This window comes from Rickettsia endosymbiont of Nabis limbatus, from assembly GCF_965196655.1.
GTDB lineage: Bacteria > Pseudomonadota > Alphaproteobacteria > Rickettsiales > Rickettsiaceae > Rickettsia.
The window spans coordinates 1,152,501-1,210,171 of record NZ_OZ239771.1; the positions used below are offsets into that span (position 1 = coordinate 1,152,501).

The window sequence follows — 57,671 nt, forward strand, 5'->3', positions numbered from 1 at the left end:
ATAATATCAATTAAAGGCTTAGCAGGATCTTGCTGTATTTTTTTGCCGAATGTGTAAGTTCATACTCATTTAAAGAAAGCATTTTGCCATTTGTTAAAGTAATTTTAACGTTATTATTAGCGATAAGGTGAATATTATTTTTCTAGCTACTTGTTCCCAATCTCTGTAACCGGCGGGAGGCAAATACATCATGTCATCTTTATTATATTTACCTTCAATACCGGTAATTTTTTGTAATACATTGGTAGCAGCAGCAATCACACCATCATCAGTATTTCTAGTGTTACTTTCGTAAAAATCGTTTCCAGGAAGTGAAACATGATCCCAGCTACTATTTTATATAAAGTACAGTTTTTAAATTCTCCTTTTTTTTCTTCATATTGCTCAGGAGGCAATAATTGAGGTTTTTTATCTTGCCCGTCCGGAGTTTGCTCACTAGGTCTAACTCGGTATTTTATTCCTCCTATATTTTTTTCAGTATTTTCAACCTCATTATATGGATCATAATATATACATGCTATGTTAGGGAATTTTTTCTCATGTTTTTTCAACATGTTTTGCATTGCCAAATCTAAATGAGTACCCATTTTTCCATAAAATTCTCCGGCAAAATTACCGCAACCTATACCTGGCATAGTAATTACTGCCGGCTTACCTTCATTACTTGCAGTTTCATTAGCATGAGCTAGAAGAGGTAAAAGCCTTTTTTCAATTAAGCTGTCATATTTTTTTGATCTATTTTACCGTTAGTAGTTACTTCATCATAATCTATCGGCTTACCTTCGAGACCTGCTATACCGTTTAATAAAACTCCAGGTGTAAATAAAAGATTTCCTTTAAATGGCTTATCATGTGTTTTTAAATTTGGATCAGTCGTAGACCATACACCGTTATCATGCACCTCAACATTTATATCTCCTAATAATTTTAATTCTTTATGATTCCAATCTAAACCCTTTCCTTGAACTGATAGTTCAACAAAAATTCTAGGCTGCTTAGTTAATAATAGAGCTTCTAAAAATTTTTTGTTGCTCATAGCACTTAAATCTTGATTACCTAATTTTTCTTTTAAGTAAGCACCTGGTTGCTCGTGACCTTCTATTAAAGCGTTTTTATAATCGATTAATTCTTTTAGACTGGTTTCATTTAAGATTAAATTATACTCTGGTTTTGTTTTAGACATGATATTAACTTTTTACATTAGTACTTAATAAGTATAAATATAAAATCTTAACCTAAGCTAATAAATATTAACTTTTTGATAATTATTTTAAATATTTGATGTAAATAAAATCATTTATTTAGCAAATCCTCTAATTGGAGAAAATATTTATAGTAACCCTTTCACTAGTGTTGAGCCTTAAATTATGGACTTTCTGAAATTTTTAGAAAGCCTAACTAATTACTCCTATTTCTTGACGTCTAACCTTGAGTTTAAGTTCTTCAAGGTTAAATCTAATATCAATCACAGCTCCGCTTGCCTCTCTATTTGCGATATCTAAAACTCCACAATGTTCTTCGACTATTCTTTTAACAATAGCAAGCCCTACTCCCATACCTTTACTTCTAGTGGTTACATAGCTTTCAGTAGCCTTACCTATTAGCTCAGGCGGGAATCCTCTGCCGTTATCTATGACTGTAATATTAATAAATTGCTCACTCACATTTATCTTAACTTTTATCTCTGCTTGATTGCTTTCCTCTAATGATTCTTCAGCATTTTTAAGTAAATTTATCATTACTTGATTTATCTGAGTAGTATCACACGTAAAATCAAATTGATCGATATTAGTTTCGAAAATATAAGAAATATTATCATTAAGTAATTTACGTGCTTCTACAATATTATTAATTACATAAATCAAGTCACAATTAGTAAATTTAGGTGCAGGAAGACGAGCAAAAAGAACAAACTCAGATACAATATTTTTAATATCATTAGTATGGCGAATAATCATTTTTAAATAATTCTCAAACTCTGCCCTTTCTTTAATTTCAGGACTAAATTTTTTAAGTAATCGCTCGGAAGCAAGCAAAATAGGTGTTAATGGATTTTTAATCTCATGTGCTACTTTTTTTGCTACATCTGACCAAGCTAACGCCCGTTGTGCTATCACTAAATCTCTTTGCTGGCGTGAAAGTTGCTTAATCATTCTATTAAATGCGGCATAAAGTGTTCCTATTTCATCTTTATCCACTTCATTCTCTGGAACTTGCACTGTTAGATCACCGCCCTTTACTTTATCTGTTGCAATAACTAACTTTTTGATAGGGTTTACTATTTTAGCAGTAACTATAACACCAAAACTTATCGCTACTAAAAGAAGTAATAAAGCAATAAAGATAAAAATAATTGAGAATTTTATTTGTATGTTTCCTATTTGGTTTTTAAGACGATGATACTCTGCTGCCGCTCCATTAGTTGCATCTATATGATCAATAATTTTATTATCAATTAACCTACCAACTAACAAATATACGTCATTATATTCTTTTAATTTAATCAACATTCTTATCTTAGTCGGATCAGATTTTACTTCCACAGGCTCACACGAATCTGCCTTTTTAATTAGATGTGCAGGAATAGTTGCAAATGATAAGGAAAAACTTAAATAGCTATTAGCAATTATTGTGTTGGTCGACTTATTTAATACTATTGCCTCATCAAGCGATCTCATTTCAGCTTCAGTATTTAGTGTCTTAGTAAATAAAGCAGGATTATGAATTAAATCGTAATACATATCGCTTAAATCTTCAGCAACAGCAAGTGCTGTTTCTCTCAACTGTAATTTATGTTCAGTAATATAAGAATCAGCAACCATTATAGATTGATCAAGCACAATAGAAATTTTTTGATCAAACCAAGCCTGAATACTAAGGTTTAAAAAATAAGCAGAAGATATTGAAACAATTATAGTAGGAATAGCAGCAGCTAGACTAAACGCCACTACTATACGGTTTTGTAACTTAGAAGTATTTTGATCGCTATTTTTAAAGAAAAAACTTTGGAAAAATTTACGAGTTAATAGTACGCCAAGAATTAAGAAAATTATTAAATCAATTAGTAAAAACCAAATTACTTTACTAGAATTAACTACACCACTTTTTGTACCTGTAGATATTGTGTAATAAGTAAGATAAGAAAAAATAATAGCTATTGCGACTAAAATACCGATAAATCTTTTACTATAGAGATATTTAAATAAAAATATTTTTAATTTTGGCATCTTGCTATCTTAAAATCTTAATTCGTTTGTTATTTTAGCGTTGTTGCATGGCTCATAAATTGTCATGAGCTACATGACTGCAATGAGTGTGGCAATCTCATGAAGTAGAACTCCTAAGATTGAGGCTTCACCTCTCCTCACAATGACGACTCTACATCGATGCAAGCAAGCCTCACACGAGAATAACAATGATACTCCTCGCAGCAGAGCTACGAGGTATCTATCCAAAAAGTTTTAACTGTTTTTGTTGAAATGCTTTATAAGAAGGTTTGCCTGAACCTTGATTTTTTACATAATTACGTAATTTCCGCTCATCACCATGTTTACCTACTGTGCTCATAAAATATCCTTTACTCCAAAACTCACTTCCCCATAATTTTTCTTTAAGATTTGGATATTTCTTAAACATTTCCTTAGATGTAATACTTTTTATGATTTGAGTTATTTTTGTTGGGCTATACATTAGTATTGACTGTAGTAAAAAATGTACATGTTCTTTATCTACTCCTATTTCCAAAAATCTAATTTCATAACGAGCTTCTATGTCCTCACAAATTTTACATAAATAATCGTCTAGTTCCTCTTTGAATATTACTCTTCTATACTTTGCCGGTGTTACTAAATGATATATTAGTACTGTGACATTATCACTTTTATGTATATAACTGCTTTCTTCCATGCATCTAGTATATCACGAAGCAGACCTTCGGGGAATTAAACCCTAAGAGATTAACTATAATAACAAAAAAAGCTAGAAATACCACTATTTCTAGCTTTTATGCTTCTAATAAATGAAGATGATAATTTAATTAAATTCAAGCAGCATCTGACCTTTGACCACATTATCCTTTTCACTTACAAAAATTTTAGCTATTTTCCCGTCACGTTCAGCTAAGATAATATTTTCCATTTTCATAGCGGTTAAGATCATTATTTCCTGCCCTATTGTTACATCTTGCCCCTCTTTCACTTTAATTGAAGCAATCTGACCATTAAGAGGTGCTTGCATTTCAGAATTTTCTTCTGTTACTACTTTCGAAACCATTAACCCCTCAAGCTCTGAAATACGAGGGGAGCGAACAAAGGCTTTTACACTAATACCAGCATGTGATAGTAAATAACCGGTTCTGATATTTTCGATTTTAATATTTGTCTTTTTGCCGTTAATTATTGCTACAAAAAGCTCGTTACCTAAATTCCAGTTACTACGAATATATATTCGGTCACTTTCATGACGTATATTATAACCATTTTCAACAGGCGTAATTAGAACGGGGAACAATTTATCGTCAATCGTTACCACCCATCTAGTACCGATTTTATTAGCTTGGTTATTGATATTTCCAGAAATTAAAGAGGCACGTCTTTGCTCAGATATATAAATAAAAATAGCAGTTGCTAAAAATACTGCTGTTACTTCTGAGGTTAGACTTGCACCAGAAAATCCATCTGGATATTCTTCTTGAATAAAAGCAGTAGAAATATCACCGCTAACAAAACGAGGATGAAGCATCACTGCTTCTAAGAAACTAATATTATGAGAAATACCATTAATAATGTAAGAACTTAAGGCAGAACGCATTACCTCAATTGCCTGCTCTCTTGTTTCGCCGTAAGTACATAATTTTGCGATCATCGAATCATAAAACATACTAACTTCGCCGCCAAGTCCAATGCCGGTATCTATACGAATATTTGGGCTTTTTACAGGTTCAGAATATGCATTAATCCTACCACTTGAGGGTAAGAAACCACGGCTTGGATTTTCTGCACAAATTCTTGACTCAAACGCCCACCCTTTTAACTTTACGTCATCTTGCGTAAATGATAATTTTTTACCGGCAGCAATTTTTATCATTTCTTCAACGATATCTATATCGGTTATTAATTCAGTAACAGGATGCTCTACCTGCAATCTTGTATTCATTTCTAAGAAATAGAAATTCTTTTCACTATCTACTATAAACTCAACAGTACCTGCAGAGTAATATCCAACTTTTTTGGATAGCGATATTACTTGCCTATACATTTCTTGCCTTATTTCTTCAGTAATAAACGAGCTCGGTGCTTCTTCAATTACTTTTTGATGGTGACGCTGTATTGAGCATTCACGTTCCCCAAGACATACGCTATTGCCATACTGATCAGCAAGCAGTTGAATTTCGATATGACGAGGTCTTTGAATTAATTTTTCAATAAATAATCTATCATCGCTAAAACTATTACCGGCTTCAAGCTTTGCAGATTCAAAAGCATTTGCCATTTCAGAAGGGTTATTTACTACCCTCATACCACGCCCGCCACCACCGGCAGCCGCTTTCACAATCACCGGAAAGCCTATTTCTTTTGCGATATCTATTGCTTGTTTAACATCATTTATAGTTCCCATATAACCTGGAACAGTACTAACTCCTGCTTCTATTGCTATCTTCTTTGCTTCAATTTTGTCACCCATTTTCTTTATAGTAGCAGCATTAGGACCTATTAAAACTACTCCCTCTCTTTTAAGAACATTGGCAAAATTAGGGTTTTCAGATAAAAAGCCATAGCCAGGATGTACGGCATTTGCACCACTTTCACGAATTGCCGAAACAAGATTTTTAATAGATAAATAGCTCTCTGTTGCAGGTGAATCGCCTATATAATAAGCTTCATCAGCATGTTGAACATAAATTGAGTTTGTATCGGCTTCAGAATATACGGCAACCGATCCAATTCCCATTTTCTTTAAAGTACGAATTATTCTAACAGCAATTTCGCTACGATTAGCGATTAAAATTTTATCAAATAAAGGTTTAGTCATAGAATTTTGATTAAAATAGTTATTTAGTTATCCACCGATATGTGGCTCAGCATAAATTGTTTCACCTGTAAGAGATAAAGCACATGTACTTGTTATATCATCATAGAACTCAACAGGTATGGGAGGTGGTGCTTCTTCTGGGGCTGAATCTTTTATCAGTCTTACAAGTGCATGTGCTGGATTATAGAAATATTTACTTTCCTTATGATTAAAAAACGAATTAGATTTAACGAAAGGCGTATATGGAGTCATAGGTGTTACTGGAGTCATAGGTACATCCGAAGAAGTATTTTTTTTATCTCTTGCAATCCTAGTTACTGCATAAGGAGTAATTATTTTATTACCATTATAATCTATTGGAGTTGGAGGTGCTATATATATTAATTCCTCTTGTGGTACGATAATTAAAGGTGATGGTGAAGTTTTCATAATTAATTTTTGATTATATTATTGTTCTCAAATCTTATATTTTATTTTTAAATGTTATTTTTATGTCATTCCCGCTTAAGGCTTGTTTGCGTGGATCATTTTCCCCTGTCATCCCGTGATTTATTCACGGCATCCAGCTATAACGGCAAATTATCATGTTTCTTCCAAGGTAGTTCTACTTTTTTAGTACGTAAGAAATTCAGGGCTTTACATATTCGCCATCTTGTATTTTGTGGTCTTATGATATCGTCTAAATAGCCTCTAGATGCTGCAACAAAAGGCGATGTTACTACTTTTTTATATTCATCGATTTTTTGTTTTTTAGCCTCTGGATCTTTACATTCTTCCCTAAATATTATTTCAGCTGCCCCCTCTGCTCCCATAACTGCGATTTCGGAATTAAACCAAGCATAATTTATATCACCTCTAAGATGCTTAGAGTTCATCACTATATAAGCTCCACCGTAAGCCTTGCGAGTAATCACGGTAATTTTTGGCACTGTTGCTTCAGCATAAGCATATAAAAGTTTAGCACCGTGCTTGATAATACCATCATGCTCTTGAGAAGTACCTGGCAAAAACCCTGGCACGTCAACAAGGCTTATTATAGGAATATTGAAAGCATCACAAAACCTAATAAATCTTGCTGCTTTTCTTGAAGCATTAATATCTAAACATCCCGCTAAATGCAATGGTTGATTTGCAACGAATCCTACCGGATATCCCTCCATATAACCAAGACCAATGATGATATTCTTAGCAAAATCTGGCTGCAATTCAAAAAACTCTCCCTCATCTACAATACGCTCGACAAGCTCTTTCATATCATAAGGTTTATTGGGAGTATTAGGGATCAGAGTACTTAGAGACATATCAACCCTATCAGCAGGGTCAACAGTAGGACGAATAGGTAGAGGACTACGATTAGATGATGGTAGAAAATTAAAGAATCTACGAATTTCTAGCAATGCTTCTATATCATTATTAAATGCAAGATCAGCCACACCGCTTTTAGTAGTGTGCATACGTGCACCGCCAAGCTTCTCTTGGCTTACTTCTTCACCTGTAACAGTCTTTACTACATCAGGACCAGTTACAAACATATAGGAAGTATTTTTAACCATGAATATAAAATCGGTTAAAGCAGGTGAATAAACAGCACCGCCCGCACAAGGTCCCATAATTAAGGTAATCTGAGGAATAACCCCTGATGCTAACACATTACGCTGGAATAGCTCACCATATCCGGCAAGAGCATCCACACCCTCCTGAATTCTTGCACCACCTGAATCATTAATACCGATTACGGGAGCACCAGTTGCTATAGCTTGATCTAGAATATCGCAAATCTTTTTAGCATGATACTCACCAAGTGAACCACCAAGCACTGTAAAATCTTGGCTATAAATAAAAACTAATCTACCATTTATTGTGCCATGACCCGTTACAACACCATCGCCTAAAAACTTCTTATCATCCATCCCAAAATTTTCGCATCTATGAGCTACAAACATTCCTGTTTCGGTGAAACTATTAGGATCTAATAATACTTCTATTCGCTCACGTGCTGTTAACTTACCTTTCTTATGCTGGGTATTAATTCTATCTTCACCACCCCCTTGCCTCGCAATATTTTTTTTCTCGTCAAGTAACTCCGCAGAGACTATATTACTTTGATTCATAGATATTTATAATTTTATTTTTCAAAATATCCGTAGTATAATATAATAATGTTAGCGTGAAAAGATAATTATTTATGTCATCTACCAAAGATAGCAAAGAACAAACTACAAAAACCAAGATAAAGCCTAATTTTAGCAATTTATCATCTGCTCTAAAAAAGAATTTACAGAGACGAAAGAAAGTTCAGAAAGAAAAAGATGTAACCTCTTAATAAAAATATTTCAAAAGTTAATGTTTCTTTACCTTTGATAAATAATTTAGCTTGTAATATATTAAAATAAAGTATAAGAATGCACAGCAAATTACTAATGAGGAGGAAACAAATATGATTATGATATCAATACTTTAGTATCTCAAAGCATAAATTTTCTTTTATACCCTACTCTTTTAAGAGATACAAAAACTTATCAAGATTGGAGCGATGAGACTAAAATGAGTACTGAAATAGCATTGCAAAATATGAAAGGTCAGTATATTAAGCAGTTAAGTGACTCTAATATTGCACAACATGCAATTAATCATAAACAAGTAAAATTTAACTCAGACCCACAAAAAAATATATCTTCAGATGATAAAACTAATAATATTATTACTATTTATGGTAATAATTTAGGTATAACTACAGAAAAAATAGTATCAAGTGCCATAGAACAATATGAAAATAATAACAAATTAAATTTAAATAATTCAACTAAAACAAACAAAATAAAAATATTAACCGATCAACTAAACGATAATTTACTCAACAAGCTAGAGAAGAATTTTTATCCGACATTAGTTATAAATAGCAAAAAAATAATAGATGTAATTACTAAAGGATTAGAAAAAATTAAGTTAAATAAGTTATTTAATAAATTTGCAAATTTTAATGAAGAAAATTTATTAGCAATAACAAATAAAGTATCAGAAAAAATAGGAATCGTTGAAAATAAATCTAATACACATAGAAAGCCACAAATATTACCAGTAATTAAGGGTGATGTAGATGAAATTTTGAATAAATTGTCTAAAATGCCAAATTTATCAGAAAAAGAAAAAATGTTATTACAAAAACCCAATCCAACAAATAAACCAAAATCACAAAAAAGCCGTACAATTTGACATGTTAATATAAATTGCATAATATATTTGACAATAATTCAAACCTAGAGTAATGATTAAAATCATGTATCCTATGTCATCCCGTGATTTATTCACGGGATCCAGTTAAAAATATCAATAACATTGATATTTTTAGTTATTTTTCTGTATGCCCTGGACAAGCAACTAGATGACACCGAAGATGCTTTCCGATCCATACAACAAAGCCTCCTCGTAATGACAAAAACTTAATAAATTACTATATACTATGGATTCACATAAATTATATCTTTTCAAGGATAAACGATTCTTACCGAATTTTATAGTACAATTATGCGGTTGTCTTAACGATAACATCTTGAAAAATGCTCTTGTAATTTTAATTACTTATGGAGTTGTTGGTTCTCTAAGCAAATATAATAACTTACTTGTTTTAGTTACCAATGCTATTTTTGTTCTACCTTTTATAATATTTGCAAGTATAGCCGGACAAATCGCTGATAAATATGAACGCTCTACCCTAATTAAAATTATAAAAGCTTGCGAGATTGCTATAATCGCTTTTGCTATTTACGGCTTTCATCATAATAATATTATAGTACTACTCTGCTCTATTTGCCTAATGGGTATTCATTCCACTTTCTTTGGTCCAATTAAATATAGTGTACTGCCTGATCATTTAGGTAAAGATGAGTTACTAGGTGCTAACGGCTTCGTTGAGGCTGGAACTTTCATTGCTATTTTTATTAGTACTATAATCGGCAGCTATTACACAATCAGTAATAATTTCATAATTTATTCCTTAGTTACAATTGCAGCTATTGGTTTTATTTCAAGCCTTACTACACCAAAATCAAATAACGCAAATCGTGATATTAAGGTAAATTTTAATATCATAAATGAAAGCCTAAATATGATAAGATATGCTCAAACCAAAAAGCAAATATATTTAGCAATACTAGGTATTTCATGGTTTTGGTTTATTGGAGCTGCTATAATTTCTCAGATACCTTTACTTGCTAAAATAACGTTTAAAGCTGATGAGAATGTTGCTAATTTGTTTTTAGCAGTTTTCTTGCTTGGCGTTGGTGTCGGCTCATTTTTATGTAGCAAAATATTTGAAGATGAAATCACTGTTAAATACCTCTTTATTTCAGCACTTGGCATTAGTATTTTTGGCATCGATTTATTTTTTGCTAGTAGAATTAGTGCCGTTGCTTATGAACCAGCTCAACTAAAAAGTATTTTTGTATTTTTATCAAAAAGGCATAATTGGCGAATAGTTATTGATCTATTCTTTTTAGCAGCAATTGGTGGATTATATATTGTACCTCTTTTTGCTATATTACAGCATTACGCAAATCCCGCTCACCGCAGCCGTATTATTGCCATAAACAACCTAATTAATTCTATCTTTATGGTAGGATCAACTATTATCCTATCATTATTATTTTATTTAAATTTTACGATACCTTGGATAATATTATTTATCAGCCTATCTAATATGATCGTTACCATCTATATTTATCGCTTAATCCCTGAAGTTAAAATTATTCCTTATCCTGTCCTACGTAGAATATTCCAATTTTGGTTTGATTTAATGTATAAGGTTGAAGTTAAAGGACTTGAGAACTTACAGAAAGCAGGCAACAAAGTAGTAGTAATTGCTAATCATATTTCATATCTGGATCCTCCATTAATTGCGACCTACCTAAAAGAGGAAATGACCTTTGCAATAAGCCCTGATATACGCAAAATATGGTGGATTAAACCATTTTTACGTATGGCTAATACTTTGCCTGTTGATCCAAACAACCCAATGGCAATTAAGACCTTAGTAAAAGAAGTACAAAATGATCGTAAAATAGCTATTTTTCCGGAGGGTAGAATAAGTGTTACTGGCTCTTTAATGAAGATTTATGAGGGTCCTGGGATGATTGCTGATAAAGCAAACGCAACTATTCTACCGGTTAGAATAGATGGCACACAATTTACTCATTTCTCAAAACTACAAAATATATTAAAGAGAAAGATATTTCCTAAAATTACTGTTACTGTTCTACCACCGGTAAAATTTGCTGATATTGGTTCTGCATCCGGTCAAGAAAGACGCCAATATATAGCAAGAACTCTATATGATATTATGGCTGATATGATGTTTGAGAGTTCAGACTATAAGAATACTTTATTTGCATCATTGATAGAAGCTGCCAAAATTCATGGATTTAAGAAAAAAATAGTTAATGATTTTGAAAATAACAAAGCTACTTATCAAGATTTAATACTTAAATCTTTTATTCTTGGCGATTTAATCAAAAGAAATAACATTTTTGGCAAGCATTTAGGTTTAATGCTACCTAACACGACAAATACCCTAATTACTTTTTATGCTATGCAATTTAGCGGATTTGTTCCAGCTATAATTAATTGGAGTAGCGGGATAAGTACTATTATTAACTCCTGTAAAACCGCACAGTTAAAAGTAATTTACACTTCAAAACAATTTATAGAAAAAGCAGAGCTACACGAATTAATAATTAATTTATTAGATTTTGGTATTAAAGTAATATATCTAGAAGATTTTAAAAACCAAATCAATCTAGCTCTAAAATTAAAAGCTTCAATAGGCATCCGTTTTTCTAAAACTTATTATAAGTATTTTTGTCGTAATCGTGATGATGAAAAACCAGCAGTAATAATTTTTACTTCAGGTACTGAAGGAGAACCTAAAGCTGTAATGTTATCTCACAGAAACCTACAAGCTAATAGATATCAAGTAACTGCTAAAATACCTTTTAGCCCTGATGATATAGTATTTAACTCATTACCACTATTTCACTGCTTTGGGCTTGGCGGAGCAATTATTACAACTTTAAATGGCATTAAGCTATTTTTATACCCCTCACCTTTAAATTACCGCAGCATACCAGAAATGATATATGATGTCGGAGCAACCATATTAATTTCAACTGATACATTTTTAAATGGGTATGCCAATTATGCTCATCCATACGACTTTTACTCATTACGTTATATATTTGCAGGTAGTGAAAAATTAAAAGAAACTACAAGGCAATTCTGGCTTAATAAATATGGCATACGTATTTTTGAAGGATATGGTATAACAGAAAGCTCACCTATAATTGCTTGCAATACCCCTATGCATAGTAAAGCTGGTACTGTTGGGAGGTTATTGTCACAGATTGAATATAAACTTGAAAAGGTTGAGGGGATAGATGAGGGGGGACGCTTACTAATTCGTGGTCCTAACATCATGCTTGGTTATTTAGACGAAAGCGGTAATTATATTTACAAAGAATGGCACGATACGGGTGATATAGTTAAAATTGATGGAGAAGGATACATAACTATTTTAGGACGTTTGAAAAGATTTGCTAAAATAGCTGGCGAGATGATTTCGCTTACAAAAGTCGAGGAGCTTGCAAGTGAGATTGATCTTAGCTCCTTACATGCTGCAATTTCCACGCAAGATGAAACCCAAGGGGAAAAAATTATTTTATTTACTACCAGTACTGTTATAAATAGAGAGAATTTTACAAATAACATACGCAAAGCACAAGTTTCTTTACTCTATGTACCAAAAATAGTTATTACCTTACCTGAAATACCGCTACTTGCAAATGGTAAAGTTAATTACTTAGAAATGACGAAAAATTTGGATAAGTATATTTCTTCTCTTTGAAAAAGAGTATTTTGTAATCCTTTCAAAAGAAGTTTAAATATTTTATTGCACAGTTGAAATTTATTAGATATTTTCAATTAAGTTTAATTAATTAGAAAATTATTATGAAAAAAACAAACTTTAACACAAGGTGTGAATTACCTGACGGAAAAATTGTTTTTTGTCACATGGTAGAACCTACCTTAAGAATTACTAAAACATTAAGTCAAAATTGTTTACAAGAATTATACTTAAATGTTACAGATAACTCAAACAAGTCATTTAAGTCATCTGATAAAGAATGTCAAAGAAAAGTAGAGGATTTTATGGCAAAAAAAGATGGTATAATATACCCAGTTTTTAGAAAAAAAATTAGAGAATTCTCTACAAATAGATACTAGATCAAGTGATGATACTGTAACAATAATTGATCCTAAATTACATACCATCGAAGATTATTATTACGACTAGTACTATAACAAATTTACCATGCGGTCAAACTGTGTTTGCATAGCTTGCGTGGATCGTTTTTTTGTTGTCACCCTGTGATGGCATTGTTGCGTGGTTTCGATGTCATTCCTGCGAAAGCAGGAATCCAGGAAAAAAGCATAAATACAGCAAATTTATGAAGAACTCGGCCGCAAGCGACCGAGTTTCAAAACAGGTTAAACTGCTTTGTTTCTTTTTCAATTTTATCCATTGCGTTTATTTGATTTCGTACATATTCACGAATTACCTCATCATTAACGTTACCTACAGTTTCTACAAAAAAACTTTGCGTCCAAAGTTTACCACCCCAAAAATATTTACGCTTTATTTTTGGATAAAGCTTGAAAAAATTTCTTGCAGATATGCTTTTTATTATTTGCATAATATACGACGGAGAAACTTTTGGCTCAGATTTTACTACCATATGAATATGATCAGTAGGTATCTCTAACTCCACTATTTCTATATTATAATCGTAACCAATCTTCTTTATTATTAACCTTAAGCTTTCTCTATAAGGTTCAATAAACACTTTATGACGATATTTTGGTATCCACACAAAGTGATACATTATTCTAAAAACATGATGACTATTACGCCTCAATTCCATTCTACTAAATTATAATATGCCAACGCTTATATTATAACGCTATCCATCTAGGGAGCAAGCTCCCTAGATTTTTGCTATGCGGTTAAAATTAAAAGCTCGATTTATCTCGCTTTATACTAGATTCCTGCTTTCGCAGGAATGGACATCCAGGATGTTTTTCAATCCACGCAACAAAGCCCTCTGTGATTTATTCCGAGAATCCCGTTACAAGTGAGCTAGATGACAGAGGTAAAATTGAGCTATGCAACAACATACTTTAGTAGGGATAACATAGGCAAAATGTAGTATTACTATATAGAAACGGTATACCATTCTGAAGCAATGTTTAGTCCAATTGACTTTAAAAATAGGCGTTTAGGTTCATCATATCCGCCACAAATAACTAAAATTTGACTAGCATTCTTTAGTTTAGCTCTAGCCTTAATTTCTTCTACTAGCTTATTGCCTACTGAAAACCAATTATTCTCTGTTTCAACACAAAAATCATCAACCATTAAAGTAAGACCTAATGGGTCATAAACTTCGGGAGCTTCTATTATCTTACCTATAATAAAACCAATTATTTTATTTTCACTTTCTGCAATCAACATAATATAATCATCAAGTAGTAATAGCTCTTTAAACCATTTAGCTTGTAACTCTTCGGCTCCTTTTTTATAACGCCAAAATTGTGGTTGAGCTTTTTCATAAGCCAGGCGTTTGGTGTGCGATAAAGAGACCATGGCATGAATATCATCACTATTAGCAAAACGAATAGAGATATTGTTATTTGTTTGAATATATTCTTGTGTATTAAAGCTAAAGCAATCGACATTTCAACGCATTATTCAACAATGTTTAAAGGCACTGGTCTAAAAGCCATGTTAATAGCCCCTCTAGATCGATTGCTATTAGTTTTAAAAAATTTTTGGATGAGATAGATCAAGTAAGTTCTGAAGTTATTATATCTTCTTTTGATGATCGAGAAAGTCATAATGATATTGAAAGCAAAAATGAAATACAAGAATTTTTATCTACCCAAAAAGGGTTAAAATCAAACCAAATCATTGAACAATTTAAAAATACCGATAACCCTGAAATTTTAATTGTAGTATCAAAATTACTAACCGGTTTTGATGCACCTCGTATTGCAGTTGTTTATATATGTAAAAAATTAAAGGAGCATAATCTTTTACAAGCAATTGCCAGGGCAAATCGTCTATTTGAGGAGATTGAGAAAACTAAGGAATATGGTTATATAATTGACTATGAAGGGTTAGCAGTAAAATTAGATGATGCATGCAAGCTTTATGAAAGTGATAAGTTAAGAAGTTTCGATAAAGAAGATTTAGAAGAGGCTATATTTGTCATAAATGACAAGGTGGAAGAGTTTTTCTCGTTACTGCAAGAAATTAGAAATATTTTTACTAGTGTATCTAATAGCTCAGATCTTGAACAGTGTGAGCAATATTTAGCCGATGAAAACATACGGAGTAATTTTTATTTCCTGCTAGACAGATTAAAAAATTTGATGTCTATATTCTCTAATTCTAATAAATTAGCTGAATATTTTAAACCAAAAGAATTAGACGAATTATATAGCCAATTAAAAAACTTTAATAAGCTTAAGAAAATAGTAGAAAAGCGTTATAATGAAAAAACAGATAAAAAAATATATACCGAGCAAATCGCAAAGTTACTTGATGAGCATATTACTGCCGGTGATATTACTAACACTGAAACAATTAACATTTTTGACAATGAATTATTTGGCAGTTTTATTAAAAGAACAGACATTACAGCTTTAGAGAAAGCTAATCAAATTAATGCTGAGATAAATTATATTATTAGTAATTGTATACGTGTTGATCCTGCACTTTTTCAGAAATTTTCTGAACTTATAAATAAAACAATTTTACAACATCGCAACAAACATTTATCGGATAGCGATTTTTTAAACAAATCTATAAACATACTAAATAAACTTAAAAAAGATATACCAAGTGAATTAGGACTTAGCAAAACAAAGCTAGCTTTTTATAGGAAATTACTTAACTTTTTGCATGATAAAACAAATCAAAATCAGCGTGAAAATGCTATTAAAATTGCTCTTGATACCTATAAAATCATTAAAGGGAAAATAATTGTTCATTGGCAAAAAAATAGTGAAGTTTTAAGAGAGATGAAAAATGCACTTGATGATTACTTTTATGATGTTGTTGGAAAGAAAATGGATATTAATTTTAATACTAAAAATTTAAGTATTCTTACAGATAGTTTAATTGATCTTGCTATAGAGCATGAAAGCTAAATAATTATGCTCCTGATTCTTGCAGGAAGTTTTTGCGATTTATTTTTCATAAAGTTTAGAAATTGGCTAACTGAATCTACTATATCATCATTTTTGATATGCGGGAAGTTTAGTAATTCTTTTAAAACTATGGTTGATGGTTTAGGTATTAACACTATACTGGCTTGAAATAAAGGCACTACCGCAGCAAATCTCGTAACTTTATCTAATTTTGGTTAATACCAATCACTCTAATATTATCCCCTAAGAAACCCAAATCTTGAATTAGCTGCTGTCCGCTTGCTTTATCTTCTATTAATATAAATCTCGGTTTATACTGATTTGCTAATTTTTCCGTCAAATTTTTAAGTTCTGGATAATTAATTCTTTTACGTATTAATGATACTAAATAATATTTCTGCCCTAAAATACCCCATATAGTACAGACACTATAGTCAGAATCTTCAGAAATTTTAATTGCCGTATCCCAGCTTTGGACAAAATAATCAAATTTCTCAGGCAAATTTTCATAAAAGCTAATATCTTCCATATTAAGCAGTGATGAGCCTTGCGGTATAGGTTCTTGCAAATATTGAGCATAATAATTATGGCTACCTATTTCTTGCTCTAATTTCTCTAAACAATCAGCAGGCTTTTTGTAGCTATCCAGTACCTCGCCACTAAAATAATTATATTCTTTTTTCTGATTATTAATCGTTAACTTAAAAGCAAGATCATTACTAGCTACTGCTGGAATTTTTAAATGATGCCACGCATTGCTATTATTAAGCAAATATCCAACTAAATCATCACTATGCAGACGCTGCATAACCAAAACTATTGCCCCACGATTACGATTATTAAGCCTACTGACAAAGGTTTGTTCAAACCAATCTATAACTTTTTGGCGTATTTTATAGGAATGTATTTGCGTAGGATTATGTGGATCATCAATAATTAAGATATCACCTCCCTCCCCTGTAGCTGAACCCCCACCGATGTTGCAAACCGAAAGCCATTAGCAGTTGTAAGAAATTTACTTTTTTGATTATGAGTTTTACTAAGTATAGTATTTGGGAAAAGTTCCTTATACCAATTGGAATTCAAAATAAAACGACAATCGAGTGAATGTTTTACGGTAAGCATTTGAGAATAGCTTGCAACCATAATACGCTTGGTTGGATCAATTCCAAGCAAAAAAGCAGACCAAGCAACACTAACGCAGATGGATTTCAGGCTTCGCGGCGGTATGTTAATTATTAAGCGATTAATATCACCATTTTGCACTGCCGTTAAATAATCGCTAATTATATTTATATGTTTACTAGGATAATATTCAGCACCCGGGTTAATAGTATTAAATACTTTAAAGATAAAACTAGGAAAATCCTGACGCAAAATTGAGTCTAGTAATTCTTTTGAATAGATCATATTGGTTTAATTGTCATTCCTAGCTAAAAGCAGGAATCTAGTATTTATTGTCCCAAATTTGGGAGAAAAACCCCGCACTTGCAGTGCGTCGTTTTAACATATAGAATGTAGAGATGCAGTATTACAAGAAGATAAGCCACACAGTTTACGATTGCACTTATCATATAGTATGGGTGACTAAATATCGATATAATATATTGGTTGGTGATATTGGTAGGAGAGTCAAGGACCTAACCCAAGAGATATGTAAGGATAATGGAGTAGAGATATTAAGAGGGGAGATAGCTTCAAATCACGTACATATCTATGTATCTGTGCCACCTTATCAAAGTATTAGTAAGGTGGTACAGTATCTAAAAGGAAAGAGTTCAAGGAAGATTCAGCAGGAATTTCCAGAATTACGGAAACAGTATTGGGGTAAACACTTATGGGCTGTTGGATATTTTGTCAGAACCACAGGCAATGTGACTGACCAAATGATCAAGGATTATATTGATAAACATGAATCGAGAGATGATAAGTTTGGAAACTTTCAAGTTGAAAACTAGCTATAGCTAAGGCATTGATGCCGTAATCTTAAGCCCTGCATTTGCAATGCAGGGTGGTTAACTTAATTTTTTGGGATTCCCGCCTATGCGGGAAATGACATTGAAAACGTTTTTTTATCCATGTAAACAACGCCTCTCCTCACAATGACGTTTAAAACCTATCATAAATTATCATTGCCATTAATAGGCTATAGTATATAATTCTTAAAACTACATAATTTACTTATGAAATCTTTAAAAACCATTTTAGCGTTTATTATATTTACCTGCTCGCCTACTATATTTGCAGAGGAATTAGATTCTGTTACAACTACTGAAGATATTGAGAATGACATATTTAACCTTATTAATAATGATCCACCGGTTTTAAATTCTGATCAAGCCATTAGTGATAGTACAGAATTCAAAAATTGTGATAATTGTGAGATTATTGCCTTAAATAAAACTACTGCTAAATCTGAAAAACTCACGTTTAAAGTTGGCGAAGAACAATATTTTGGTAATATAAAAATTAAAATATATAAATGTGTTAAAAACCTTGATCCGTATAACGAAGATAATTATATATTGATGACTATAACGGAATATATAATTGACGAAGACCCTAAATTACTTTTTCAAGGTTGGATGACCTCTGGCAGCATTTCACTTTCTACATTCGAACACCCTATTTATGAAATATTTGCTAAAGAGTGTTTTTAAGTTAAAATGATAAACTATTTTTTTATATTCTTAATTCCTAGCCTTGGCATGGTTGCCGGCTTATCAGTCGCAGCTACTGTAACGGTGTTTTTGCTGGGTGTTATTATACATGCATTGGCATCCAGCGGCTTGACCACAAGATCTAGAAAGAATGTTTTGCATATTTTACTAGATTCCCGCTTTCGAGGGAATAACATATGGGGTAGTGAGAATAAAACAGAACTACTCTTCGCTGGTTGGTGCTTGATATCCTGTTTATTTGCGATCAGACCTATTAATAGCTTAATTAACTTTACTCAAGTCTTTACAATCTTATTTCTTGGTTTTGTGGTTAGTAATTTCAAACCATTTCAAAATCGTCCACAGCTTAAAAAAGCTTTAATATTTGGCACTCTTACCGCAATTTCACTATTTTTTATTGAGTATTTCTCTCATGGCTTCTTAACTAAAATATTTAAAGCAAATTTTAACCTTTATATGCTAGATCGTGGTTGTGCTTTATTATCAATTACTACATGGGTAGTTATCACTATTTTAACTCATAATAAAAAATATTACTTAGCTCTAATATTATATATCTTAGTGCTTTATTTATTAAATATTTCTGATAGTTTAGCAAGTTTCTTAGGGTTTAGCTTAGGGGGAATAGTATTTATTTTAGCAAGGATCATAAAACCAATATTTTCTAAATTGATAATATTTGGTCTAATAATCAGCTCAATATTATTTCCAATTATAGCCGGACAAATTAATCCTAAGGAGTTATCAGACAAATATTTGACTACTCACCTATCAGCAGCTCACCGTCTATTTATTTGGCATTTTGTTGCAAATAGAATTACTGAAAAACCACTTATGATTAATGGCTTTAATTCTTCTAAATATACCCAAGTTAAAGATAGTGAAATGATCGATTATAAGGGTGAAAAATGGCATCCTTTGCCGCTTCACCCGCATAATAACATATTACAAATTACCTTAGAGCTGGGATTAATAGGGTTAGCTTTATTCTTAAGCTTGGTTTACAAATATCTCAAACAAATCGGTAACATAGCAAATGATAATTTTAGAGCAAGCTCTTATGCATGTTTCATAAATTATTACATTATCGGCATGATTTCATATAATGTTTGGCAAATATGGTGGGTGGCAAGCAGCATTTGGGTACTAATTTTAATGAAGTTATTAGTCAAACCCGATATTGTCATTGATAAATAATGTTATTTGGGGTAGATTGTTAGAATCTGGGTCATTGCGAGGAACAAAGCGACGAAGCAATCTTGTCAAACATCCTGAGATTGCTTCGCCGAAACTTTCAGTTTCTTCTCGCAATGACGATAAAACAATAAAAAAATATATGCTACAGAATTCAGAACTCTTACAAGAATATTTACCGATTGCTATATTTTTTGGTATTGCAACATTGGTATCTAGCCTAATAATGATTTTACCGAATCTGTTATCTACCAAGAAATATAATAAGGACAAATTAGAGCCTTATGAGTGCGGGTTTGAACCTTTCGACGATGCCAGATCAAAATTTGATATACGATTTTATTTAGTTGCTATTTTATTTATTATCTTTGATCTTGAAATCACATTTTTAGTTCCTTGGGCTATTAGTCTTGGAACAATAGGTAAAATAGGCTTTTTCTCAATGATGTTCTTCTTATTCGTGCTTACTGTAGGATTTATATATGAATGGAAGAAAGGAGCTTTAGACTGGGAATAAGAAATACTTGTTTAATTTAAAAATTAGCGACACCTCCTTTTGTTTTTAAATAAAACTTCGTATTTCCGTCCATATTTATTAGATTTAACTTATGTAAAAATAAAATGCATAATAATTTTTATCAAGAAGATGAGCTGCTTAATAATGAACTTTCAAATCGAGGGTTCTTATTAACTAAAGTCGATGATGTTATCGGTTGGGCGAGAAGCAATTCATTATGGCCTATGACTTTTGGGCTTGCTTGTTGTGCTGTTGAGATGATGCAAGCAGCAGCAAGTAGGTATGATATGGATCGCTTTGGCATGCTGTTTAGACCAAGCCCAAGACAATCCGATCTTATGATAGTTGCAGGAACGCTTACCAACAAAATGGCACCAGCATTACGTAAAGTATACGACCAAATGGCTGAACCTAAATGGGTACTTTCAATGGGTAGTTGTGCTAATGGTGGTGGGTATTATCACTTCTCTTATTCGGTAGTAAGAGGCTGTGACCGAATTGTACCGGTTGACGTATATGTCCCTGGCTGCCCTCCTACAGCTGAAGCTTTAATTTACGGACTTATGCAGTTACAAAAGAAAATCCAACGCACTACAGGTTTTAAATATGACGCTCGAAAAAATCATTGAAAAGCTTACTGCTAAGTCCAACATTCTAATAACTCCTATTATAGTTAAGGATTACATAGCGTATAAAGTTGATCTGAATTTTTTACTACCTTTCTTAAAAACCTTAAAAGAATCAGAAGAACTACGTTTTACCATACTAACCGATTTATTTGGTAGCGATTTTCCTGAAAGAACTAAACGATTTGAAGTAGTATACAATTTATTGAGCTTAAAACTAAATAAACGTCTTATCATTAAAACTTATGTATCTGAAAAAGAAAGCGTACCATCTATAATCAATATATTTAATGCCGCTTGTTGGTATGAACGTGAAGTTTATGATATGTATGGTGTAAATTTTGATGGCAATGATGATAAAAGGCGGATACTCACCGATTATGAGTTTGAGGGACATCCTTTGCGTAAAGACTTCCCATTAACCGGTTATACTCAAGTTAGATATGATGAACAAGCAAAGAAAGTAGCTTACGAACCGGTCAATTTAGACATAGAATATCGTGAGTTTGATTTTAGCTCACCTTGGCATAGCCCTACTTATGTATTACCTGGAGATGAGAAAGCTAAATGATTAGAGCTTTTACTATTAAAGAAATGATTCCATATATTGTAAAAGGTCAACGAAATAACTTAACCTTACATAAAAATTTTTCATTAAAAATAGATGAAGAATTTTTTAAAATATTTAGCGAAAAAAAGTACCATATATACATTTACGTACTATTAGTGACTTTTCAAAACATATGGTAATTGATCCTGTAAATAAATCGATTTATACGTTACAGTGAAGATGTTAAGTCTAATTATGGGTGGCAAGTAAATTATAATAAATTTTCTCTTTCATACCAACTTGTTTTAGCAAATAAACAAAATCAAGAATTATATAACACTTTTGCTTATTTTAACCCTTTTCTATTTGATTGTATAATAAACGATGACTTTGAAATATTACCTTTAGGTTCTGTTAATATAGAAGAATCTTTAATATAAAAATAACTATCATGCAAAACAACACTAAAAGTATAACGTTAAACCTTGGTCCGCAACATCCGGCAACGCACGGAGTTTTAAGGCTAATTCTTGAGATGGACGGGGAAGTGGTAAATAACGCTGATCCTCACATTGGGTTACTTCATCGTGGTACCGAAAAGCTGATTGAACATAAAACTTATCTGCAAGCTATACCTTACTTTGATCGCCTTGATTATGTTTCGCCAATGAGTCAAGAACACGCTTTTGCTTTAGCTGCCGAATCACTATTAGAGTGCGAAATACCACGAAGAGCTCAGTTTATTAGGGTGCTATTTTCAGAACTAACGAGAATCCTGAACCATACATTAAACATCGGTAGCCAAGCTTTAGATGTCGGGGCAACCACTCCTTTATTATGGCTGTTTGAAGAGCGTGAAAAGATCATGGAGTTTTACGAACGTGTTTCTGGCTCTCGTATGCACTCGAACTATTTCAGACCAGGCGGCGTTGCTGAGGATTTGCCTAGCGGCTTACTTGAAGATATTGATAAGTTCATTCAGCAATTCCCGCCTAAACTTCAAGATATTGAAAATCTGCTAAATGAAAATAGGTTATGGAAACAGCGTTTAGTGGATATTGGTGTTGTTTCACAAAAAGAAGCCATGGACTGGGGATTTTCAGGACCAATGCTTAGAGGTTCGGGCATAGCCTGGGATTTGCGTAAATCAAACCCTTATGACGTTTATGACGAAATGGATTTTGAAGTACCGATCGGCAAAAATGGCGATTGTTATGACAGATATTTAGTGCGTATGCTTGAAATGTATGAGTCTGTTAAGATAATCAAGCAATGTATAGAAAAAATGCCGCAAGGTCCGGTTAAAACTGATGATCCAAAACTAGCACCACCAACAAGGGCTAAAATGAAAGAGTCTATGGAAGCAATGATTCATCACTTTAAGCTTTATACCGAGGGGTACGATGTTCCAGCCGGCGAGATTTATAAGGCAGTAGAAGCTCCTAAAGGCGAGTTTGGCGTATATTTATACTCTAATGGCGGTAACAGACCTTACAGATGCCGAATTAAAGCCCCAGGATTTGCTCACTTGCAAGGACTTGACTTTATGTCTAAAGGTCATTTAATGGCAGATGTTATTACTATTATAGCAACACTTGATATAGTATTCGGTGAGATCGATAGGTAGACGAAGTTTTATTTGAAAAATTGGCTACGTCGCTTCTCATTTTTGATCCTCACGTACCAAAGTGTACGCTGCGGTCAAAAATCTAGATGCTTCTTGCTCTTTTCCAAATAAAACTTCGTCTACTAAATTATTCATGATATTAGGAGTATATGAATACAAAAATGACAAATTTTAGTTTTGATAAGAAAAATTTAAGTCTAGCAGAAGATATCATAAAAAAATATCCTCCGGAGGGCAAAAGAAGTGCCATATTACCACTTCTTGATCTTGCTCAACGTCAAAATGGCGGTTGGCTGCCCGTTCCTGCTATTGAGTATGTGGCGAATATGCTAGAAATGCCGTATATGCGAGCTTATGAAGTGGCAACTTTTTACACTATGTTTAATCTAAGGTCCGTCGGTAAGCATCATATACAAATATGCACCACTACCCCTTGCTGGTTGCGTGGTAGCGATGATATCATGAAAACTTGTGAGAAAAAACTTGGCATAAAAGATAAAGAAGTAACCAAAGATCAAAAATTTAGCCTAATTGAAATCGAATGTTTAGGTGCATGCGTTAATGCTCCGGTAGTGCAAATTAATGACGATTATTATGAAGATTTGACGCCGGAAAAGATGGAAGCAATTATAGATAAGCTGCGAAATGACTAGAATATTATTATTACTTCTTACTTTCTATCGATATTTTATTTCCCCATTACTTGGTGGTAACAATTGCCGATTTTATCCTACCTGCTCCAAATATGCTAAAGAGGCACTAAACACACATGGAGGTATCAAAGGATCATGGCTTACTTTTAAAAGAATAATTAAATGCCAACCTTTTTGCGATGGCGGATATGATCCTGTTCCAACAGTAAATAGTATTACTACCCCTATGTCATTCCCGCGAAAGCGGGAATCCAGAAGAAAAATTAAATAAATACAATAGATTTTTAAAATTAAAAGCTAGATTTATCTCGCTTTATACTGGATTCCTGCTTTTAGCTAAGAATGACATATAGGATATTTTCCGATCCAAGCAACAATACCTACGCGGGCATGACACCGAAGATGCTTTTCGAACAGTGCAATGAATTAATAATAAATTAAAATGAGTAATACACTAACCCCATTAGGACGTGAATTCTTTGCTAGAGATACTAATATAGTAAGTCAAGAGCTGCTGGGTAAAGTTTTATATTTCCAAGGTAAAACAGCTATTATTACTGAAACTGAAAGCTATATTGGACAAGAAGATCCGGCTTGTCATGCTGCAAGAGGTCGTACAAAAAGAACTGATGTAATGTTTGGTCTGGCTGGTTTTAGCTATGTTTATCTGATTTACGGCATGTATTATTGTCTAAACTTCGTAACCGAAACTGACGGCTTTCCTGCTGCCACCCTAATTCGTGGAGCATATATTATTTCACCTACAAATTTGCATCTAAATGGACCAGGAAAGTTGTGTAAATATTTAGGAATTAATATTTCTCATAATAGAATTGACCTAATTAATAACAACGAATTTTTTGTTAGTGACATTAACTTAAAACTCCCTTATTCTACCACCACACGTATCGGCATAACTAAAGGCACAGATAAGCTATGGCGTTATGTCGTTGCTAATCCTATCAATTTAACAAAAATATCATTTTAACTAAAAGCAGAAGTTTGGAAGAAGATTATTGGAGCGGGTGAAGGGATTCGAACCCTCGACTTCGACCTTGGCAAGGTAGCGCTCTACCCCTGAGCTACACCCGCTTAAATATAGAATAATTAGCTGTGGGCATTTTAATATTTGAATTTAAGGGGATAAAATTCATTATTAATATTAAAACACCCTTGTGCTTTTTATTTAAGCGACTTTGAATATAAGAAATAATGGAATAAATTGCAATAGTTAAATTAGAAAATTATTAATATATTGCATTTATTTTTAAGACGATTTCTTCCATAAATCGCCCCTTTGCACTAGCTGATAAACTTACTAGGCTCTGTACAAATAAGTGTGTGTGTGCCGTAGCAAAGCTATAGAAGAGATGGTGGTAGGTCCACCGAGATCGGTTATCGAGAGTTGGTCTCAAACTACCTTAAGCGGCTGTGGTTAAGAGCGATGGTCGTGAGCATTAAGGAAAATCAAAAAAAACTTTTTGGTGAAGTAAGGATTAGAGAGATGAATGAGAGTGAACTACTATAAGCGTCGTAAATGATAATAGTATCAAAACCTAGGGCTACACATTCTCTAGGGATAAGCTTATCGGCTACTCGGATGTTGGGTAAGCGGTACTCGGTGTATAGGTGGCATGAATCTAATCTAGGCTCTTTTATGGAACTGCGGGAACCAGTCGTACTGATGTAAAAGTAGAATATCAAGCAGGGTGACTGCAAGATAAAGAATACTAAAGCAGTGCACTGGGGCGGATCACTTTGTAGTAGTATTGAAGTTGTTGTAATGACGATGGAGCGAAGGAAGTGAATTAAACTGTCTAACTAATATTCAACTTTTTTTTAAAGGGATGAGATAGAGGTAATGACGAAACCATTTAAGATTTCGAAACTGTTAGTGTTGCAAGCATACAAGCTTATAAAAGCAAATGCTGGAGCTGCAGGAGTTGATCAACAAACGATAAAAGATTTTGAAGAAAACTTGAAAAAGAATTTATACAAGATCTGGAATCGTATGTCTTCAGGAAGTTATATGCCACAGCCTGTTAAAGCTGTAGCCATACCTAAGAGAAATAGAGATCAACGAATTTTAGGAGTGCCTACAGTAGAAGATAGAATAGCTCAGATGGTAGTAAAGTTAGAACTTGAACCAAAAATTGAACCTCACTTTTTAAATGTCATTGCTAAAGTAAAAGGGACCAGTAAATTGCACGAAAAAGGGACCAGAGAATTTGGTGTAACCTAATAAGGTTATAATGTGCAATATTCACTAGATAATTAATTAAAATAAATATCTAGTGATACAATGATAAGAATAAATATGTACACAACAATTATCACCCTTTATAAGCAAGGCAATAGTCAAAGAAATATTGCCAAACTAACGAGAATAGACCGTAAAACAGTAAGAAAAATAGTAAACCGTTATGTAGAGTCTGGTACAGAATCTCCTGCACCCTATGAACGATCTTCAGCACTGGATTCTTGGCACGAACAAATAATTGAGTTATTAGAAAAGAATCTAAGTTACATAAGAATTTTTGAAGAGTTAAAAATTCAAGGTTATACAAAAAGTTATGGTTCGCTAACCCGTTATATCAAAAAATATAAGATACAAAATAACAGTTGCATTCGTTTTCATACTTTAGCAGGAGAGGAAGCACAAGTAGATTTTGGTGACATAGGCTTACAGTATAATTCTAAGGGGCGTAGAGTTAAAGCATATGTATTTAATATGCGTTTAAGTTATAGTCGCCTTGATTATTATGAAGTAGTGTTTGATCAAAGTTGTCAAACATGGATACAATGTCATATCAATGCATTTAATTATTTTGCTGGCAGTCCAAAAGTAATAAAACTTGATAATCTTAAAGCTGGAGTGGTAGATAGCAATTTCTATGAGCCCGTATATCAGAAGGAATACAAACGTTTAGCTGATCATTATGGAATTTTACTTTCTCCTTGTCGTGTATATCAACCTCAAGAAAAAGGCAAAGTAGAATCAGGAATAAAGTATGTCAAAAATAATTTTTTTGCTGGACGTAAATTTCATAGATATGAAGAATTAACACATGATCTTGCTAACTGGTTAAATAAAGCAAATAACCGAATACATGGTACTACTAAAAAAATTCCTCAGGAACTATTTGAGCAAGAAGAAAGTAATAATTTAATGCCTTTACCATTAGAAACGTTTGATTTGTCATCGTGGCATAATCGAAAAGTAGCAAAAGATTGTCATATCACCATAGATAATAATTATTATTCCGTACCGGCAAAATATATATACAGTGAGGTACTGGTACAATTATCACCAAAACTTGTTCAAATATTTTCTATCCAAAATGATTTAATAGCAAGGCACGTTAGAACAGATGGCAAAGGAATATTTACCACTAATCCGTCTCATTATGCCAAATATAAACGTCTATGCCCAGGTTTTATAGAATATAGTGAACATTATCAACAACAAATGCAGCAGATAGGAAATAATTGCAGTTTATTATTAGAGTTATTACAACAAACACGAGTAAATGATTGGCAACGTTGTGCTAGAGGTATTATTTCTTTACGTAAGGTTTACAATGATGAGTTAATAGATAAAGCTTGTCATAGAGCATTACATTACGGTATAAGTTCTTACTCTAAAATTAAAAATATCTTAAATAGTAATGCAGTAAACTTACCATTGCCAGAGTTTGGAGGTCAGAATGCAGAACTTGCTTAATGACCTACGTAGTTTTAGATTATCAGGTATAGTCAATAGCTTAAATGAAAGGATTATTTATGCTCAAAATAATAAACTAGGATTTAAAGAATTTCTCTCACTATTATGTGAAGATGAAAAATCTCACCGTAAGGATAATAATTACCGTCGTCGTAAAAGTGCTGCTAAATTACCAGTCACTAAAAATTTAGAAGACTTTGATTTTCAGTTCCAACCAAGTATTGATGCCAAAGTAATAAGTGATTTATCTACTTGTGATTATATTAATACTAAGGGCAATGTCATATTCATAGGTAATTCTGGAACTGGCAAAACTCATCTTGCTATTGGATTAGCATTAAAAGCTTTAACACGAGAATACTCTGTATATTTTACTACGGTATCGGATATGCTTTATAATTTACATATTGCAAGAGCAGATAATAGCTATCACAAAAAAGTTAAATTACTCTTATCATTTGACTTATTAATTCTTGATGAGTTAGGTTTTAAGCAATTACCAAAACATTCAGTAGATGATTTTTTTAATATTATTGCTAAACGATATGAAAATAAATCTACCATTATTACCACAAACAAGGATTTTGAAAGATGGAATGAAATATTTGCTGATGAGTTATTAACTCATGCAATTATTGATCGAGTAGTACATCATGCACATATACTAAACATCACAGGTAAAAGTTATCGTATTAATAACTATAAATTTGGAGGTCATTTGACATAAAAATTTTTACATATAGTGGTCCCTTTTTCGTGCAATTTACTGGTCCCTTTTTATTTGACAATGACACCTTCTTTGTTATGGGAACACATTAAGAATGATGTTATCTTTTCATCTAACGGATATACAATATTTGATGATACGGTGTTAAACAAAAGGAACACAAAGAAAATAGAGGTTGCTAGATCGCAGTATAGTGGAGCTACAGGTGGAGTTACTACCGGTATAGGAGTAGTGAGTCTTGTATATTATAACCCCGATATTGATAAGTTTTGGGTAATAGATTATCGCATTTTTTCACCTGATCATGATGGAGCGACGAAACTAGATCACCTACTAAAGATGTTCAATAATGCTGTTTATAGTAAAAAGATTCCTTTTCAAACTGTACTTTTTGACACATGGTATGCTACACACAAAATTATGCAACATGTTGACTCCTTGGGCAAATATTATTATGCCCCTATTAAAGCCAATAGAAATGTTAGTAAAACGTGTGATTACGAGCCTTATAAAGCTGTTAGCAAGTTGACGTTTTCAGATGAAGAAATTAAGAATGGAATGGAGATTCATATAAAAGGATTTGCCAAAAATAAGCATGTTAATTTGTTTAACATTTACTGTTTCTACCAACAGAGTTGATTATGTTGTTACCAATAACAAAACTCAAAAATCTTCTAAAGCTGCACAAGATGAGTTTGGCTTGCGATGGGTAATTGAGAGCATGCATAGAGAAATTAAGCAACTGACTGGTATAGAACGTTGCCAATGCAGAAAACAGCGTATCCAACGTAATCACATTAGTTGTGCATTTCTAGTTTGGGCTTTTCTCAAAAGAACTGCAAATAAAATAGGTAAAACGGTCTACCAAATAAAGTTAGGGCTTTTAGATGACTATATGCAACAACAGCTTCGTTCTCCATCTTTACGATATTTAGAACCAAACATAGCGTAAGTTTTGAATATTCTCTTGACTTCTCGAACACAATCATCAGGGAGTTAGAAACACTGCCCAAAGTCAGCTACCATAGGTTTTAAGCTTAAAGCCAAGCTCTAAGTTCTGAACATGCCTATAATCTCCCCGACCTTAATAAAGTTGAGGATTACATCATTTTACGGGTTGATGCATACCACTTAGGGTTTAGAGTTTCTACACTCCTGAAAAGCCTTTACAGCTCCGGTTACGATTCTATATATGAATACTGAAAAGTCAATAGGTTTATGGGAGGAATATTGGATAGTATCGGACAGTTTTTATTCTATGTCATTCCTGCTTAAGGCTTGCTTGCGTAAATCATTTTTCTCTGTCATCCCGTGATGGCATTGTTGCGTGGTTCCGATGTCATTCTTAGCTAAAAGCAGGAATCTAGTATAAAGCGAGCTACCTAAGTTTTTAATTTTAAAAATTTGCTACTTTTATGTTTATTTTTCTGGATTCCTGCTTTTAGCTAAGAATGACATTAAGGTATTTTGCGATCCACGCTACAATGCCTCCACGGGAATGACGTATAACCTTAAAAAATGAGCAGTAGACGAAGTTTAATTTGGAACAGAGCTAGGCGTTTTGAAGATTTTACTAGCTGCGTGCATACTAGTGTAGTAGCGGATTAAAAGCGAAAAACAACGACGTCAATTTTTCAAATTAAACGAGTATACTAAATAGAGCAAGCGTTGCTACTATAATCATCTTCCTCACGGATAAATTTTTGCTTTACCTTAGAGTTATTATTGTAAGGCTTACTATTTTTAACTGGTGCTACAGGTTCGTAATTTGAAACTGGAGGCACATAATTTTGATTTGCTGTTGCATTTGGGCAAGTATATTTCGATATATCACGCTTAGTTTCCCTTAGCATTGCCTTTATCTGGTCTAGCTCTTCTTGCATTTTTCTTTCTTTATCGGTATTATCCTTTCTAACCTTTTTATTAGCTTTACTTAAGGAAATATCATCCTCAGAATCTTCACCTGATTCAGCTTTATACCTTGCCATATCTCTTTTAATCATTTTAAGGTATATCTCACGATTTCTTTTGACGGGATCAATTTGCTCCCCTCTTAAAGGATTATCATAATCATCATCGTCATCCTCTGGGTCATCAAGATTATCTTCAACTATATTCTTTTTAGCTAAACTAATATATTTATTATTATATAAAGGTTTTCTTTTACCACCTTTAAAACCTTTACTATCAACTAACCTATTATTTGCGGATTTTTGGAAGTAACCTCTAACGCTATCAGTACAACCTGACAGCACAAAAACACCTAAAAATAATATTATAATTTTTTTCAACATATATTATTCCAAAACTTCAATTAGATTTATTTATATAACTTGACAAATTATCTTTAAAAACAAGCCATATGAAAAAGTCTATTATGATTAATGCCACATAATAATCAAACTTGCAAGAATAAAGAGCTTATATTGTTTAAATTAGCTCTTCTATTAGGTTACTTAGCAACTTATGCCCCTCTTTTTTTCTTTTTAATAGATTTTTCGAGGTATTTTCTAATATCCTCAGATTACTTATTAACTCAAATATTTTCTCAGCTAATTTTTCACTTGATATATCATCTTGCTTCATACACCAACCACATTTCTCATCCTCTAATAATTTTGCATTATGATATTGATGATTATCGGCAGCACTTGGTAACGGAATAAAAATTGCTGGTAGTCCTATATAAGTGAGCTCTTCTATAGTAGATGCTCCTGCTCTTGAAATCACTAAATCAGCATTTTTATACTGATTTGCCATATTGTCAAAAAATTCAGCCAATTCGTAAGTAATATTTAAATTTGAGTATATATTTTTTATTTTTACTTGATCGTCAAATGCTGCTTGTTGAGTTATATGCAGTTTAAGACTTGGTTGCTTTTGCACTAAAGCTTCTATGCTTTCAGGTATTAACTCCGAAAATAATTTAGCCCCTTGGCTGCCACCAAAGATAAACAGCCTGAACGGCTCTGATTTCTTTTTGACAATCTTTAATTCCCTAATATTCTTTCTAACTATCCCACCAGTAACTACTGTTCTATTTTTTGCAACTACAGGCAAGTTTTTGGTATTTTTATAAGAGATAGCTATTTTCTTAGCAAAATTTGCAAAAAATTTATTAACCTTTCCAAGATAAGAATTCTGCTCATGAATTACAATCGGCACTCTTAGAAAAATTGCTGCAAACATTGAAGCAACAACTGGATAACAACCAAATCCTACTACTACTGAGGGAGAAAGGCTAAACAACAATTTTATAGCTTTAAAAATAGCAAGCGATAATAGCGGTAAGAATAACAAAATATTTTTTGGTCGTTTTAAATCTATGACATGAAAAATTAATCCCGCATCACGATTTATATACTTCTTACATCTTAAATCAGTAATAAAATGAACTTCATATTTTCTTTTTATTAACTCTTCCCCAAGAGCAACTGCCGGAAAAAAATGTCCACCTGTCCCACCTGCCACTAAAACTATCTTTTTCATATTTCTATTTTATTTATTTTGTACGAATCAAGCGGCGTTCGGTATCTAGTAAAGCCAAGAAGCATACCAGTAGCTATAGCGATCGCAAGCGTTGAAGAGCCACCATAGCTAATAAAAGGCAACGTCATACCCTTAGTAGGTAATAAATGCAAAGTCACACCCATATTAATTATTGCTTGGAGCCCTAATTGGGCAATAATACCGCTAGCAGCAAATTGGACGAATTTATCTTGCTCATTTAATAGCTTAGCAAGGCTTCTAAGCACTATAAACGCAAATATACCTATAACAATAAGGCAAATAATAGCCCCAAATTCTTCTCCTGCAACGGCAAAAATAAAATCAGTATGCGAATCAGGTAGAACCTGCTTTACTGCCCCCTCACCCGGTCCTTTACCATATAAACCACCATGCTCAAAAGCTTTCAATGACTTGCTAACTTGATAATTCTCACTACTATCAGGATCTAAGAATGAGTTAATCCTTTGCGTAACGTGCGGTAACCAAAAATACGCAATAGTTACTCCTATCATTCCTAAAAAACCTGCTAGAACAATCCAAAATATCGGCATACCAGCAATAAAAAGCTGAATACCAAAAACTGCTGTAATCATCACAAGCATTCCAAAATCCGGTTGAATGATTAAGAGAATAGCAACAATAAAATAAAGTATAGAGCAAACTGTAAAGCTTGGGAAATCATCATTAAATTTTAACGATAATATCCAGCCTGTAACGACAGCAAAAAATGGCTTAATAAACTCTGACGGCTGAATAGATAAGCCAGCAATATTAATCCACCTAGTTGCACCTTTCACTTCATACCCAAAGAATTTAACAGCGATCAATAAAATTACACTAGCTATAAAACCCAATATGGCAAAACGCTTTAACCACTTCTTATTAAAACACGAGAATAACAATATAAGGACTGAGGCAGCTGTTAAATAAAACACTTGCCTTGATGCAAAATAATTTTCTTCGAGCCCTATTCTACTTGCTACTGCTGAACCTGAAGTAGTCACAAGCATTAAGCTAAAAGCAAATAAAATAACTAAAGAAATAACTATTTGACGATCTGTACTACGCCACCATAATTTTATAAAATTATTAGATATTTCGTTATTCATGCTATAGTTATTCAATTTTTTCCTATCTTTTCATTACATAATTTTACAAACAAATTGCCTCTCTCCTCAAAGTTCTTAAACTGATCGTAGGAGCTACAGCAAGGTGCTAATAAAATATTTTTTATGCTCTCATTATCATTTAATGCATCTTTATAAGCAAGTTCAAAAGCCTGTTTAAGGTCATCACATATAACAAAATCTATTACATCTTTAGCAGTATTTGCAAACATTTCTTTAGCTTGCCCATAAAAATAAGCTTTCTTGATTTTACTAAAATAAGGTTTTATTTCCTCAATACCACCCTCTTTAGCAATACCGCCTGCAAGCCAATAAATATTATCAAGAGCTTTGATTGATTGCACAGCAGCTATAGCATTCGTTGCTTTACTATCATTATAGAAATTTATACTATCTATACTACCTAGATATTGCATTCTATGTGGCAACCCTTGGAAATTACTTATGGATTCAAGTATTTGTGCAGTTTTGAGACCTATTATTCTAGCAACTGCATAGCTTGCTGCAATATTTTCGCTATTATGGACTCCTTGAAGACTTTTATTAAATAGTAATTTAAAGCTAATATGCTCAAAGAAATTATCAGTAATTGTATTATTAACTATTGATATACCTTTCTCAAGAATTTTAGTAACTGAAAAAGGGATTAATTTAATATGAGGTTTTTGTTGTAGATTTGTAAAAATTTCATGGCAATAATTATTATCAATATTAATTATTCCATAACTATTTTTTTCCATTCGGTCAAAAATTTTAGATTTTGCTGCAATATAACTCTCCATATTTTCATGTCTATCCTGATGATCGGGAGTAATATTAAGAAGTACTGCTATTTTAGTGACAAAAGTTTTCACTAAATCTAGTTGAAAGGAAGATAACTCAAGCACATATCCCCCCTTACTTGCTTTAGCTTGCAGAGCTGGAACACCTATATTGCCGGCAATCGGGTATTCTAAGCCGTTATTGTTTAAGATATGACTGATTAAAGCGGTGGTAGTACTTTTGCCGTTTGTACCTGTCACAGCAATAAGGTTTAAATTTTTGGACTTTTCGAAGAATAAATCTATATCGGAAGTAATCGGTATATTAAAATTTTTTGCGATTTTGACTATCTCATGTGTTAGAGGAATTCCAGGACTTAATGCAATTTTATCTAAATTTTGCCATTTTATATCAGATATAGGAATAATATAATTTTTACCGAATAATCCCTCAAACTTATCCCTATTTGCTTCTAGATCATCATATACAATTATATTGCATTTGCTTTGCAGCTCTTCATAAACCGAAATACCAGTTTTACCAAGCCCAAAAACACCTATATTTTGTTTTTTATGGATAGTCATGAGTTAATTACACGATGTCATTCCCAGCAACAACGGGAATGACATAAACCATTACTTCATCTCTTGTATCAATGCTTGCTCACCCTTGTTAAGGTTAACCTGATCATTAACATTATTATAAACTGCTTGATTGTTGGTTGGAACAGGTAAATAATAATGAGGTGGCACTTCTAAAGCCTTACTACGCTGAACTTGATATTCATTAGGACCAGCCGTTGATATTCCTACAGTTTCTTTTAATTTTTTATTACACGCAGAAGTAATTAATAAAACAGTAAATAATAAAAAAACTTTTCTCACTTTAATACCTTATAGATTATTTAGATTATATTTTATCGTTATCGCCTTGTGGAGCATTACGAATCTTTTCAGCCATAGCCTCAATTTGGGCTTTATCATAATTCTCTTTAGCTTTTTCTTCAATATTTTTTTTAGCACTATAGTAATCTTCTACTAAGATAATTACTCCAAGTGTAATAAAACAGTCAGCTAGATTAAATACTGGAAAGCTATAATCTTGATAATGGAAATGTATAAAATCAAAAACTGCTCCTCGAAAAGATCTATCAATTAAATTACCGATAGCACCACCAATTACAAAGCTATAACCAGCAAAACCTCCTATGGTTTTGGAACTCATCATTAAATAATATAAATAACAAACAATAATCGTATTTGTTATTAAAAACACAATATTACTATATTGGTAATAATCACGCATTAAACCAAAGCTAATACCATAATTCCAAGTATAAACCATATTTAAAAAAGACGTGACCTTTAAGGTCAAGCCAGGCTTCCATCTTAGATTATTGATAAACCACCATTTAGTCAATTGATCAATAATCACTAATGTTATTATAATACGGCTACTACGAGCAAATGTTAGATATAGTTTTTTAAATGATAGAATCATAATTATTTAGGGATTTTTATAAAGGAGTGTAAGTAAGCTTTCGTCATTGCGAGGAGATGAGGCAATCTCATGAAATAGTAAGAGCTCCTGAAATTGCTTTGTTGCTATGCTCCTCACAATGACATATTACATCATATCGAAACTTCAGCTACTTTATTAGCCTGCAAATCTTTATCAAGCTTAACATTCAAAGTTTTAACTTCTTTCTTAAACTGCTTGAATTTTTCTAAATTTTTTCCACTTAATTCTACGCCTGGTGTTGTTTTAACCGACATAGGATTAACATGTTTACCATCAATTTTAACTTCATAATGTAAGTGCGGACCTGTAGCTCTACCGGTGCTTCCAACATATGCTATAATATCACCTTGTTTTACTAAACTTCCTACTTTTAAACCTTTAGCAAAATTTGATGCGTGAGCATAGGCAGTAGATAACGTACCGCTATGTTTTATCTGGATAAATTTCCCATAACCTGATTTCCAACCTATTTCAGTAATAACACCATTACCCGCTGAGTATATAGGTGTTCCAGTCGGTGCTGCAAAATCAACCCCTTTATGCATTTTGGTATAACCAAGTATAGGGTGCTTTCTAATACCATATTGTGAAGAAACTTTTATAACTTTTAAAGGAGTTCTAAGCAAACTTCTTTTTACACTTTTACCATCCTCAGAAAAAAATGCATGATTATTTACATTATTATCATGTGAATAGCGATAAATATTATATTCTTTTCCTGAAAGATTTAACGAGACATATAAAATCTTACCGTGATGAGAAAATTTACCATCTTCTGTTATGTATTTTTCTGTTATAACAGTCGCAGTATCACCACTTTTTATTTGACGCTGAAAATCAATTTGATAAGCATAAGCATTAATCAGCTCTATTATATTATTGTTTGACAAACCAAGCTTCTTAAGAGCAGACATAAAGTTTGATTCAATATTTACTGATGACTTAGCCACTGTTTTTGTTAAAGGCACGATAATTTCTGCAATCTTAAAATTATCGTTTTCTCTTATTATTTCAATAGTCTTAAGTTTATCTATAGCTAAAATAATCTTATTAAGAAATACTGTTTCAGAAGTTAAATCCTCATCATCATTTTCAGTAATTTTTGTTTCATATTCAAAAGTAATTTGCTGCCCTATTTTAAGTGATGGCAATAATTTATTTTCTTTTACTAAGTTTAATATTTTTTCTATATCATTTCTTGGGATATTTTGACCGCTCAGAATAGAATTTATAGTATCGCCTTTTTTAACTGTTACTTCTTTAAATGAAATTGCTTCTTGAGCTTCTTCAGCCTCAGGACGTACTAATGTTATAGATAAGGTATCATTCACATAGTTATTAACCGCAAAGGAGACAAATATCACTAATGCTATAAATAGTAATAGGGATACAGAGGTGAGATTTTTTTTGAATCGTGCACTAAGATAAGGAACTGATAATACATCATCAAAATCGTAAGATAGCGTGTCGTTTTTCATTGATTACTTAGAAGTTATCTTGGTTTCGTTATTATTAATATATGAACTATATAAATACAAATTACAATAAAAAATTATAAAATAATTTAGTTTTAAATCGTTTTATTTAAAATACTTTCTGTTTTTATTTTATATTTTTTGTGTTATTAAAGTTAATTTTCTTTAATTTTTAATAATTAAAATTATGTTTAGATTATTTCTATTTTTATTAATTCTTACAAACTTCACTTCTTGTTCGTTTAATAATCAAGATGTTAAACCATCAAAAATAGAATATTATGAGAATATTCTTTCAAATAAAAAATGTTTACCAAATAGCAAAACTGTTTTAGTAGGAGGTTGTTTTGATGTGTTACATTATGGTCACCTAGAGTTTTTACGCAAGGCTAAACAACAAGGTAAATATTTAATCGTTGCTTTAGAACCTGATCAAACAATTATTAAATATAAAAAGCGGAAACCTATTCATAATCAACTGCAACGAGCAAAAATTTTAAGTTCCCTTACATTTGTTGATAAAGTACTTATGTTACCTGAGCTAAAAGGTTTTCAGGATTATACAACATTAGTACAAAATACTTGTCCTTCTATAATTGCCGTAACAAGAGATGATCCTCAGCTAACTAATAAACAAGCTCAAGCTAAATTAATAAATGCACAAGTTATAGAAGTTATAGACCTAATACAACATCCTGATTTAGGCATACTTTCCAGTTCAAATATTATTAAGAGTATATAATTTTTTCAAAAAATTTATCGATTTTTGCTTTAATAAAAATACATATACATTTATATTAGTATAGAAATAATTTGTATTATGTACTTTATGAAGAATGTTATTACTTTAATTGGCTTAGTTTTATTTAGTAGTTTTTGCTTTGCTTCCGAGCCTTCGCCTTGGCAAATGGGATTTCAGCCACCCGCAAGCCCGATCATGGAGGAGTTACATAAATTCCACGATTTCTTACTTTATATATCTACTGCTATAGTTTTATTTGTCGCAGGATTACTAGCTTTTGTGTGCGTTAGATTTAATGCAAGAAATAATCCAGTGCCGGCAAAATTCTCGCATAATGTTTTAATAGAGATTATATGGACTGTAATACCTATAATAATTTTAGTGATTATTGCCGTACCATCTTTTAGAATATTGCGTCATGCTGAAAAAATCCCTCAAGCAGACTTAACTATTAAAGTAGTAGGTTATCAATGGTACTGGCATTATATATATCCTGATCATAATGATATAGAATTTGATAGCGTCATGATCTCAGATGAAAACCTAAAACCTGATCAGAAAAGATTATTAGATGTTGATAATAGGATTATAATACCTGAAAATGCTACAGTAAGATTTCTTGTAACCGCCGGTGACGTAATACATAGCTTTGCCGTTCCGTCTCTTGGCTTTAAAATAGATGCCGTACCCGGAAGAATTAACGAAACATGGACAAGAATTGCCAAAAAAGGCGTATATTACGGGCAATGTTCAGAGCTGTGCGGCATTAATCACGGCTTCATGCCAATTGCCATAGAGGTAGTCAGCAAAGAGGATTTCGATAATTGGGTTACGAGTAAGAAATAATGTTTTACATATATCATCCCGTGGAGGCATTGCCCGCGTGGATTGAAAAACGTCCTGGATGTCATTCTTAGCTAAAAGCAGGAATCTAGTATAAAGCGAGATAAATCAAGCTTTTAATTTTAAAAATTTGCTGTATTTATGCTTTTTTTTTCCTGGATTCCTGCTTCTGCAGGAATGACATCGAAATCACGCAAGCAAGCCTTAAGCGGGAATGACATCAAAGCCATGCAACAAAGCCAAAATGACAAATAATTACATTTAAAAAAGTGAGGATGCCGTAGGTAATGAATTATGGTAACTAACTTAAAAAATAAATATAAAATTTAATACAAACAGAATAACAATTATGGATATAACTACTGACGATTTAAATCATGATGACCATCACACTCCGCACAGGTGGAAAAGGTGGCTTTTTTCTACTAATCACAAAGATATCGGCATTATGTATATCATATTTGCCGGAATTGTCGGGGGGTTGTTTTCGCTACTATTTAGGCTAGAACTTGCAATGCCAGGTGGTACTTTCCTAAATCACGATTTCCAGTTATATAACGTGCTGATTACTGCTCATGCGGTGATTATGGTGTTCTTTATGATCATGCCGGCTTTATTTGGGGGCTTTGGTAATTACTTTGTACCTTTACTAATAGGGGCTCCTGATATGGCATTTCCACGCCTCAACAATATCAGTTTTTGGCTGCTAGTTCCAGCTTTCATTCTACTTATGGGATCGGCTTTTGTTGACGGCGGACCTGGTACAGGTTGGACGCTCTACCCTCCTTTAAGTAGTATTAGTGGACACCCAGGGGCAGCTGTTGATATGGCTATTTTTAGCTTGCATTTAACGGGTCTTTCATCAATCCTCGGCTCAATCAACTTAATAGTTACCATCTTTAATATGAGAGCACCTGGGATGGGATTATTTAAAATGCCATTATTTGTTTGGTCTATTTTAGTTACTGCATTCTTGATAATTTTAGCTATGCCGGTGCTTGGCGGAGCTATTACTATGCTACTTACTGATCGTAATTTCGGCACTACTTTCTTTAAAACAGATGGCGGCGGTGACCCCGTATTATTTCAGCATTTATTTTGGTTTTTTGGTCACCCTGAAGTATATATCGTAATACTACCGGGCTTTGGTATTGTAAGCCAAGTTATTTCTACTTTCTCACGTAAACCAATATTCGGTTATCAAGGCATGGTTGGAGCTATGGTAATAATTGGCTTTGTCGGATTTATTGTATGGGCTCACCATATGTTTACAGTTGGGCTTTCTTACAATGCACTTATATATTTCACTGCTGGCACAATGATTATCGCGATTCCAACAGGTATCAAAATATTTAGCTGGATAGCAACTATGTGGGGTGGCTCAATTACTTTCCCAACGCCTATGCTATTTTCTATAGGATTTATTATATTATTCACAATTGGCGGTGTAACGGGTATAATCTTATCAAACTCGGCACTTGATAGAGTGTTGCACGATACATATTATGTTGTGGCACATTTCCATTATACGATGTCGCTCGGTGCTTTATTTACGGCATTTGCTGGCTTTTATTATTGGTTCGGTAAAATATCAGGCAAACAATATCCAGAAATCTTAGGTAAAATCCATTTTTGGATTACCTTTGTCGGTGTTAATTTAACTTTCTTCCCACAGCACTTCTTAGGGCTTGCCGGTATGCCAAGAAGAATACCAGACTACCCTGAAGCTTTTGCAGGTTGGAATATGGTTTCATCAATAGGGGCAGGAATCTCTATGGCAGCCGCTCTTTATTTCGTATTTATCGTTTTCTATACGTTGAAATACGGCAAAGATTGCCCAAATAATCCTTGGGGTGATGGAGCTGATACGCTTGAGTGGACACTTACCTCCCCTCCTCCATTTCATACATTTGAGAACCCTCCACATATTGAGGAATAATTTATGATTCTTAGAAGATTATTTGCTTTCTTAATTGACAAAATTATAGTTGGAATGTTGCTATCATTGACTATAGCATTTGCAAGAGACACTATAATAGAAATTGCTTTATTTTTTATCATTTCAGGAGTTTACTTTTCTTACTTAGAATCTTCAAAAATACAAGCGTCTATTGGGAAAAAATTACTAGATTTAAGAGTAGTTCCATCTTGATGAACTACTCTTAAAGGTAGTGAAGCATTTATTAGATTTATCGCTTTTTATGTGATTAATTTAACTGGTATACTTTTTGTAATAAGCATTATCATTATGATTATGAGAGAAGATAATAAGATGCTTCATGATTTAGTGTTTGATACACAAGTAGTAAAGTCATAATGACTAAACAAGAGTTACGTTTGTATTTCAAAGAGTTTTTAACAAAAAATATAGATAAAATAAATTCTGATTTAATAAAAACTTCTTTACTAAATCAAGTTAGTAATTTATTAAAACAGTTAAAAGTAAAGCATGTGGGAATATATTACCCACTAAAATATGAAATTAACTTGCTTGAAATAATAAATATTAATCATGAAATAAAATTTTTTCTGCCTAAAATTATAAATAATGAAATAAAATATTGTACTTATAACTATAACGATGAATTAGTTTTAAGCAGCTTTAAAACTTTAGAGCCGATAAATAATGATTTTTATAAACCAGAATTGATAATTGTTCCAGGTCTGGCATTTAGTAAAGATGGCTACAGACTTGGTTATGGTAAAGGACATTTTGATCGATATATAAATAATAATAAAGATATATTAACCGTTGGTGTTTGTTTAAAAGAACAAGTTATAAATAACTTTCCTATTGAATCACATGATCAGAAACTTAATTTTATTATTTCTATATGAAGAATATGAATAGAAAACCTATAATAGGAATTACTCCTGATTTAGCTCAAAATTGTGAGAAATATAGCTATGCTGCTTTTCCCTGGTATGCATTACGTAAGAATTATACCGATGCAATAATCGAAGCCGGCGGCGTACCTATGTTACTGCCATATCAAAGCGAAACAATAGATCATCTTATGGATTTTATTGACGGCGTTATATTGCCTGGTGGTGATGAGGATATACACCCTAAATTTTATGAGCCTGAATATGCTGAAGATGTAGTAATTTCTAATGAAGAGCGTGATAATTTTGAAATATTAATTTTAAAGAAATCGTTAGAAAAAAACATACCTGTTTTAGGAATATGCCGAGGGATGCAACTAATAAATGTTGTTTTAGGCGGTACTCTTATTAAACATATTCCGGATTATATTGAAGCAACAAAACAGCCTATAATCATAAACCATACACAGCCTCATCCTAAAGATATAGCCTCACATGCAATTAGTATAAAGCCAAATACTAAGCTTGCTAGAATGACGAATAATAAGCTGGACACAATGGTTAATTCAACTCACCATCAAGCCATCAAACAAATTGGTAATAATCTTATTATATCAGCAAAAGCAGAAGACGGGATTATAGAAGCAATAGAATCAACAAGCCATAAATTTCTTATCGGTGTACAGTGGCATCCGGAATATGTCAATGATAATGGCATAGACTTGACTTTATTTAAGGAACTAATCAAAGCTAGCACTATACAATAATTAGAATGAATATTTTAAAGTATTATGCTCTTGAGGTACTGACTGAATTTCATTTATAATTGTTTTAGGCACATCTAAATCATTAGCATCCCCATATAAATTATTAATTACAGTAATCTCACTTAATATTTTTAAAGATGCAACAGTACCGGAAAGTAATGCAGAGCCTATAGCATTATCATGAATTTTAGTAATATCATATTATGGCGTCCTTCCTTTCTGATTAACGCGAGTTTCGAATTAATATAGCATAGGATTTAGCATATCAAGAGAGATGTAATAGAAGGTTTATTATCAGACATTTGATAATTTATCAGTGCTGCAACCATATGCACAAAGGCATTTGTAACTGATCTATGCCTTGAATGCTCAAACTTCCCCAATAGTTTAATTTTACTAAACACAGATTCTATTAATGCTCTTTTAAGCAATAATATTTTATCCAACATAGACATAAGTTTATTTTTCATATTTTTCTTTACCCTAGTTACCATAAAAATTCCTTGCTCTAAAAGTTGTTGAAATAATTGTTGTGAAATATAACCACGATCTCCGAATACTTTACCAAAAAGATTTTTGATCATCAGTTCCAGCTGTTTTCTATCATCCTTATTGCCAGGGCTAAAAGATGCTTTAACTATACCACCGGCTCTATTAATTATTAGATGTAGTTTAAGTCCATAGAACCAACCTTTTGTTGTCTTACTGCGTGCTGCTATGCCGGCGAACACTTTATTCATTGAAATACGGTATCTCTTACATACCTCTATACTACTTGAATCTACAAAAGAAAGGCCATCACACTGATCCAAAATAGAATTGAATATCAGTACTAATAGTGGTAAATGTGGACCTATTATTTTTATAAATTGACTATAGCTTACTAATTGAAAATCTCTTTGATGATAAATCCATATTTGCTTCAGATAATAATTCTTAAAACAATCATAAGATGACTGCCAGTAGCCTATTATAATTGTTATTACCTCACTTCTGTTAAGTCGACTTTTAGGACCAGATTTGTTGTTATGGTTAGTAATTGAATTTGTATGCTTGTCTAATTCTTGAAAAAAATCATCGACGTAACAAAATATTTCTGTAAAATCCATTATCATAGGTTATTGCTCTTAAAGTTTTTTCAATAACCTATAAACTTTTTTCTTATACTATAAATACCATATTTTAATTAGCAATTTGTATTTTGTACTCACTTTATAACAAAAACAGTATTATCAATATCCCCGTAACCCACTGTTTATCAGCTATACAGCGACTTTTTGAATACGAAACTCGCGTTTATTAGCTATTGCAGCGGATTTGTAGTCATTTCTGAGTAACAACATTAATTCATTATTTTTATTCAAATCAGCCGCATAATGATAGATAGTATTACCATTTACATCTTGATATCCTACGTTAAACGCTCACCTTTGAAGTAGCAGTTCTAGAATACTATATGAACTATCTATAACAGCTATTTGTAAAAAGGATTGATTGACTTGTATCAATCACCCCTCTCGAATTAATAAATTCTTCAAGAGCATTAATATTTTTATCAATGATACTCCTCGCAGCAGAGCTACGAGGTATCTATCCAAAAAGTTTTAACTGTTTTTGTTGAAATGCTTTATAAGAAGGTTTGCCTGAACCTTGATTTTTTACATAATTACGTAATTTCCGCTCATCACCATGTTTACCTACTGTGCTCATAAAATATCCTTTACTCCAAAACTCACTTCCCCATAATTTTTCTTTAAGATTTGGATATTTCTTAAACATTTCCTTAGATGTAATACTTTTTATGATTTGAGTTATTTTTGTTCGGCTATACATTAGTATTGACTGTAGTAAAAAATGTACATGTTCTTTATCTACTCCTATTTCCAAAAATCTAATTTCATAACGAGCTTCTATGTCCTCACAAATTTTACATAAATAATCGTCTAGTTCCTCTTTGAATATTACTCTTCTATACTTTGCCGGTGTTACTAAATGATATATTAGTACTGTGACATTATCACTTTTATGTATATAACTGCTTTCTTCCATGCATCTAGTATATCACGAAGCAGACCTTCGGGGAATTAAACCCTAAGAGATTAAGCAAAACTTACGCTATGTTTGGTTCTAAATATCGTAAAGATGGAGAACGAAGCTGTTGTTGCATATAGTCATCTAAAAGCCCTAACTTTATTTGGTAGACCGTTTTACCTATTTTATTTGCAGTTCTTTTGAGAAAAGCCCAAACTAGAAATGCACAACTAATGTGATTACGTTGGATACGCTGTTTTCTGCATTGGCAACGTTCTATACCAGTCAGTTGCTTAATTTCTCTATGCATGCTCTCAATTACCCATCGCAAGCCAAACTCATCTTGTGCAGCTTTAGAAGATTTTTGAGTTTTGTTATTGGTAACAACATAATCAACTCTGTTGGTAGAAACAGTAAATTTAAACAAATTAACATGCTTATTTTTGGCAAATCCTTTTATATGAATCTCCATTCCATTCTTAATTTCTTCATCTGAAAACGTCAACTTGCTAACAGCTTTATAAGGCTCGTAATCACACGTTTTACTAACATTTCTATTGGCTTTAATAGGGGCATAATAATATTTGCCCAAGGAGTCAACATGTTGCATAATTTTGTGTGTAGCATACCATGTGTCAAAAAGTACAGTTTGAAAAGGAATCTTTTTACTATAAACAGCATTATTGAACATCTTTAGTAGGTGATCTAGTTTCGTCGCTCCATCATGATCAGGTGAAAAAATGTGATAATCTATTACCCAAAACTTATCAATATCGGGGTTATAATATACAAGACTCACTACTCCTATACCGGTAGTAACTCCACCTGTAGCTCCACTATACTGCGATCTAGCAACCTCTATTTTCTTTGTGTTCCTTTTGTTTAACACCGTATCATCAAATATTGTATATCCGTTAGATGAAAAGATAACATCATTCTTAATGTGTTCCCATAACAAAGAAGGAGTATATTTTTCATTTTCTAAAAATCTATTAATAACATCATGGCTACATTTCTTGGCATGTTCAGCGTAGTAGGTTAAACTATAATTCTTTTGGCTAATTGTTAAAAATTGACAGTAATCTGTTCTATTAATTGGTATTGCTTGCAATCTGTTCCTCTTTGACATGTTTAATTATTCTTACAATAATTTATCACTCTTCCACTCATAGCGTAAGTTTTGTAAGATTATTGGGCAATTACCCAGCTCCAAGAGTAATTGTTACTGATAAGCTCAAGAGTTACATTAAACCGATTAAGCTTATGTGTCCTAGGACTAAACATCGAACTAATAAGAGATTAAATAATCGCGTTGAGAATGCACATCAACCAACTAGGCGAAAAGAGAAGATATTGATTAAATTTAAGCATCCTAATGCAGCACAATGTACATTATCACTGATGGGAAAAGTTAGAAATATATTTGCCGTAAATGTTGGAAGGTATACTAAAACAGCACCTGACCAAAGAATTGCATTTGCATCCGCTAAATCCATTTGGGATGAAGCTACTCAAAGACTTCTTGCTGTCTGAAATCTAAAAATATTACTCTTTTTGACACTATGTTACTTAACTTGATGGTATGGACGCCAATGATAAGAAAGAACTTATCAACGGTTTTAAGTGATATTAAGATATCAAAGAACCAAAACCTAAGATAGGTTTGTAATTTTTAATAATTTTATAAAGGAGTCCATACCATGAGTAATTATAAAGTAATAGGAATTGATTTAGCAAAAAGAAAGTTGCATTTTGCAGCAATAAATTTAGACAATAAAGTTGTATTAAAAAAAGCAATGGATCGAAGAAGCTTTTTTGAAAATTTATCAACAATGTTTCCAGAGTCAGAAACCTTTGTATTTGAAGCTTGTGGTGGAGCTCATTATATGGCTCAAAGGCTTGAATCAATAGGACATAAAGCCATCTTGCTTAAACCTAAAGATGTGAAAGCATATGCAAAAACTCGACAAAAAAATGACATTAATGATTCAATTGCAATTTGCAAAGCATCATGTGATCCCGATTTAATACACGTCAAAGCTAAAACAATAGAAGAGCAAGAAATATCTTACCTGCATAAAGCAAGACAAAATATAATACAACAAAGGATTCAGTACAGCAACTCTCTGATGACTTCATTATTTGAATTTGGCTATTTGGTAACATGCGGAAAATCTACATTTGCAAAATCTTGTCAAAATTTTGTAAATTTTGCCCTAGAAGAAGGATTTATTAACAACACTATTGCTGAACAAATGTTGCTGGATTGTAAAGAAATTGAACAATTGATGATTCGTGAACAAAGCTTAGATAAAGAATTAGCAGCAAAGAATCGGAGTTCCAAGAAGGCAAAAATTTTAGAAACTATTCCAGGAATTGGTACAATTAACGCAAGTATTTTAAGCATCAAACCGGTTGAAGCATACGATTCTGCTAAGGATTTTGCTGCTTCACTTGGAATTGTCCCGAAACAAAATAGCACTGGAGGTAAGATTATTCTAGGAAGAATAACCAAGCAAGGTGATAGATATGCAAGAACAATGCTAATACAGGCTGGTAGGTCTTTATTGATGAGAAGCTATAAAACTAATCAGACATCAGGAGCGTTATCAGAATTTATTGAAAGATTAAAAGAAAAAGGGAAATCGTTCAATGTAATTGCAGTAGCTACAGCTAATAAATTGGCTAGAATCGCTTATGCCTGTCTGGTAAAGAACAGAAATTACCAATTGGTATAATAGTACTTAAGATTTAGGATAAATTATAAACTATATAATTTTTAAACTAGATAGGGGTAAAGAAATAAAAACAAAGTAGAATAATAAAACGGCGGGTTAAAGAGATAATACATAATCATTCTGGATGAAATCCGAGCTAACGTCATGGTACCTAGATACCGCTAACTTGAGTGAATCTCTCTAGGATCTTAGGCAGAATGCAGAAACCATTATGGCACTTTGATGCCGAATATATGACTGCTTCATTTATCATTAACTGTTTTTTATTTTTAGTACTTGTTTTTAACCAGGCGTCCATATATGACGATGCCATTCTGACAGCTAGTTAAAAAAATAATACTAAAAAATATATGAAGAAAAACCATATCTTATGTATATGATAAGATGAATGCTCTTAACGATATTTTTTATTGCTCATTTTATTATTTATATTCTCTATTTTTTGTAATTAAACTTAATTTTTTGAGTATAAACAGAAGATTTGACAAGAGGAATTAAAAAATTTGCATTGCAAGCTTGGCAGCGACTTACTCTCCCATGCCTTATGACATAGTATCATTAGCGCTATGAGGTTTCACGTTCGAGTTCGGGATGGGATCGTGTGTTTCACTCATGCTATAACCACCAAGCTAGCAATACAAACTTTTAAGTAGTAGATTGTATTGATTTGCTGTTAGTGCTGTTGCAAGACTTTAAAAAACCTTGAATATATACTGTAGTTTAATCTACAGATTTTATTTCGCAGTTAATGTCCTGAGAGCCCGTGACTTGATCACGGAACCTTAGTTTTAGTAGATCCCTGCTTTTAGCTAGGAATGCCATATAAAGCCGTACAACAACACTTTTATTAATTGATAAAGCTATTTTAACCTGATAACTTTGTGAGTTGATACTGACATATTATAGAATAAACACTATATACATGTGTAATCTCACAGCAAAGTAAATCAATCGAGCTATTAGTATCAGTTAGCTACACACATTACTGTGCTTCCACACCTGACCTATCAACGTGGTGGTCTTCCACGGCTCTAATGGGGAAGTCTAGTTTTGAGGTGGGTTTCCTGCTTAGATGCATTCAGCGGTTATCCCTTCCGTACTTAGCTACCCAGCTGTGCCGTTGGCACGACAACTGGTCCACCAGGGGTACGTCCACCTCGGTCCTCTCGTACTAAAGGCAGATCCTCTCAAACTTCCTACACCCACGGCAGATAGGGACCGAACTGTCTCACGACGTTCTAAACCCAGCTCACGTACCACTTTAATCGGCGAACAGCCGAACCCTTGGGACCTTCTCCAGCCCCAGGATGTGATGAGCCGACATCGAGGTGCCAAACGATTTCGTCGCTATGGACGCTTGGAAATCATCAGCCTGTTATCCCCGGAGTACCTTTTATTCGTTGAGCGATGACCCTTCCACTCGGGACCACCGGATCACTATGACCGACTTTCGTCTCTGCTCGTCTTGTCAGACTCGCAGTCAGGCTAGCTTATGCCATTGCACTCTAAAAGTTGATTTCCGACCAACCTGAGCTAACCATCGCGCGCCTCCGTTACTCTTTGGGAGGCGACCGCCCCAGTCAAACTACCCACCATGCATTGTCTCGGATCCTGATTCAAGGTTCTCGGTTAGATGTCAAGAACCAAAAGGGTGGTATCTCAAGGATGACTCCACAAAGGCTGACGCCTCTGCTTCATAGTCTTCCACCTATCCTGCACATTTGATTCCTAACACCAGTGCAAAGCTATAGTAAAGGTTCACGGGGTCTTTCCGTCTGACCGCGGGAACTCCGCATCTTCACGGAGAATTCAATTTCGCTGAGTCGATACTGGAGACAGCGGGGAAATCGTTACGCCATTCGTGCGGGTCGGAACTTACCCGACAAGGAATTTCGCTACCTTAGGACCGTCATAGTTACGGCCGCCGTTCACTGGGACTTCAATTCAGAGCTTGCACCCCTCCTCTTAATCTTCCAGCACTGGGCAGGCGTCAGACCCTATACTTCGTCTATTGACTTTGCAGAGCCCTGTGTTTTTAATAAACAGTCGCTACCCCCTAGCTTGTGCCACCCACAAATGGTTGCCCATATGTGGGTCATCTTTCTTCCGAAGTTACAGATGCAATTTGCCTAGTTCCTTCAGCATCGTTCTCTCAAGCGCCTTGGTATACTCTACCTGTCCACCTGTGTCGGTTTCGGGTACGGTCTATAATGAAGGTGTTATTTCCTGGAAAATATTCGCTGCACAATCAATCCAATAAGACTGCACAACTTACTACTTTCGTCACATCCTTCAGGTTCAGGAATATTAACCTGATTCCCATCGATTACGCCTTTCAGCCTCACCTTAGGGACCGACTAACCTTGCGCAGATTAACTTTACGCAAGAACCCTTGGACTTTCGGCGAGAATGTTTCTCGCATTCTTTATCGCTACTTATGTCAGCATTCTCACTTCCGATACCTCCAGCAAACCTTACGGTTCACCTTCACAGGCTTACGGAACGCTCCGCTACCACTCACACTAAATGTGTGAATCCGCATCTTCGGTACATGACTTGAGCCCCGTTACATTGTTGGCGCAAGAAAACTTATTTAGACTAGTGAGCTATTACGCTTTCTTTAAATGATGGCTGCTTCTAAGCCAACATCCTAGTTGTTTTGGTCTTCTCACATCCTTTAACACTTAGTCATGATTTAGGGACCTTAGATGGCGGTCTGGGCTTTTTCCCTCTCGACTATGGACCTTAGCACCCATAGTCTGTCTGCTATGCTATACTCATCGGCATTCGGAGTTTGATTGAGTTTGGTAAGTCTGTGGGACCCCCTAGCTCATTCAGTGCTCTACCTCCGATGGTAACCGCTATAACGCTCTACCTAAATAGATTTCGCGGAGAACCAGCTATATCCGAGTTTGATTGGCCTTTCACCCCTAACCACAGCTCATCCCCTACTTTTTCAACAGTAGTGGGTTCGGTCCTTCAGCGGATTTTACTCCGCTTTCAACCTGGCCATGGCTAGATCACTCGGTTTCGGGTCTAATTCATCTAACTATAGTCGCCCTATTCAGACTCGCTTTCGCTACGCCTACACCTAACGGCTTAAGCTTGCTAGATAAACTAAGTCGCTGACCCATTATACAAAAGGTACGCCGTCACAAGACGTAAATGCTTGCTCCGACTGCTTGTAAGCATTTGGTTTCAGATACTATTTCACTCCCCTTGTCGGGGTACTTTTCACCTTTCCCTCACGGTACTTGTTCACTATCGGTCACTAGAGAGTACTTAGGCTTAGAGGGTGGTCCCCCTATGTTCAGACAGGATTTCACGTGTCCCGCCTTACTCAAGGACTTCAAACTTTTTACCTATACGGGACTATCACCCTCTACGGTCAACCTTTCCATGTTGTTTTAGTTATTTTTTTGAAGCCACTGACCTGGTCCGCGTTCGCTCGTCACTACTAACGGAGTCTCGGTTGATGTCCTTTCCTCCAGCTACTTAGATATTTCAGTTCGCTGGGTTTGCCTCATATAGCTATGTATTCACTATACAATACCTAATAAATTAGGTGGGTTTCCCCATTCGGAAATCTTCGGATCAAAGCTTATTCACAGCTCCCCGAAGCTTATCGCAGCGTATTACGTCCTTCATCGCCTTCTAATGCCAAGGCATCCACCAAATGCTCTTATTATATTTACTTACGCTTTATTACTTGAGATTACACGATGCATACAGAATTAATTTTACAATTTCTTCAGTATCTAACTCACGATATAAATTTTTATTATCGCGGTGTATTTAGTTTTTAGCTTTATCAACTTTTTAAACAGCTACAAAGTTTTGTGTTTCAAACCTTGTGTGATTGATTTTATATCCATAATTTTAGATGTTGTCAAACACTATTTTAAATAATTTTTAAATTTCTTTTTTGCGATAAGAATAAAATATTATTTTAGCTTCTTTTAAGGATAGACCTTTTTGGCTTTCCATTAGGGTTTATTGCACTATTTGGAACTTTTATATCTTTCCCTGAATCTTCAAAAAAGAATCTGCCCTTTTGTAAAATTTTATTCACTTCTTTTAATTCCCCTTGCCTATTTACTAAGCCTTTCTCTGTTTTAGCAAGCAATAAATTACCATCTTTTCGTAATACTATCTATTCATCAGCTTCAAAATTTTTAGATATTTTTAAATTACCCTCCTTATCAAACTTACCTAAAATATTTTTTGTAAATCGGCAAATTCTGCAAAAGCGTATAATTTTAGATTCTGTTTTATTTGTTCAGGTTCAGTTACATATTCCCCAGCTTTATTAATAAAACCAGTTATTTCATATTTGGAATCTTTACCATACGGAGTTTTTTTAACAAGGAATTGAGTTTCAGTAAGTAATTTAGTTTCATTTTCTACCTCATCATCAACTATATTAATTATCAAAACTTACGCTATGAGTGGAAGAGTGATAAATTATTGTAAGAATAATTAAACATGTCAAAGAGGAACAGATTGCAAGCAATACCAATTAATAGAACAGATTACTGTCAATTTTTAACAATTAGCCAAAAGAATTATAGTTTAACCTACTACGCTGAACATGCCAAGAAATGTAGCCATGATGTTATTAATAGATTTTTAGAAAATGAAAAATATACTCCTTCTTTGTTATGGGAACACATTAAGAATGATGTTATCTTTTCATCTAACGGATATACAATATTTGATGATACGGTGTTAAACAAAAGGAACACAAAGAAAATAGAGGTTGCTAGATCGCAGTATAGTGGAGCTACAGGTGGAGTTACTACCGGTATAGGAGTAGTGAGTCTTGTATATTATAACCCCGATATTGATAAGTTTTGGGTAATAGATTATCGCATTTTTTCACCTGATCATGATGGAGCGACGAAACTAGATCACCTACTAAAGATGTTCAATAATGCTGTTTATAGTAAAAAGATTCCTTTTCAAACTGTACTTTTTGACACATGGTATGCTACACACAAAATTATGCAACATGTTGACTCCTTGGGCAAATATTATTATGCCCCTATTAAAGCCAATAGAAATGTTAGTAAAACGTGTGATTACGAGCCTTATAAAGCTGTTAGCAAGTTGACGTTTTCAGATGAAGAAATTAAGAATGGAATGGAGATTCATATAAAAGGATTTGCCAAAAATAAGCATGTTAATTTGTTTAAATTTACTGTTTCTACCAACAGAGTTGATTATGTTGTTACCAATAACAAAACTCAAAAATCTTCTAAAGCTGCACAAGATGAGTTTGGCTTGCGATGGGTAATTGAGAGCATGCATAGAAAAATTAAGCAACTGACTGGTATAGAACGTTGCCAATGCAGAAAACAGCGTATCCAACGTAATCACATTAGTTGTGCATTTCTAGTTTGGGCTTTTCTCAAAAGAACTGCAAATAAAATAGGTAAAACGGTCTACCAAATAAAGTTAGGGCTTTTAGATGACTATATGCAACAACAGCTTCGTTCTCCATCTTTACGATATTTAGAACCAAACATAGCGTAAGTTTTGTTATATTCCTCTTTATAGAATAAATCTCACTATTTTTATCAAGCTTTGGAGTAAATTCTTTAATGTCAGGATTTTCATTAAATTGAACTGATTTTTTATCTTTATTCATAATTGCCCTTTATATTACCAGCTAAATTAATTCACACTTAGTTTTTTAGTCATTACTTTTTATATTTTATTCTATTGATCGTAGAAATCCAAAAATTTTTGTCACTGTAACTTGTACTTGTTAAAAATACAACTTCAACTTATTTTTTAATATTTTATTAATATATTTGAGTTGCAGCAAGAAAAATGATTTCTTAATATTTAATGATACTCCTCGCAGCAGAGCTACGAGGTATCTATCCAAAAAGTTTTAACTGTTTTTGTTGAAATGCTTTATAAGAAGGTTTGCCTAAACCTTGATTTTTTACATAATTACGTAATTTCCGCTCATCACCATGTTTACATACTGTGCTCATAAAATATCCTTTACTCCAAAACTCACTTCCCCATAATTTTTCTTTAAGATTTGGATATTTCTTAAACATTTCCTTAGATGTAATACTTTTTATGATTTGAGTTATTTTTGTTGGGCTATACATTGGTATTGACTGTAGTAAAAAATGTACATGTTCTTTATCTACTCCTATTTCCAAAAATCTAATTTCATAACGAGCTTCTATGTCCTCACAAATTTTACATAAATAATCGTCTAGTTCCTCTTTGAATATTACTCTTCTATACTTTGCCGGTGTTACTAAATGATATATTAGTACTGTGACATTATCACTTTTATGTATATAACTGCTTTCTTCCATGCATCTAGTATATCACGAAGCAGACCTTCGGGGAATTAAACCCTAAGAGATTAAACCCTAAGAGATTAAAAGGTTAATTATGTTTAGACATGAAAATAATACACTATTTTTAGATAATTTAAATGAAAGAGAAATTAACCAAGTATTAGAATTATTAGGTTCTCATCCTGAAATTAATGAACTTACAAGACATCGTCAAGTTAAGTAACATAGTGTCAAAAAGAGTAATATTTTTAGATTTCAGGCAGCAAGAAGTCTTTGAGTAGCTTCATCCCAAATGGATTTAGCGGATGCAAATGCAATTCTTTGGTCAGGTGCTGTTTTAGTATATCTTCCAACATTTACGGCAAATATATTTCTAACTTTTCCCATCAGTGATAATGTACATTGTGCTGCATTAGGATGCTTAAATTTAATCAATATCTTCTCTTTTCGCCTAGTTGGTTGATGTGCATTCTCAACGCGATTATTTAATCTCTTATTAGTTCGATGTTTAGTCCTAGGACACATAAGCTTAATCGGTTTAATGTAACTCTTGAGCTTATCAGTAACAATTACTCTTGGAGCTGGGTAATTGCCCAATAATCTTAATAAAAAGCGAATAGCTGATTTCTTGTTGCGTCGCTTCTGTAGCAATACTTCTAATTCATGTCCCTCAGAGTCAACAGCCCTCCATAGTATGAATACTTCACCTTTAATCTTAATGTTCATTTTATCTAAATGCCATTTATCAGTTGGCTTCCGCTCCCTCCTTCTGATAACATCTTGAAAATAAACTGCAAATTTATTGCACCAAAATCTTACTGTCTCATGACTCAAAATAATACCTCAATATGCCATCTGTTCTTGAACATCTCGGTAGCTACTATTAGAACGATGATATAACCATACTGCATGGCTAATGATGCTTGCTGGAAAACGATGTCTCTTCGGAGCTTGAGTAATACGCATAATGGTGAAATTTAGAGATAAATGGTTACTGCTATTCTATAAATTATTCCATGCATTTGCTCAATACTTAATTTACATCTCTCTTAACTTGATGGTATGGACGCCAATGATAAGAAAGAACTTATCAACGGTTTTAAGTGATATTAAGATATCAAAGAACCAAAACCTAAGATAGGTTTGTAATTTTTAATAATTTTATAAAGGAGTCCATACCATGAGTAATTATAAAGGGACTGTTGCGAGATGAGAGGGTAGCAGGTATAATAAAAAAATAAAAAATATGTTTATATGTCAGAGTATCAAATGCTAATGGTAAGTTTAGATGAGTTAGTAAATGCGGATCATCAATATCGTAAATTCAAAAGTTTATTCAAATTCAAAGCAGTTGAAGCTGAGTTATTAGCATTAGAATGCGAAGCTAATTATAAAGGATATGGTATAGAGAGGCTGTTTAAATGTTTGCTGCTACAATTTATGGAAGACTTATCTGATCGGGAATTAGAACGTTATTTAGCTGATAGCACAGCGGCGAAATGGTTTTGTAATTTTGCTCTTACAGAAAAGACACCTGATTATAGTGTATTTAGTAAAATACGTAAAAAAATAGGTACTAATTTACTATCAAAAATATTTACAAAATTCCGCGATCAACTACGAGTACAAGGCTATATGGGTGAAGTATTTACCTTTGTAGATGCTTCTCATTTAATCTCAAAAGCTAATCTCTGGGAGGAACGTGATAAACTAAGAGCACAAAAATATGATAAATTGAATAATGAGACTTTGCCTAAGGTTGCAAAGGATAAACAAGCCAAAATTGGCTGTAAGGGAGGGAATAAATTTTGGTATGGTTATAAAAAACATGTGAGTGTTGATATTCAATCAGGCATGATCAATAAGGTTGCAGTTACCCCTGCAAATGTTACCGATAGCAAAGGTTTTAAGCATGTTATGCCAAGTTCTGGTGCTACATATGTTGATAAAGGTTATTGTACAATCTCTACCAAGAATGCAGCAGCTAAAAAGGGAGTCCATCTTTGTGCAATAAAGAAAAATAATATGAAAGATAAGAATTTTGACCTTGATAAATATTATACGAAAATCAGAGCACCTTTCGAGATGGTATTTTCAAAAGATAATAAGCGGGTTAGATATATAGGAATTGCCAAAAATCAATTCTCCGAATTTATGAATGCCATATGTTTTAATTTAAAACGATTAGTGGTTTTAACAACTTTAATGGCTTAAAGAAATTTATTAATAAAAATTCTAACTCTGTAAACAAATCTCTATTAAATTACTACACTATTGAATAACATTTATCTCTATATTAAACAGAATTTCTTTTTTAAAATATTTATTACCTCCTTTCCTCTTATTTTACTATCAAAAATTATCTTTCAACGACCCCATAAAGTAATAGGAATTGATTTAGCAAAAAGAAAGTTGCATTTTGCAGCAATAAATTTAGACAATAAAGTTGTATTAAAAAAAGCAATGGATCGAAGAAGCTTTTTTGAAAATTTATCAACAATGTTTCCAGAGTCAGAAACCTTTGTATTTGAAGCTTGTGGTGGAGCTCATTATATGGCTCAAAGGCTTGAATCAATAGGACATAAAGCCATCTTGCTTAAACCTAAAGATGTGAAAGCATATGCAAAAACTCGACAAAAAAATGACATTAATGATTCAATTGCAATTTGCAAAGCATCATGTGATCCCGATTTAATACACGTCAAAGCTAAAACAATAGAAGAGCAAGAAATATCTTACCTGCATAAAGCAAGACAAAATATAATACAACAAAGGATTCAGTACAGCAACTCTCTGATGACTTCATTATTTGAATTTGGCTATTTGGTAACATGCGGAAAATCTACATTTGCAAAATCTTGTCAAAATTTTGTAAATTTTGCCCTAGAAGAAGGATTTATTAACAACACTATTGCTGAACAAATGTTGCTGGATTGTAAAGAAATTGAACAATTGATGATTCGTGAACAAAGCTTAGATAAAGAATTAGCAGCAAAGAATCGGAGTTCCAAGAAGGCAAAAATTTTAGAAACTATTCCAGGAATTGGTACAATTAACGCAAGTATTTTAAGCATCAAACCGGTTGAAGCATACGATTCTGCTAAGGATTTTGCTGCTTCACTTGGAATTGTCCCGAAACAAAATAGCACTGGAGGTAAGATTATTCTAGGAAGAATAACCAAGCAAGGTGATAGATATGCAAGAACAATGCTAATACAGGCTGGTAGGTCTTTATTGATGAGAAGCTATAAAACTAATCAGACATCAGGAGCGTTATCAGAATTTATTGAAAGATTAAAAGAAAAAGGGAAATCGTTCAATGTAATTGCAGTAGCTACAGCTAATAAATTGGCTAGAATCGCTTATGCCTGTCTGGTAAAGAACAGAAATTACCAATTGGTATAATAGTACTTAAGATTTAGGATAAATTATAAACTATATAATTTTTAAACTAGATAGGGGTAAAGAAATAAAAACAAAGTAGAATAATAAAACGGCGGGTTAAAGAGATAATACATAATCATTCTGGATGAAATCCGAGCTAACGTCATGGTACCTAGATACCGCTAACTTGAGTGAATCTCTCTAGGATCTTAGGCAGAATGCAGAAACCATTATGGCACTTTGATGCCGAATATATGACTGCTTCATTTATCATTAACTGTTTTTTATTTTTAGTACTTGTTTTTAACCAGGCGTCCATATATGACGATGCCGCTATAAGTGCTAAGATATTTTTTAAAAAATGGCAAGAAGCAGAAGAAAATGAAAAATATAAAGCTATGAAGAAAGAATGGAAAAAGCAATTTGGTTAAATAAAAATAATATAATTAAGCTATTGTAAAGAAGATTTTAGAGGTGTATCATCTAACTATGAGCAAAATAATTTGCTTAATAAAACATAATTAATAAAGGAGTAAATTATGAAAGACTTAAAAGTTGGTTCTGCTAAAGAAGATATCGAAGGAATCAAAAAAGATATAGAGAGCCTAGTTTCAAGGTTACATAATTTGAAAGGTAAATCTGGTGACATCTTAGACGAGCAGCTAGATAATTTATCATCTGTTATGGATCATTACAAACATAAAGGAATAGAAAAAGGTAAAGCTAATGTAGCTGATTTATGTGAGTCGACACGTGACCACCCTTTGCGGAATCTCTCCTACGCTTTTGGTGCAGGTGTGTTACTCGCTATTCTTATGAAATAGGTACTTCAATGTTAAAATCTCTAATATTTGAGTTATTAAAAGGTAGTATGGAGCAGGAAAAAAAATCTTACGGCAAGCCGTTTGTATATTTTTTCAATGTTCTAGGTTTAGCTTTAATAATTGCTGCTAATTATCTTTATGTTGCGAATGCGGTAAAATTTTGTTCTCTTATGAATATTGGTATAGCATCTATAATAATT

55 protein-coding genes, 1 tRNA gene, 2 rRNA genes and 3 pseudogenes (1 of these 61 only partly in view) are annotated in these 57,671 nt (G+C 33.0%); 34 read left to right on the forward strand and 27 right to left on the reverse strand.

The features are described 5' to 3' along the window. Nucleotides 1-93 precede the first annotated feature (93 nt). From ACOAL3_RS06685 to ACOAL3_RS06710, 6 genes and pseudogenes are all read right to left on the reverse strand, one after another. A pseudogene (locus ACOAL3_RS06685) lies at nt 94-1,183 on the reverse strand (hypothetical protein). A gap of 211 nt (nt 1,184-1,394) precedes the next feature. Next, nucleotides 1,395-3,227, reverse strand: coding sequence for a sensor histidine kinase NtrY-like (locus ACOAL3_RS06690; protein ID WP_419234641.1), 1,833 nt, complete (start codon nt 3,225-3,227; stop codon nt 1,395-1,397). A 220-nt stretch (nt 3,228-3,447) separates the two neighbouring features. Beyond that, nucleotides 3,448-3,906 carry an IS200/IS605 family transposase gene (gene tnpA / locus ACOAL3_RS06695; protein ID WP_419234569.1) on the reverse strand — a complete coding sequence of 153 codons (459 nt, stop codon included), beginning with the start codon at nt 3,904-3,906 and terminating at the stop codon, nt 3,448-3,450. Nucleotides 3,907-4,032: 126 nt separating this feature from the next. Then, nucleotides 4,033-6,030, reverse strand: coding sequence for an acetyl-CoA carboxylase biotin carboxylase subunit (locus tag ACOAL3_RS06700; RefSeq protein ID WP_419234642.1), 1,998 nt, complete (start codon nt 6,028-6,030; stop codon nt 4,033-4,035). Nucleotides 6,031-6,057: 27 nt separating this feature from the next. Next, entirely contained in the window at nt 6,058-6,459 is a 402-nt protein-coding gene (locus tag ACOAL3_RS06705) for a hypothetical protein (protein ID WP_419234643.1), read from the reverse strand. Nucleotides 6,460-6,596: 137 nt separating this feature from the next. Next, complete coding sequence (locus ACOAL3_RS06710) at nt 6,597-8,141, reverse strand: acyl-CoA carboxylase subunit beta (RefSeq protein ID WP_395477380.1); 1,545 nt, start codon at nt 8,139-8,141, stop codon at nt 6,597-6,599. A gap of 433 nt (nt 8,142-8,574) precedes the next feature. Between ACOAL3_RS06710 and ACOAL3_RS06715 the strand changes: the two genes are divergently transcribed. The 3 genes from ACOAL3_RS06715 (at nt 8,575) to ACOAL3_RS06725 (ending at nt 13,305) form a co-directional block, all read left to right on the forward strand. Continuing rightward, nucleotides 8,575-9,243, forward strand: coding sequence for a hypothetical protein (locus ACOAL3_RS06715; protein ID WP_419234644.1), 669 nt, complete (start codon nt 8,575-8,577; stop codon nt 9,241-9,243). 247 nt (nt 9,244-9,490) lie between these two features. Continuing rightward, nucleotides 9,491-12,925: an acyl-[ACP]--phospholipid O-acyltransferase gene (locus ACOAL3_RS06720; RefSeq protein ID WP_419234645.1), complete on the forward strand. Its 3,435-nt coding sequence runs from the start codon at nt 9,491-9,493 to the stop codon at nt 12,923-12,925. A gap of 104 nt (nt 12,926-13,029) precedes the next feature. Next, nucleotides 13,030-13,305, forward strand: coding sequence for a hypothetical protein (locus ACOAL3_RS06725; RefSeq protein WP_419234646.1), 276 nt, complete (start codon nt 13,030-13,032; stop codon nt 13,303-13,305). 254 nt (nt 13,306-13,559) lie between these two features. On the opposite strand, the gene tnpA (ACOAL3_RS06730) is transcribed toward ACOAL3_RS06725, so the two are convergent. Continuing rightward, on the reverse strand, nt 13,560-13,964 hold the full coding sequence (tnpA, locus tag ACOAL3_RS06730; RefSeq protein WP_419234538.1) for an IS200/IS605 family transposase: 405 nt from the start codon (nt 13,962-13,964) through the stop codon (nt 13,560-13,562). Between the two features lie 329 nt (nt 13,965-14,293). Next, nucleotides 14,294-14,725: a hypothetical protein gene (locus tag ACOAL3_RS06735; RefSeq protein ID WP_419234647.1), complete on the reverse strand. Its 432-nt coding sequence runs from the start codon at nt 14,723-14,725 to the stop codon at nt 14,294-14,296. Nucleotides 14,726-14,910: 185 nt separating this feature from the next. Between ACOAL3_RS06735 and ACOAL3_RS06740 the strand changes: the two genes are divergently transcribed. After that, nucleotides 14,911-16,293, forward strand: a complete 1,383-nt coding sequence (locus ACOAL3_RS06740; protein WP_419234648.1) for a type I restriction enzyme subunit R domain-containing protein — start codon at nt 14,911-14,913, stop codon at nt 16,291-16,293. Nucleotides 16,294-16,498: 205 nt separating this feature from the next. On the opposite strand, the gene ACOAL3_RS06745 is transcribed toward ACOAL3_RS06740, so the two are convergent. Next, complete coding sequence (locus ACOAL3_RS06745) at nt 16,499-17,101, reverse strand: phage terminase large subunit family protein (RefSeq protein WP_419234649.1); 603 nt, start codon at nt 17,099-17,101, stop codon at nt 16,499-16,501. 128 nt (nt 17,102-17,229) lie between these two features. Next, a complete protein-coding gene (locus ACOAL3_RS06750; RefSeq protein WP_419234650.1) occupies nt 17,230-17,703 on the reverse strand; it encodes a hypothetical protein in 474 nt (157 codons plus the stop codon). 113 nt (nt 17,704-17,816) lie between these two features. Between ACOAL3_RS06750 and tnpA (ACOAL3_RS06755) the strand changes: the two genes are divergently transcribed. The 10 genes from tnpA (ACOAL3_RS06755) to ACOAL3_RS06800 all read left to right on the forward strand — a co-directional run bounded on the left by tnpA (ACOAL3_RS06755) (nt 17,817) and on the right by ACOAL3_RS06800 (nt 25,129). Then, entirely contained in the window at nt 17,817-18,251 is a 435-nt protein-coding gene (gene tnpA / locus ACOAL3_RS06755) for an IS200/IS605 family transposase (RefSeq protein ID WP_419234651.1), read from the forward strand. 225 nt (nt 18,252-18,476) lie between these two features. Continuing rightward, nucleotides 18,477-18,953: a DUF2155 domain-containing protein gene (locus tag ACOAL3_RS06760; protein ID WP_419234652.1), complete on the forward strand. Its 477-nt coding sequence runs from the start codon at nt 18,477-18,479 to the stop codon at nt 18,951-18,953. A gap of 6 nt (nt 18,954-18,959) precedes the next feature. After that, nucleotides 18,960-20,171: an O-antigen ligase family protein gene (locus ACOAL3_RS06765; protein ID WP_419234653.1), complete on the forward strand. Its 1,212-nt coding sequence runs from the start codon at nt 18,960-18,962 to the stop codon at nt 20,169-20,171. Nucleotides 20,172-20,310: 139 nt separating this feature from the next. Beyond that, nucleotides 20,311-20,685 (forward strand): NADH-quinone oxidoreductase subunit A, encoded by a 375-nt coding sequence (locus ACOAL3_RS06770; protein WP_395477634.1) that lies wholly within the window; start codon nt 20,311-20,313, stop codon nt 20,683-20,685. Nucleotides 20,686-20,789: 104 nt separating this feature from the next. Then, a complete protein-coding gene (locus ACOAL3_RS06775) occupies nt 20,790-21,314 on the forward strand; it encodes a NuoB/complex I 20 kDa subunit family protein (protein ID WP_395477368.1) in 525 nt (174 codons plus the stop codon). Then, complete coding sequence (locus ACOAL3_RS06780; RefSeq protein WP_395477367.1) at nt 21,292-21,882, forward strand: NADH-quinone oxidoreductase subunit C; 591 nt, start codon at nt 21,292-21,294, stop codon at nt 21,880-21,882. The genes ACOAL3_RS06775 and ACOAL3_RS06780 overlap by 23 nt, the downstream gene beginning before the upstream one ends. Before the next feature lie 430 nt (nt 21,883-22,312). Continuing rightward, the gene (nuoD, locus tag ACOAL3_RS06785) at nt 22,313-23,488 is read left to right on the forward strand and encodes an NADH dehydrogenase (quinone) subunit D (RefSeq protein ID WP_395477365.1); all 1,176 of its coding nucleotides are present in this window, start codon (nt 22,313-22,315) and stop codon (nt 23,486-23,488) included. Between the two features lie 149 nt (nt 23,489-23,637). Beyond that, a complete protein-coding gene (gene nuoE, locus ACOAL3_RS06790) occupies nt 23,638-24,141 on the forward strand; it encodes an NADH-quinone oxidoreductase subunit NuoE (RefSeq protein ID WP_419234654.1) in 504 nt (167 codons plus the stop codon). Continuing rightward, nucleotides 24,134-24,412 (forward strand): membrane protein insertion efficiency factor YidD, encoded by a 279-nt coding sequence (gene yidD / locus ACOAL3_RS06795; protein ID WP_395477363.1) that lies wholly within the window; start codon nt 24,134-24,136, stop codon nt 24,410-24,412. The genes nuoE and yidD overlap by 8 nt, the downstream gene beginning before the upstream one ends. Nucleotides 24,413-24,583: 171 nt before the next feature. After that, the gene (locus ACOAL3_RS06800) at nt 24,584-25,129 is read left to right on the forward strand and encodes a DNA-3-methyladenine glycosylase (RefSeq protein WP_395477362.1); all 546 of its coding nucleotides are present in this window, start codon (nt 24,584-24,586) and stop codon (nt 25,127-25,129) included. Between the two features lie 29 nt (nt 25,130-25,158). Here the strand turns inward: ACOAL3_RS06800 and ACOAL3_RS06805 are convergent. Continuing rightward, nucleotides 25,159-25,233: transfer RNA gene (locus tag ACOAL3_RS06805), tRNA-Gly, on the reverse strand. Between the two features lie 769 nt (nt 25,234-26,002). Between ACOAL3_RS06805 and ACOAL3_RS06810 the strand changes: the two genes are divergently transcribed. The 4 genes and pseudogenes from ACOAL3_RS06810 to ACOAL3_RS10920 form a co-directional block, all read left to right on the forward strand. Continuing rightward, nucleotides 26,003-26,383, forward strand: coding sequence for a hypothetical protein (locus ACOAL3_RS06810; protein WP_419234655.1), 381 nt, complete (start codon nt 26,003-26,005; stop codon nt 26,381-26,383). Nucleotides 26,384-26,458: 75 nt separating this feature from the next. After that, a complete protein-coding gene (istA, locus tag ACOAL3_RS06815; RefSeq protein ID WP_419234561.1) occupies nt 26,459-27,865 on the forward strand; it encodes an IS21 family transposase in 1,407 nt (468 codons plus the stop codon). Then, nucleotides 27,849-28,592: an IS21-like element helper ATPase IstB gene (gene istB, locus ACOAL3_RS06820; RefSeq protein WP_419234522.1), complete on the forward strand. Its 744-nt coding sequence runs from the start codon at nt 27,849-27,851 to the stop codon at nt 28,590-28,592. Before istA ends, istB begins: the two co-directional genes overlap by 17 nt. A gap of 63 nt (nt 28,593-28,655) precedes the next feature. Beyond that, nucleotides 28,656-29,544: pseudogene (locus ACOAL3_RS10920) on the forward strand (IS701 family transposase); the annotation flags it as partial. 700 nt (nt 29,545-30,244) lie between these two features. Here ACOAL3_RS10920 and ACOAL3_RS06835 read toward each other — a convergent pair. The 7 genes from ACOAL3_RS06835 to ACOAL3_RS06865 form a co-directional block, all read right to left on the reverse strand. Then, a complete protein-coding gene (locus ACOAL3_RS06835; RefSeq protein ID WP_395477287.1) occupies nt 30,245-30,886 on the reverse strand; it encodes a hypothetical protein in 642 nt (213 codons plus the stop codon). A gap of 136 nt (nt 30,887-31,022) precedes the next feature. Then, complete coding sequence (gene murG, locus ACOAL3_RS06840; RefSeq protein WP_419234658.1) at nt 31,023-32,081, reverse strand: undecaprenyldiphospho-muramoylpentapeptide beta-N-acetylglucosaminyltransferase; 1,059 nt, start codon at nt 32,079-32,081, stop codon at nt 31,023-31,025. Beyond that, nucleotides 32,078-33,211, reverse strand: coding sequence for a putative lipid II flippase FtsW (ftsW, locus tag ACOAL3_RS06845; RefSeq protein ID WP_395477623.1), 1,134 nt, complete (start codon nt 33,209-33,211; stop codon nt 32,078-32,080). The genes murG and ftsW overlap by 4 nt, the downstream gene beginning before the upstream one ends. An 11-nt stretch (nt 33,212-33,222) precedes the next feature. Then, nucleotides 33,223-34,575 (reverse strand): UDP-N-acetylmuramoyl-L-alanine--D-glutamate ligase, encoded by a 1,353-nt coding sequence (murD, locus tag ACOAL3_RS06850; protein ID WP_419234659.1) that lies wholly within the window; start codon nt 34,573-34,575, stop codon nt 33,223-33,225. A gap of 51 nt (nt 34,576-34,626) precedes the next feature. Continuing rightward, complete coding sequence (locus ACOAL3_RS06855; protein ID WP_395477284.1) at nt 34,627-34,875, reverse strand: DUF3035 domain-containing protein; 249 nt, start codon at nt 34,873-34,875, stop codon at nt 34,627-34,629. 25 nt (nt 34,876-34,900) lie between these two features. After that, entirely contained in the window at nt 34,901-35,491 is a 591-nt protein-coding gene (gene lspA / locus ACOAL3_RS06860; RefSeq protein ID WP_419234660.1) for a signal peptidase II, read from the reverse strand. Between the two features lie 131 nt (nt 35,492-35,622). Further along, nucleotides 35,623-36,990: a M23 family metallopeptidase gene (locus ACOAL3_RS06865; RefSeq protein ID WP_395477283.1), complete on the reverse strand. Its 1,368-nt coding sequence runs from the start codon at nt 36,988-36,990 to the stop codon at nt 35,623-35,625. Nucleotides 36,991-37,174: 184 nt separating this feature from the next. Between ACOAL3_RS06865 and ACOAL3_RS06870 the strand changes: the two genes are divergently transcribed. From ACOAL3_RS06870 to ACOAL3_RS06895, 6 genes are all read left to right on the forward strand, one after another. Then, nucleotides 37,175-37,729: an FAD synthase family protein gene (locus ACOAL3_RS06870; RefSeq protein WP_395477281.1), complete on the forward strand. Its 555-nt coding sequence runs from the start codon at nt 37,175-37,177 to the stop codon at nt 37,727-37,729. A gap of 78 nt (nt 37,730-37,807) precedes the next feature. Beyond that, a complete protein-coding gene (gene coxB, locus ACOAL3_RS06875) occupies nt 37,808-38,575 on the forward strand; it encodes a cytochrome c oxidase subunit II (protein WP_419234661.1) in 768 nt (255 codons plus the stop codon). A 346-nt stretch (nt 38,576-38,921) separates the two neighbouring features. After that, nucleotides 38,922-40,511 carry a cytochrome c oxidase subunit I gene (gene ctaD / locus ACOAL3_RS06880; RefSeq protein WP_419234662.1) on the forward strand — a complete coding sequence of 530 codons (1,590 nt, stop codon included), beginning with the start codon at nt 38,922-38,924 and terminating at the stop codon, nt 40,509-40,511. Between the two features lie 54 nt (nt 40,512-40,565). Then, complete coding sequence (locus ACOAL3_RS06885; protein WP_419235621.1) at nt 40,566-40,724, forward strand: RDD family protein; 159 nt, start codon at nt 40,566-40,568, stop codon at nt 40,722-40,724. A 164-nt stretch (nt 40,725-40,888) separates the two neighbouring features. Further along, the gene (locus tag ACOAL3_RS06890) at nt 40,889-41,410 is read left to right on the forward strand and encodes a 5-formyltetrahydrofolate cyclo-ligase (protein WP_395477277.1); all 522 of its coding nucleotides are present in this window, start codon (nt 40,889-40,891) and stop codon (nt 41,408-41,410) included. A 5-nt stretch (nt 41,411-41,415) separates the two neighbouring features. Further along, complete coding sequence (locus tag ACOAL3_RS06895) at nt 41,416-42,165, forward strand: gamma-glutamyl-gamma-aminobutyrate hydrolase family protein (RefSeq protein WP_395477276.1); 750 nt, start codon at nt 41,416-41,418, stop codon at nt 42,163-42,165. Between the two features lie 257 nt (nt 42,166-42,422). Here ACOAL3_RS06895 and ACOAL3_RS06900 read toward each other — a convergent pair whose 3' ends face one another. From ACOAL3_RS06900 to ACOAL3_RS06910, 3 genes are all read right to left on the reverse strand, one after another. Beyond that, nucleotides 42,423-43,280: an IS982 family transposase gene (locus ACOAL3_RS06900; protein ID WP_419234519.1), complete on the reverse strand. Its 858-nt coding sequence runs from the start codon at nt 43,278-43,280 to the stop codon at nt 42,423-42,425. 475 nt (nt 43,281-43,755) lie between these two features. After that, nucleotides 43,756-44,214, reverse strand: coding sequence for an IS200/IS605 family transposase (gene tnpA / locus ACOAL3_RS06905; protein WP_419234663.1), 459 nt, complete (start codon nt 44,212-44,214; stop codon nt 43,756-43,758). 61 nt (nt 44,215-44,275) lie between these two features. Continuing rightward, nucleotides 44,276-45,307, reverse strand: coding sequence for an IS701 family transposase (locus ACOAL3_RS06910; RefSeq protein ID WP_473198147.1), 1,032 nt, complete (start codon nt 45,305-45,307; stop codon nt 44,276-44,278). 80 nt (nt 45,308-45,387) lie between these two features. Between ACOAL3_RS06910 and ACOAL3_RS06915 the strand changes: the two genes are divergently transcribed. From ACOAL3_RS06915 to ACOAL3_RS06925, 3 genes are all read left to right on the forward strand, one after another. Beyond that, nucleotides 45,388-45,729 (forward strand): DDE-type integrase/transposase/recombinase, encoded by a 342-nt coding sequence (locus tag ACOAL3_RS06915; RefSeq protein WP_419234665.1) that lies wholly within the window; start codon nt 45,388-45,390, stop codon nt 45,727-45,729. A 167-nt stretch (nt 45,730-45,896) separates the two neighbouring features. Beyond that, a complete protein-coding gene (locus tag ACOAL3_RS06920; protein WP_419234517.1) occupies nt 45,897-46,934 on the forward strand; it encodes an IS110 family RNA-guided transposase in 1,038 nt (345 codons plus the stop codon). A gap of 197 nt (nt 46,935-47,131) precedes the next feature. Continuing rightward, a complete protein-coding gene (locus tag ACOAL3_RS06925) occupies nt 47,132-47,263 on the forward strand; it encodes a hypothetical protein (protein ID WP_419234666.1) in 132 nt (43 codons plus the stop codon). 185 nt (nt 47,264-47,448) lie between these two features. Here ACOAL3_RS06925 and rrf read toward each other — a convergent pair. The 3 genes and pseudogenes from rrf to ACOAL3_RS06940 all read right to left on the reverse strand — a co-directional run bounded on the left by rrf (nt 47,449) and on the right by ACOAL3_RS06940 (nt 51,260). Beyond that, a 5S ribosomal RNA gene (gene rrf / locus ACOAL3_RS06930) occupies nt 47,449-47,563 on the reverse strand. Nucleotides 47,564-47,872: 309 nt separating this feature from the next. Continuing rightward, nucleotides 47,873-50,631, reverse strand: a 23S ribosomal RNA gene (locus ACOAL3_RS06935). A 252-nt stretch (nt 50,632-50,883) separates the two neighbouring features. Beyond that, nucleotides 50,884-51,260, reverse strand: a pseudogene (locus tag ACOAL3_RS06940) (hypothetical protein). A 177-nt stretch (nt 51,261-51,437) separates the two neighbouring features. Between ACOAL3_RS06940 and ACOAL3_RS06945 the strand changes: the two are divergent. Further along, complete coding sequence (locus ACOAL3_RS06945; protein ID WP_473198140.1) at nt 51,438-52,469, forward strand: IS701 family transposase; 1,032 nt, start codon at nt 51,438-51,440, stop codon at nt 52,467-52,469. A gap of 350 nt (nt 52,470-52,819) precedes the next feature. Here the strand turns inward: ACOAL3_RS06945 and tnpA (ACOAL3_RS06950) are convergent, their stop codons facing one another. After that, nucleotides 52,820-53,278 (reverse strand): IS200/IS605 family transposase, encoded by a 459-nt coding sequence (gene tnpA, locus ACOAL3_RS06950; protein WP_419234667.1) that lies wholly within the window; start codon nt 53,276-53,278, stop codon nt 52,820-52,822. 79 nt (nt 53,279-53,357) lie between these two features. Here tnpA (ACOAL3_RS06950) and ACOAL3_RS06955 point away from each other — a divergent pair, with 79 nt between their 5' ends. Beyond that, complete coding sequence (locus tag ACOAL3_RS06955; protein WP_419234668.1) at nt 53,358-53,486, forward strand: hypothetical protein; 129 nt, start codon at nt 53,358-53,360, stop codon at nt 53,484-53,486. Nucleotides 53,487-53,518: 32 nt separating this feature from the next. Here ACOAL3_RS06955 and ACOAL3_RS06960 read toward each other — a convergent pair whose 3' ends face one another. Together ACOAL3_RS06960 and ACOAL3_RS06965 are read right to left on the reverse strand one after the other, a co-directional pair. Further along, the gene (locus ACOAL3_RS06960; protein ID WP_419234669.1) at nt 53,519-54,097 is read right to left on the reverse strand and encodes an IS6 family transposase; all 579 of its coding nucleotides are present in this window, start codon (nt 54,095-54,097) and stop codon (nt 53,519-53,521) included. A gap of 9 nt (nt 54,098-54,106) precedes the next feature. Then, nucleotides 54,107-54,229, reverse strand: a complete 123-nt coding sequence (locus tag ACOAL3_RS06965; RefSeq protein WP_419234670.1) for a hypothetical protein — start codon at nt 54,227-54,229, stop codon at nt 54,107-54,109. Between the two features lie 288 nt (nt 54,230-54,517). Between ACOAL3_RS06965 and ACOAL3_RS06970 the strand changes: the two genes are divergently transcribed. The 5 genes from ACOAL3_RS06970 to ACOAL3_RS06990 all read left to right on the forward strand — a co-directional run. After that, a complete protein-coding gene (locus tag ACOAL3_RS06970; RefSeq protein ID WP_419234543.1) occupies nt 54,518-55,477 on the forward strand; it encodes a transposase in 960 nt (319 codons plus the stop codon). A gap of 60 nt (nt 55,478-55,537) precedes the next feature. Further along, on the forward strand, nt 55,538-56,668 hold the full coding sequence (locus tag ACOAL3_RS06975) for an IS110 family RNA-guided transposase (protein WP_419234671.1): 1,131 nt from the start codon (nt 55,538-55,540) through the stop codon (nt 56,666-56,668). A gap of 197 nt (nt 56,669-56,865) precedes the next feature. After that, nucleotides 56,866-57,078, forward strand: a complete 213-nt coding sequence (locus ACOAL3_RS06980) for a hypothetical protein (RefSeq protein WP_419234672.1) — start codon at nt 56,866-56,868, stop codon at nt 57,076-57,078. A 108-nt stretch (nt 57,079-57,186) separates the two neighbouring features. Next, nucleotides 57,187-57,471, forward strand: a complete 285-nt coding sequence (locus tag ACOAL3_RS06985) for a hypothetical protein (protein WP_419234673.1) — start codon at nt 57,187-57,189, stop codon at nt 57,469-57,471. 8 nt (nt 57,472-57,479) lie between these two features. Then, a protein-coding gene (locus ACOAL3_RS06990; protein WP_419234674.1) for a hypothetical protein crosses the window boundary here: on the forward strand, nt 57,480-57,671 show its 5' end (the start). It continues 264 nt past the right edge of the window; only the first 192 of its 456 coding nucleotides appear in the window; it begins with the start codon at nt 57,480-57,482; its stop codon lies beyond the right edge, outside the window.

Coding starts and splice junctions, on each gene's coding strand:
- ACOAL3_RS06750 (WP_419234650.1), bottom strand. CDS start 17,703: ATGATCTATTCAAAAGAATTACTAGACTCAATTTTGCGTCAGGATTTT.
- tnpA (WP_419234663.1), bottom strand. CDS start 44,214: ATGGAAGAAAGCAGTTATATACATAAAAGTGATAATGTCACAGTACTA.
- ACOAL3_RS06800 (WP_395477362.1), top strand. CDS start 24,584: ATGAGTAATACACTAACCCCATTAGGACGTGAATTCTTTGCTAGAGAT.
- ACOAL3_RS06765 (WP_419234653.1), top strand. CDS start 18,960: ATGATAAACTATTTTTTTATATTCTTAATTCCTAGCCTTGGCATGGTT.
- ACOAL3_RS06835 (WP_395477287.1), bottom strand. CDS start 30,886: ATGTTGAAAAAAATTATAATATTATTTTTAGGTGTTTTTGTGCTGTCA.
- ACOAL3_RS06970 (WP_419234543.1), top strand. CDS start 54,518: ATGTCAGAGTATCAAATGCTAATGGTAAGTTTAGATGAGTTAGTAAAT.
- ftsW (WP_395477623.1), bottom strand. CDS start 33,211: ATGAATAACGAAATATCTAATAATTTTATAAAATTATGGTGGCGTAGT.
- ACOAL3_RS06925 (WP_419234666.1), top strand. CDS start 47,132: ATGCAGAAACCATTATGGCACTTTGATGCCGAATATATGACTGCTTCA.
- murD (WP_419234659.1), bottom strand. CDS start 34,575: ATGACTATCCATAAAAAACAAAATATAGGTGTTTTTGGGCTTGGTAAA.
- ACOAL3_RS06810 (WP_419234655.1), top strand. CDS start 26,003: ATGACGAAACCATTTAAGATTTCGAAACTGTTAGTGTTGCAAGCATAC.
- ctaD (WP_419234662.1), top strand. CDS start 38,922: ATGGATATAACTACTGACGATTTAAATCATGATGACCATCACACTCCG.
- ACOAL3_RS06890 (WP_395477277.1), top strand. CDS start 40,889: ATGACTAAACAAGAGTTACGTTTGTATTTCAAAGAGTTTTTAACAAAA.
- ACOAL3_RS06980 (WP_419234672.1), top strand. CDS start 56,866: ATGCAGAAACCATTATGGCACTTTGATGCCGAATATATGACTGCTTCA.
- ACOAL3_RS06955 (WP_419234668.1), top strand. CDS start 53,358: ATGTTTAGACATGAAAATAATACACTATTTTTAGATAATTTAAATGAA.
- ACOAL3_RS06720 (WP_419234645.1), top strand. CDS start 9,491: ATGGATTCACATAAATTATATCTTTTCAAGGATAAACGATTCTTACCG.
- nuoE (WP_419234654.1), top strand. CDS start 23,638: ATGAATACAAAAATGACAAATTTTAGTTTTGATAAGAAAAATTTAAGT.
- ACOAL3_RS06780 (WP_395477367.1), top strand. CDS start 21,292: ATGACGCTCGAAAAAATCATTGAAAAGCTTACTGCTAAGTCCAACATT.
- yidD (WP_395477363.1), top strand. CDS start 24,134: ATGACTAGAATATTATTATTACTTCTTACTTTCTATCGATATTTTATT.
- coxB (WP_419234661.1), top strand. CDS start 37,808: ATGTACTTTATGAAGAATGTTATTACTTTAATTGGCTTAGTTTTATTT.
- ACOAL3_RS06705 (WP_419234643.1), bottom strand. CDS start 6,459: ATGAAAACTTCACCATCACCTTTAATTATCGTACCACAAGAGGAATTA.
- istB (WP_419234522.1), top strand. CDS start 27,849: ATGCAGAACTTGCTTAATGACCTACGTAGTTTTAGATTATCAGGTATA.
- ACOAL3_RS06775 (WP_395477368.1), top strand. CDS start 20,790: ATGCATAATAATTTTTATCAAGAAGATGAGCTGCTTAATAATGAACTT.
- ACOAL3_RS06760 (WP_419234652.1), top strand. CDS start 18,477: ATGAAATCTTTAAAAACCATTTTAGCGTTTATTATATTTACCTGCTCG.
- tnpA (WP_419234667.1), bottom strand. CDS start 53,278: ATGGAAGAAAGCAGTTATATACATAAAAGTGATAATGTCACAGTACTA.
- murG (WP_419234658.1), bottom strand. CDS start 32,081: ATGAAAAAGATAGTTTTAGTGGCAGGTGGGACAGGTGGACATTTTTTT.
- ACOAL3_RS06690 (WP_419234641.1), bottom strand. CDS start 3,227: ATGCCAAAATTAAAAATATTTTTATTTAAATATCTCTATAGTAAAAGA.
- ACOAL3_RS06895 (WP_395477276.1), top strand. CDS start 41,416: ATGAATAGAAAACCTATAATAGGAATTACTCCTGATTTAGCTCAAAAT.
- ACOAL3_RS06920 (WP_419234517.1), top strand. CDS start 45,897: ATGAGTAATTATAAAGTAATAGGAATTGATTTAGCAAAAAGAAAGTTG.
- ACOAL3_RS06745 (WP_419234649.1), bottom strand. CDS start 17,101: ATGCAGCGTCTGCATAGTGATGATTTAGTTGGATATTTGCTTAATAAT.
- ACOAL3_RS06985 (WP_419234673.1), top strand. CDS start 57,187: ATGAAAGACTTAAAAGTTGGTTCTGCTAAAGAAGATATCGAAGGAATC.
- ACOAL3_RS06770 (WP_395477634.1), top strand. CDS start 20,311: ATGCTACAGAATTCAGAACTCTTACAAGAATATTTACCGATTGCTATA.
- ACOAL3_RS06725 (WP_419234646.1), top strand. CDS start 13,030: ATGAAAAAAACAAACTTTAACACAAGGTGTGAATTACCTGACGGAAAA.
- ACOAL3_RS06735 (WP_419234647.1), bottom strand. CDS start 14,725: ATGGTCTCTTTATCGCACACCAAACGCCTGGCTTATGAAAAAGCTCAA.
- tnpA (WP_419234651.1), top strand. CDS start 17,817: ATGCAGTATTACAAGAAGATAAGCCACACAGTTTACGATTGCACTTAT.
- ACOAL3_RS06700 (WP_419234642.1), bottom strand. CDS start 6,030: ATGACTAAACCTTTATTTGATAAAATTTTAATCGCTAATCGTAGCGAA.
- ACOAL3_RS06710 (WP_395477380.1), bottom strand. CDS start 8,141: ATGAATCAAAGTAATATAGTCTCTGCGGAGTTACTTGACGAGAAAAAA.
- lspA (WP_419234660.1), bottom strand. CDS start 35,491: ATGATTCTATCATTTAAAAAACTATATCTAACATTTGCTCGTAGTAGC.
- nuoD (WP_395477365.1), top strand. CDS start 22,313: ATGCAAAACAACACTAAAAGTATAACGTTAAACCTTGGTCCGCAACAT.
- ACOAL3_RS06865 (WP_395477283.1), bottom strand. CDS start 36,990: ATGAAAAACGACACGCTATCTTACGATTTTGATGATGTATTATCAGTT.
- ACOAL3_RS06885 (WP_419235621.1), top strand. CDS start 40,566: ATGTTGCTATCATTGACTATAGCATTTGCAAGAGACACTATAATAGAA.
- tnpA (WP_419234538.1), bottom strand. CDS start 13,964: ATGTATCACTTTGTGTGGATACCAAAATATCGTCATAAAGTGTTTATT.
- ACOAL3_RS06870 (WP_395477281.1), top strand. CDS start 37,175: ATGTTTAGATTATTTCTATTTTTATTAATTCTTACAAACTTCACTTCT.
- ACOAL3_RS06965 (WP_419234670.1), bottom strand. CDS start 54,229: ATGCGTATTACTCAAGCTCCGAAGAGACATCGTTTTCCAGCAAGCATC.
- ACOAL3_RS06900 (WP_419234519.1), bottom strand. CDS start 43,280: ATGATAATGGATTTTACAGAAATATTTTGTTACGTCGATGATTTTTTT.
- ACOAL3_RS06715 (WP_419234644.1), top strand. CDS start 8,575: ATGAGTACTGAAATAGCATTGCAAAATATGAAAGGTCAGTATATTAAG.
- tnpA (WP_419234569.1), bottom strand. CDS start 3,906: ATGGAAGAAAGCAGTTATATACATAAAAGTGATAATGTCACAGTACTA.
- istA (WP_419234561.1), top strand. CDS start 26,459: ATGTACACAACAATTATCACCCTTTATAAGCAAGGCAATAGTCAAAGA.